This is a genomic window from Actinomyces culturomici (genome assembly GCF_900499005.1).
GTDB classification, from domain to species: Bacteria; Actinomycetota; Actinomycetes; order Actinomycetales; family Actinomycetaceae; genus Pauljensenia; species Pauljensenia culturomici.
This window is the reverse complement of the sequence record NZ_LS991318.1, coordinates 215565-266942: the sequence shown is the minus strand read 5'-3', so window position 1 is coordinate 266942 and position 51378 is coordinate 215565. Positions and strand designations below refer to the sequence as shown.

The following is a 51378-nucleotide window of genomic DNA, read 5'->3' as shown; positions in this document are numbered from 1 at the left end:
CTTATGCTGTCGCGGTGTTGTTTTTTTTGAAGCCGCGGCTCACCGTCGAGTCCACCCCCTCTCTATTCGTCGGCGGCGTCAGAGGTGTATAAGAGACGCCCGAAGGCCCGCCCCGCCGGGCGCGTCACTCGTAGAGGTTCGGCGCGATGGTCGGATCCTCGATGTTCGACTTGTCGTACCAGTAGAAGCCCGAGTCGATGGTCTTCGGGAGGGCGATGCCGTTGATGGCCTGGATGGCGGCGGTCACCGTCTTGTAGCCCATGAGCTGCGGGGCCTGGGTGATGGCGCCGGCCTGCGAGCCGTCCTTGATCGCGTTGATCTGGGTCTTGCCGGAGTCGAAGCCGACGACGACGAGGTCCTTGCCGGACTCCTGCTTGCCCTGGATGACGCCGGAGGCCGCGGCCTCGTTCGAGCCGTACATGCCGACGATGTCGGAGTTCGCCTGGATGATGGCCTTCGCGGTGTCGGCGGCCTTGCCGACCTCGCCCGCGATCTGCTCGTCGAGGAGCTTGAGATCGGAGGGGGCGTTCTTCTTGAAGTAGTCCTTGAAGCCGTCGCAGCGCTGCTTGCCGGTCGCGGAGGTCGCGTCGTGGCAGACGACGCCGACGGAGCCGGTCTTGCCCTGGAGGAGCTCGATCATGTGCTTGGCGGCCTCTTCGGCGGCGGCGTAGTTGTCGGTCGACACCGTGGTGAGCGGGAGGTCGGAGTCGACGCCGGAGTCGAAGGCGATGAGCGGGATGTTCGCGGACTGGATCTGGGTGAGGAGCGAGTTCGCGGCGCCCGTGTCGAGGGCGGCGAGGCCGATGGCGGCGGGCTTGGTGTCGAGGGCGGCCTGGAGCTGGTCGAGCTGCTGGGTCACCTTGGTCTCGTCGTCGGGGCCGACGAACTGGATCTTGTACTTGTACTCGGAGCCGGCCTTCTCGGCGCCCTCCTTGACGGCCTGCCAGAAGCGGTGCTGGAAGCCCTTGGAGACGAGGTAGATGGTCTTGGTGCCATCGCCGGCGGGGACGTCGGAGGACTGCTCGGTGACCTCGGAGGCGGAGGACTCGGTGGAGGACGAGCCGGAGGCGGCGGTGTCCTTCGAGTCGGAGCTCGAGGAGGTGCTCGAGGTGGAGGTCGAGCAGGCGGCGAGCCCGAGGGCCATGGTGCCGGCGGCGGCGACGGCGACGATACGTCCGATGGGGCGCATGTGTGTTCCTTTCATGGGGCGGGGGAAGCGGGTTGCTTCTCCCCTTCTTGGTGGTGGACTTCTCTGTCCGGTTGGGAGGGAAAGATCTCGGGGATCAGGCGGCGTTCTCGCGAGCGCGTCGGATGTTGTCGATGAACACCGCGAGGAGGACGACGATGCCGGTGACGACGAGCTGCCATTCGGAGGCGACGCCCATCATCGTGAGGCCCTTCTGGAGGGTCGCCATGATGAGTGCGCCGACGAAGGCTCCGGGGATGGAGGCTCGGCCGCCGGAGAGGGAGGTGCCGCCGATGACGGTCGCGGCGATGACGTTGAGCTCGAAGCCGACGCCCTCGGCGGGCTGGACGAATCCGAAGCGGGCGGAGTAGAGGATCGCGCCGACCGCCATGAACACGCCGGCGACGACGTAGATGACGATCTTCCAGAAGCGGACGTTGACGCCGGAGAGGCGGGTGGCCTCTTCGTTCGAGCCGATCGCAAGGGCGTAGCGGCCGAGGAGCGTCTTGTTGAGGAGGAAGGCGGCGAGGATCGTCAGGAGGATGAGGATGATCGCGGCGTTGGAGATGCCGGGGATGATCGACCCCGTCGAGAGGGCGATGTAGCCGGGGTTCGCGATCGAGATCGTCGACTTGTTCGAGATGACGAGGGCGAGGCCGCGGGCGACCATCATCATCGCGAGGGTCGCGATGAAGGGCGGGAGTCCGAGGACGGCGATGTCGAGACCGTTGATGAGGCCGATGAACGCACCGACGAGGAGGATGAGGACGAGGCCGAGGCCGAGCGGCAGGTTGAGGAAGTCGCCCGACAGGAAGATGCCCGCCATGACCGCGACGAGGGTCATGCCCGTGCCGACCGAGAGGTCGATGCCGGAGGTCGCGATGACGAATGTCGCGCCGAGGGCCATGACGCCGATGTAAGCGGACTGGAGGAGGATGTCGGTGAAGATCTTGGCCTGCGCGAAGTTGGGCGCGGCGAACATGAAGTAGATGTAGATGATGATGAAGGCGATGAGGACCATCATCAGCTGCATGTTGGACTTGATGAAGGCGGCCACCGGGTTGGTGGACTTCTCCGCCTTGGCGGGGGTGCTCACGCGACTTCTCCGTTCGCTTCGTCCTGACCGACGGTGGCCAGTTCCATGATGTTTTCCTGGGTGGCGTCCTCGTTGTCGAGGGTGCCGATGATTCGGCCGTGGGCCATGACCGCGATGCGGTTCGCGAGGCGCAGGACCTCGGGGAGCTCGGACGAGATGACGATGATCGCCTTCCCCTGCTTCGCGAGCTCTTCGAGGAGCGTGTAGATCTCGTCCTTCGCGCCGACGTCGATGCCTCGGGTCGGCTCGTCGAAGATGAGGACGTCCGAGTTGCGGGCGAGCCACTTCGCGATGACGACCTTCTGCTGGTTGCCGCCCGAGAGGGAGCGGACGTCGACGTCCACGCTCGGCGTGCGGGTCCGGAGCTTGGCCACGTACTCCTTCGCGACCTCGGAGATCTTCTTCGACTTGATGACGGTCGCGGAGGTGAACTGGTCCATGGAGGCGAGCGCGGTGTTGAAGGCGATCGACTTGTCGAGGAGCAGGCCGTACTGCTTGCGGTCCTCGGAGAGGTAGCCGATGCCGTGCTTGACGCCGTCGGCGGCGTTGCGGATCGCGACCTTCTTGCCGTGGACGTAGACCTCGCCCTCGGTGTGGTGGTCGGCGCCGGAGACGGCGCGGGCGACCTCGGTGCGGCCAGCGCCGACGAGGCCGGCGAAACCGAAGATCTCGCCCTTCTTCACTTCGAAGGAGACGTCGTGGACGGCCTTCGCGGTGGAGAGGTGCTCGACCTTGAGGACGGGCTCGTCGGAGAGGGGCTTCGTCGTGGGGCGCGCGTCTGCGGGGACTTCGCGGCCGACCATGAGGCGGATGACCTCGGACAGCGGGGTCGAGGCGGTCTCGACGGTGCCGACGTATTGGCCGTCGCGCAGCACCGAGATGCGGTCGGTGAGCTCCTCAAGCTCGGGCATGCGGTGCGTGATGAAGATGAGGCCCGTCTCGGGGGTGATGAAGTTGCGGACCAGGGTGAAGAGCGACTCGGTCTCCTGCGTGGTGAGCGGAGCGGTCGGCTCGTCCATGACGAGGATCTTCGTCTCTTCGAAGGAGAGGGCGCGCGCGATCTCGAGCATCTGGAGGCGGGCGACGGTGAGGTCGCGGCAGACATCCGTCGGCTTGAGGTCCATGTTGAGGCGCTCGAACAGCGCCTTCGCGTCCTTGATCATCTTCCGGTCGTTGATGTAGCTGCCCTTGTGGGAGCCGGCGCGGCCGATGTAGAGGTTCTGGGCGACCGTGAGGTCGGGGATGATGTTGAGCTCCTGGTGGATGATGCTCAGTCCGAGGTCGCGGGCGTGGTTCGGTCCCTTGATGTCGACCTTCTCGCCCTGCAGCCAGATCTCACCCCCCGGGTCGGCCTTGTGGATGCCGGTGAGAACCTTCATCAGCGTCGACTTCCCGGCGCCGTTCTCACCGCAGAGCCCCAGGATCTCGCCGGCGCGAAGGTCGAGGTCCACGTCGGACAGCGCCTTCACGCCGGGGAACGTCTTGGAGATCCCCTTCAACTCAAGCAAGTTCGTCACTTCTCACCCCTTGGGTACCGAGCACCGCAGTGTGCCCGGAGTTTGTTACCCCCGACTCGTTAGCGCTAACGAAACAGGCCGGAGGAATCGCCCTCATTGGCGTGGCCACACAGTACAACGGCGGCGAGTGGGCGCAAAACCGCTTTCGGGCGTCGTTACTGAATCGTTATCGCTAACGACCGCCCGCCCGCGACGAGAATCTCTATTCGCGCAGCTCAGCGACTATTCGCTCGAGAGTCGCCTCGAGTGAACGTTCGTCGACGAGCGCTGCACGAACGTCGACGTAACGGGAATCCTCAACAACCACACCGCCGCCGAGCGGCGTCCCCTCCTCGAGCCAATGCTCGAGCGCCACCGCCCGCAAATGCGGCGGGAGCTGCCCCTTCGTGTTGACGACGCGCCACCAGGGAGTGCTGCTCCCCCACTCCGCCACGATCCTCGCGACCACGCGCGGACCCGTTCCCGCTAACGCGGCCAGGCGACCGTACGTCGTCACGCGCCCCGCGGGCACCGATTCGACGAGGCGCAGCACCGTCTCCACGAGGACTTCGTTCACGGGGCCATGATGCCAGGGCGGGCCGGGGCGGAGGGCGCGGCGGGTGCGGCGGGTGCGTGGAGGATCGACGAAGGCGGGGCGGCGCATAATGCTCCACAGGCAGACAATCAGCGCCGCGCAGACCACACCTCATGAGTGAGGGAATCCCTTGGAAAGTATCGTCAGTTCTTGGACCGTCGTCGCGTCAACCGCAGCCGTCGCGACTGCTATCGCATCAGTCCTGACCATCCTGATTTCATTCTGGTGGCGCCGAGTCGATGCTGTTCGTCCAGCATGGGCGCTTCTAGACGGTCATTCCTATTGGCATCCGTCAGACCAATCACTTAGGGGAGCGGCCGGACCTGGTCTCGAATGTCGAATCGTCAATGTCTCACAGGCTTCGGCAGTACGTGTCGGCGTAATCGGTTTTGGGTGCAATGCATACCTAGAGGTACACGACCCCAATGATCGTCCCATCGGAGTCCTCCCATTTGCGCCGCTTGTTGTTACTGGCGACTCTCTTCACGTTCGGGTCCATTGCAGCCCTTCAAGTTGGGAGAGAGCGGAGTTGGCCATCTTGTGGAACGAACCTCGGATATACCGTCGAAAATCTCGAGTCCGGAGCGCAACGGTTCACGTTTCGCGAGTCGCACGGACCCCCGAGCAGACAGTCCTAGGTGTACTTCCTCGTGAGGTTGTGAACGCGTTGTGCGGGGGTTTGGCCTTTGATGCCGGTGTGGGGTCGGTGGTGATTGTAGGTGTGGAGCCAGTGCGTGTAGGCGGCTTCGCGTTCGGTTTCGCTGGTGTAGGGGCGCNTGTACTTCCTCGTGAGGTTGTGAACGCGTTGTGCGGGGGTTTGGCCTTTGATGCCGGTGTGGGGTCGGTGGTGATTGTAGGTGTGGAGCCAGTGCGTGTAGGCGGCTTCGCGTTCGGTTTCGCTGGTGTAGGGGCGCGCGTAGGCCCATTCGGCGAGCAGGGTCCGGTTGAAGCGTTCGACCTTCCCGTTCGTTTGGGGGCGGTAGGGCCTGGTGTACCGGTGTTTCACCGCGTCTGTGAGCGCCCTGTTGAACACGTGCGACCGGTAGCAGGACCCGTTGTCGGTGAGCACTTCGCGCACACTGATCCCCGCTTCGGAGAAGAAAGCAGCCGCCCGCTTCCAAAAGCCCGCGGCCGTCGCCTTGGTCTCATCGTCGAGGATCTCGGAGTACGCGACCCTGGAGTAGTCGTCGACGGCGTGGTGCAGGTACCGGTAGCCGCGCGCCCCTGAGGCTCCTTTCCTCGCGGCCCTGTCGCGGGCCGCGCCCGCGGCGCGGTCCTGGGCCGATCCGCGACCGTGAACACGCCAGCCGCCGCCGTCGGGGATGCGGCCGAGCTTCTTGATGTCCACATGGACCAGATCACCCGGACGGGGCCTCTCGTAGCGCACCGGCCGGGGTTTGCGCACCGCGAGCCCTGTGGCCCGGTCGACGTGCGCGAGGAGCGGCATGTGGTAGCGGTTCAGGACCCGCCCGACCGTGGAGCGGGCCAAATGCAGGTGGTAGGCGATGCGATGCGGGCCCAGTGGCGAGTGAAACGCAAGGCGATGATGCGCCGCTCGACGCGCTTGGGCAGGCGGGTGGGGCAGTGATGGGGGCGGGAGGACCGGCCGGAAAGGGGCGCGCCCGCCCGATACCGGTCCACCCACCGCTTGACCGTTGCCGGCGAGCATCCGAACCGTTCGGCCGCGCGCCGCAGGGACCAGCCCTGATCGACGACAAGAACAGCAAGGCGGCACCTTCCCTCCGGCGTCAACGGTGCATGAGCGTGTGTCACGAAGGCCTCCTTGTACAGGTTGCGAGTGTGGTAACCCACATCCTGCCAAGGAGGCCTTCACCTATCCACGCCGTTCACAACCTCCCGAGGAAGTACACCTAGAAATGACAGAAGAGGGCCATATGCTTATTCGGCCTCCATCGCCCGAAGAATCGTCCCCGCCTCCCGACCTCCAATCGAATCACCCAGTTCTTCCTGCTCACCCATTCACTAGACGTCGAGCACTTCGAGCTGCACGTTGCGGCTGGAGCACGGACCACTCGATCCTGTAGTCGCTCATCCAGGCGGCATCAATCATTGACCACCTCGGGAACATGCGAGAGGTCAACCTCAACCACCCACCATTCTCAGCGATCTCTTTCGGCACGCAGATAACGGCGATTGCGGCTCGTTGCGGGCGCCGTGGCAGCGACGAGTCCCATTGCGACAAGATCCCGCATCTGTACCCTCAACGCGCCAACACTTCGCCCAGTCTTCTCAGCAATGTCTCTGATCGAAAGTTCCACACTCGGGTCGAGAACCGCCAGAACATCTCGCTGGGCCGCGGTTAGCCCCCCAACTGCTCTTTCACTAACATACAAGGGCCCGTCGAGATTGCCCTCGAGAAGTTTCTCATCTAGCAGCTTGCACAGAACTGCGCGCGCATCATCGGAATCAAGCCCAAGTTCTCGTTTCAGGTCGCCGACCTTCACCTGACCTCGACTCTTCGCGATCGCGAGGGCAGAGTCCTCGACATGCGATCGAGGCCCCCCAGGTAGGCCTCGGAGCCAAGCCGCCATTCCCGGATCGATTAGGCCGAACCTGTAGAGGCTCAGGACGACGGAAGACAGACTCGATTTGCTGTAGTCCGGAGCTCGGAGCCCCTTCTGTTTCATGAGGGCGATCATCTTCAAGACGCCTGTTCCCGCATTCTCTGCAACTGTCCCTTCACCACTGGAGCGAGGAACCTTTGTCAGTAGTGCCGAGAGCACACGATTCCGCGAGTCAGAGACGCCCTCAGCGATATTCTCCGCCGTCCGAGTGCCCCAAAAGCCACCCGGACTCGTTATCTCAACCCGATCCGGATATACATCGACTGAGACCTGACGACTCTGCGCGCGCTCGGAATAGTCACGGTGTGCAACCGCATTCGCGATTGCTTCACGGAGAACTTCAGCTGGAATCTCCAATTCGTCAGAACCGGCGACCCCATCCACTATGCGCATGGTCCTGAGGTGTCGCGCGACCGTTGCTACCGCGGACTCGACAACATCAGGCAGCGCCCCGTCACACTGCTTGCGATCAACGAATCGAACTCCGTCCGCAGCAGCCTTTTCGGTCAATGGATGAACACTGACATCAACAGTGAGCTGCGGGAAAAACTGCTGAGGATAGATCCCCATTGCAAGGAGACCTGCCAAGGTTGGCTGGTCATGCTCTCCCCTCACCACACTCAATCGCCTGAGGGCAAGAAGGCGATCGCCCGAGCCAATCCCATCGAACATCTTCGAGCCAGAATCGCGTTGCCGGGCAAGCATTCGATCAACGAGGCTCTCAGACAAGTCCGAGATCGCTGCACCATCCACTGGCTGACGGTCTACGTCTTGGGGCCCGTTGTGGCGAGTCTGCAAGGCATAGATCTCATAGGCAGAGAGCCGTTCATCCCGATCATCGACTCGACGATAGGAACCCGCCTGAATGCCCTGCTGGACCACATAGCACGGGAGGTTGCGACTCGGATCCTCCACCATTGCTTCAATCTCGAGCGCCACGACGTATGCACCATCAATCCTTATGATCTCTGGCATCGCCCCAGGGATTGGATTCACCTTTTGGCCTTGTCCTTCGCGTAGGCCATCTAGAAGGGCTGTGAAGATCCGCTGAGCCGCAAAGCCAGGCACAGGAGAAAAGTTCGTCTCCTCACTTAGACCGAGGATGACGATCCCTCCACTTGTGTTTGCGAATGCAGAGACACTCTCCCACACCGATTTGGAAAGCTTCGTTTCACAAGCCTTCACCTCAATTTGGGCAGTCTCGCGACCCAGCTCACGAACTAGTGCGATGGCGGCAAGCACCGCTTCTTCACTCATGGCTTCACTGTAGTCAAGTGAGACGTCACTGTACACACTGAGGCATGTCACTGAATACAGTGAGGATCTGACTGCATATCACTGACAGCCCCATGCACAGCGGCTGGCCCGACAAGCGACGCTCCAGCATCGAAACGAGCCGCAAAAAACGGGTTATAGGACAAAATGTGTTGGTCGGGTCTAGTCCCAGTCGGTGCGGTAGGGGCTGTGGTGGTGGAGTTCGTGCCAGGCGATGGCGTCTCCCCATTGGGGGATGATGCCGGCGGCGGGGTGGTCGCGTGAGGCCTGTTGCCAGGCCTGTTCGATCTGGGTGTCGGTGGGCATGACTTTCAGGATCTGAGCGGCCGGCAAGGGGCGTTCCGTGTGCATGTAGCACCACCAGAAGATCGCCTTGATCCTGCGCGTGAGCCGCATCCCCCGGTGGTCGCGCAGCATTTGGCGCAGGGGCGCGTTCGTGGCTCCTTCGATCTGGTTGTTCATCGCCGGCATCGCCTGCCCCCAGGTGGGGTCGCAGAACGTGAACAACACGCCCCTCGCCAGTAGCCGGTTCAGGCTGTTACGGGCGCGCACGAGCCGCTCATGCGTGTACTCCCACCCGCCATCGTCTCTGGGCGTCTTCTCGGCGAGGAACACCTCCCACCGCTCACACCACCCCCTGTAGTCCTCCACCCACGCCTCGGCCTGCGAAATGTCGGTGACGCGAATGAGCTGCTTGCCCAGGGCGTACAGCTCTTTGGACGCAGGCAGCTTCGGACGGGTCGTTGTCGCTTCCTTCACCTTCGAAAACGCGTGAAACGTGCACCGCTGCACCCGCGAATCCGGCCAGATCTTCTTACGCGCCTTCTCGAACCCGCTCCCCCCATCGGTGACCACCAGCTCCGGAGGGGCGATCCTGCTCATGAGGGCCTCCCAGGCGCGCGAGTTCTCCGTCCTGGCCACATGACCTGCCCACCACATGCTCACGCGTCTGGGCGATCACCACGACCGCCTTGCGGCCCAGATGAATCCCGTCGACGAACACGACCTCGTGCACCTCATCGACCACGGGAGCGAAAGGCCAGACCTCCCACAGGTGCTGGCACCGCCGCCGAAACGACCTCCCGCCCCCAGGCATATCCGCCTGACGGGCCCCGCTGAGCAACCAGGAAAGGAACTCGCCCAGGTGCTTGGCCGACGCGTCAATCTCATTCAGACCGGTGACATTGCAGGCCGTACACCTCCACCGCTGCCGTCCAGCTGACGTCTTCCCATGACGCGTCATCCGACCACCACACACAGGGCACGAAGCAGTATTCACCCCGAGAGGCAAACACACCCAACTAAAACCCGGACTTTCCCGCACCACAGAGCCGAAAAACCCCGATCAGACCAACAGATTCTGTCCACCCTCATAGTTGGCCGCCACCAACTAAAACCCAGACTTTCCCGCACCAGCACAACGAAAAGTCCCAGTCAGACCAACACGAGGTGTCCTTTAACCCCAAAAAACGGCCCGGATCCAGAGGATCCGGGCCGATCTGTGGCTCCCGCGACTGGATTCGAACCAGTAACCGTCCGATTAACAGTCGGATGCTCTGCCGTTGAGCTACGCGGGATCGCGACCCGACAAGTATGGACGAACGGGCATGTCGAAAGCAAATCGCCGGGGCGTGGCGAGCGCCTCACACACCCGCGCAGGAGCGGGTTCCTCCAGCCGCAATCGCCACCACATGCACGATGCACTGCGCATGGCGTACACGAATCTGCGACTCCTTCGCAAGGCTCTCCTCGAGCTACTCAGGATCATCCTCATCCTCTGGACGATCCGCGCCATCGTCGTGTTCGAGCTGCCCTGAGCGGAACCCCAACCGCAGGGCGGTGAATGCACCTCGCCCCCGGAAGGTTAGGATCTTCCGGGGGCGAGATCGACGATTCGACGTCGAAGGAACTCCCCTTCTCCTAACGGCTAAGCCGCCAGGCGCTGGGAGCCGAAATCACTTGAGGGTGACGGAGCCGCCGGCCTCTTCGATCTCGGCCTTGGCCTTCTCGGCGTCTTCCTTCTTGGCGTTCTCGAAGATGGTCGAGGGCGCGTTGTCGACGAGGTCCTTGGCCTCCTTGAGGCCGAGGCCCGTGAGGTTCTTGACGGCCTTGACGACGGCGATCTTCTTGTCGCCGGCGGACTCGAGGACGACCTCGAACTCGGACTTCTCCTCGACGGCCTCGGCCTCGGCCGGGGCGGCGGCGACGGCCACGGCGGCCGGGGCGGCGGCGGTGACGTCGAAGACCTCTTCGAAGAGCTTGACGAAGTCGGAGAGCTCGATGAGGGTCATTTCCTTGAACGCATCGATGAGCTCGTCGTTGGAGAGCTTAGCCATGATCGGCATCCTTCCTGATTGGCCTGCTTCGCGAGCAGATTATTGAGTGAGTACCGCGCGCACCGTCCAGCGGATGCCGGTCGAAGGCGCGGGGCCTGTCGCGTCAGGCCGCTTCGCCCTGCTTCTCGCGCAGAGCGTCGATGGTGCGCACCGCCTTGGACGGCAGAGCGTTGAATGCGTACGCCGCCTGCGAGATCTTCGCCTTGAGGACACCGGCGGCCTTGGCCAGCAGCACCTCGCGGGATTCCAGATCCGCAAGCTTCTTGACACCCTCGGCGGACAGCGGGGCGCCGTCCATCGCGCCCGACTTGAGCACGAGCTTCGGGTTCTCCTTGGCGAAATCACGCAGCGTCTTGGCGGCCTCGACGGGCTCGCCGGAGACGAAGGCGATGGCGGTCGGGCCCTTGAGGTCCTCGGCGAGGAAGTCGAGTCCGACCTCCTTGGCCGCCAGCCGCGCCAGCGTGTTCTTCACCACGGCGTAGTTCGCGTTGTCGCCCAGCCCGCGACGCAGCTGCTTGAGCTGGCCGACGGTCAGGCCGCGATATTCGGTGAGCAGAACGGCGTCGGACTCGCGGAAACGCTCCACGAGCTCGGCGACCGCGGCCACCTTGTCAGACCTCGCCATGGTCCTCCTTCCAGATAGTTGACCGTTGGGCAATGAAAAAGCCCGGCACGCAGGATCGCGCCGGGCGCATCGCGTCCGTTGTCACTGGAATCAGTGGCTCACTCACCTGCGTCGGCTGCTTTCGCACTTCTGCTCGGTTTCCCGGGCGTCCGACGGTCTTCGGCCCATCCAACATAGCAGGGACGAGGCCGGGGCCACCAGTTCGACGGGTGTGCGGTGAGGCACCCTCGGACGGAACCGGCGCTTCGCGTCCTCATACGAGCCCAACGAATGCGCGAGCACCGGGCGCGATCGACGCGGCTTCGGACGCTGCACGCCCTCGATGTTCGGACTCGCCGATGAGCGGACTCGCGGACGACGAAGGGGCTCCGGCCGCGTCGTCCGCGGTCGGAGCCCCTCGTTGTTTGTCAGCGCGGATCGTTCAGGACGCGTTGTCCGTCGCGAGGTTCTTCGTCTTCGTGGCGTCGAGCGGGATGCCCGGGCCCATGGTGGTGGAGACGGTCGCCTTCGAGATGTAGCGGCCCTTGGCGGACGCCGGCTTGAGGCGGAGGACCTCGTCGAGCACCGCGGAGTAGTTCTCTGCGAGCTGCTCGGCGGTGAAGGACGCCTTGCCGACGATGAACGCGAGGTTCGAGTGCTTGTCGACGCGGAACTCGATACGACCGCCCTTGATCTCCTTGATCGCCTTCGCGACGTCCATGGTGACCGTGCCGGTCTTCGGGTTCGGCATGAGGCCACGGGGGCCGAGGACGCGGCCGAGGCGGCCGACCTTGCCCATGAGGTCCGGCGTCGCGACGGCGACGTCGAAGTCCGTGTAGCCCTTCGCGACCTTCTCGATGAGCTCGTCGCCACCGACCTCGTCGGCCCCGGCGTCGATGGCCTCCTGCGCGCGCTCGCCAACGGCGAAGACCAAGACCCGGGAGGTCTTGCCGGTGCCGTGCGGCAGGGAGACGGTGCCGCGCACCATCTGATCGGCCTTACGAGGATCGACACCCAGTCGGAAAACGACCTCGACGGTCGAATCGAACTTGGTGACGGTGGTCTCCTTGGCCAGCTTCATGGCCTCGAGAGGGGTGTAGAGGACGTCCGCGTGGATCTTCTCCGCCGCGGCGCGGTAGCTCTTGGAGCGCTTCGTCATTCTGCTTCTTCTCCTTGCAGTCGTGGGTTCCGGGCAGCGCCTGCCCTACCACTGGGGATGAGTCTGGGGGATCAGTCGGTGACCGTGATGCCCATGGAGCGGGCGGTGCCGGCGATGATCTTCGCGGCGGCCTCGACGTCGTTCGCGTTGAGGTCGACCATCTTGGACTGGCCGATCTCGCGGGCCTGATCCATCGTGATGGAGCCGACCTTCGCGGTGTTCGGGGTGCCGGAGCCCTTCTGGACGCCGGCGGCCTTCTTGATCATCTCGGAGGCCGGAGGGGTCTTGAGGACGAACGTGAACGAGCGATCCTCGTAGACCGTGATCTCGACCGGGACGATCGAGCCGCGCTGCGACTCGGTCGCGGCGTTGTAGGCCTTCGTGAATTCGACGATGTTCACGCCGTGCTGGCCCAGGGCGGGGCCGACCGGCGGAGCGGGGGTGGCGGCGCCGGCTGCGATCTGAAGCTTGATCAGGCCGGTGACCTTCTTCTTCGGTGCCATGTTTCGGGTCTTTCTTGTAACTCTCCGGGGACGGCGGCTGCCGCCCCGGTTGCGCCCGCATCCACCCGCCCGAAGGCGCAGTGAACCCAGTGCGCACGAATGGTGATCCTATCGCGCGCCCGGACCCGTTCCCAAGTCCGGGTGCGCGACCTCACTCCTCGCGCTTCGCCACCTGATCGAAGCCGAGCTCGAGCGGCGTCTCGCGCTCGAAGATGGTGACGAGGACCTTGAGTTTCTCGGTCTCGGGCGAGATCTCGGAGATCGTCGCCTCCATGGCCTCGAAGGGGCCGTCGGTGACGGTGACGACCTCGCCGACCTCGAACGCGAAGCGGACCTGCTCCTTGACGGGAGCCGCGGCCTGCGCCTGCGGGCCGGCCTCCTCGAGGATGTTGAACTTCAGAAGGTCGACGACCTCGTCGATCGAGAGCGGCACGGGGTTGTGCTGGTCGCCGACGAAGCCCGTGATCGCCGGGGTGTCCTTGACGACGCGGTACGAATCGTCGTCGAACTCCATGCAGACGACGACGTAGCCGGGGATGCGGACGTGGCGCACGCGCTTCTTCGCGGTTCCGCGGAACTCGGTGATGTACTCGTCCGGAACCTCGACGCGGAAGATCTTCTCCTCCATGTTCTGGCTCGTGATGCGCTGCTCGAGGTTCGCCTTCACCTTGCGCTCGTGGCCCGAGTACGTGTGGATGACGTACCAGTCGCCCGGAATCATCATGATCTCGCGGCGGAACTTCTCGAGCGGATCCTCGAACTCGTCCGCTTCGGCCACGGCCTCGTCGGCCGCCGGCTCATCGGACGTGGACTCGTCGGCCTCGGAAGGCTCGGCGACCTCGTCGGCCTCCGGCTCGAAGGACGCCCGGGCGTTCTCGTCCTCGACCGCGGTCTCCAGCGCCTCGACGGCCTCGGCCGGGGCGATCTCATCGTCGAACTCGACGGGCAGGTTGTCCTCGTTCACGCTTTCCTCCTGGGCGCCGGAATGACCGGCGAACTCGGGGCCGACTCGTAGAAGAAACCCGCCTGCAGGTTCCTGCGGGCGGGTCGCTTTCGGCGTCAGCCGAAGATCAATGCGTTCAGTCTACCGAATCCCAGATCGAGCAGACCGGTGAAGGCCATGATTGCCGCCACAAAAACGACGACCACGACGAAATAGGTCCACGTCTCCTCGCCGGAGGGATAGACGACCTTCCGCATCTCCGCGACGACCTGGGTGATGAAGATCCAGATCCGCTTGAAGATGTTCGGCTTGCGCTCATCGGGCCTCGCCGCACCGCGAGCGCGCGTCGCGCCCGACTTCGTGCGATCCACGGGCGCGGAGGCGCCGTCGGCGACCGCGTCAGCCATGAGACCCTCCTGTCCGTCCGATAACACTGGCAGGGCAGGCGGGACTCGAACCCACAACCGCCGGTTTTGGAGACCGGTGCGCTACCAATTGCGCCACTGCCCTACTGCGAACCTCTCGATCCGCTCGGCCAACGATACCGAGGCGTCGTCGGCCTGTCCAGTTCGCCTTCGCCGCCCGCATCCCGGTTCACCCTCGCCGCGCGAGCCAGGCCGTGCGACGATAGCCGCATGAGCACAACCCCGCGTTCGCGCGTCTCGGCGCGCTTTGCCGCCATCACCCCGTCCGCGACCCTCGCCGTCGACGCGAAGGCGAAGGCCCTCAAGGCCCAGGGCCGCCCCGTCATCGGCTTCGGTGCCGGAGAGCCGACCTCCCCGACGCCCGAGAACATCGTCGAGGCCGCCATCGCCGCCGCACGCGAACCCGCCATGCACCGCTACACGCCCGCCGCGGGCCTCCCAGCCCTGCGCTCCGCCATCGCCGCGAAGACCCTGCGCGACTCCGGCTACGAGATCGACCCCGCCCAGGTGCTCGTCACCAACGGCGGCAAGCAGGCCGTCTTCCAGGCCTTCGCCTCGCTCCTCGACCCGGGCGACGAGGCCCTCCTCCCCACCCCGTACTGGACCACTTACCCCGAGGTCATCAAGCTCGCTGGCGGCGTCACCGTCCCCGTCTTCGCGGGCGCCGACCAGGGCTACAAGGTGACCGTCGAGCAGCTCGAGGCCGCGCGCACCGACCGCACGAAGGTCCTCCTCCACTGCTCGCCCTCCAACCCTACCGGCGCCGTCTACACGCCCGAGGAGACCAAGGCGATCGGCGAATGGGCCCTCGAGCACGGCATCTGGGTCATCACCGACGAGATCTACGAGCACCTCCTCTACGAGGACGCCCAGCCCGCCCACATCGTGAAGATCGTCCCCGAGCTCGCCGACCAGACGCTCGTCCTCAACGGCGTCGCCAAGACCTACGCGATGACCGGCTGGCGCGTCGGCTGGATGATCGGCCCCGCCGACGTCGTCAAGGCCGCGACCTCCTTCCAGTCGCACCTCACCTCGAACGTCTCCAACGTCGCCCAGCGCGCCGCCCTCGAAGCCGTCTCCGGCTCGCTCGACGCGGTCGTCGCGATGCGCGAGGCCTTCGACCGGCGCCGCCGCACGATCGTCTCCATGCTCTCCGAGATCGACGGCCTCGCGGTCCCCACCCCCAAGGGCGCGTTCTACGTCTACCCGAGCGTCGAGGGGATCCTCGGCAGGTCCATCCGCGGCAAGGTCCCGACGACCTCCTCCGAGCTCGCCGACCTCATCCTCGACGAGGTCGAGGTCGCCGTCGTCCCCGGCGAAGCCTTCGGGCCCTCCGGCTTCCTCCGCCTCTCCTACGCCCTCTCCGACGAGGACCTCGTCGAAGGCGTGGGACGCATTCAACAGCTCCTCTCCGAAGCCAAGTAGCGTCCTTAGGGCGCGGCTCCGATACCCCCGCGGTGTCGGAGCCGCGCCGTATTTCACGCACGGCACTGAAGAACCAGAGGAGAACACGTGTCCGAACCCGCAGGGGGACTCCCCACCCGCGCCGAGGCCCTCGCCGCGGCCAAGTAGCCCATGAGCGGGACGAGGAAGGCGCTCATCGCCCTCCTCGTCCTCGCGCTCCTCCTCGCCGGAGGCCTCCTCGGCGTCTTCCTCTTCGTCCGCCACTCCATCGACTCGCAGATCCAGCACGTCCAGACGTCGCTCGGATCCGAGACCTCCACGATCCAGTCCCTACCCCAATCGGCCGAGAAGGGGAAGGACATCACCTTCCTCGTCATGGGCTCCGACTCCCGCCAATCCGGCGGCGACCCGACCGACTGGACCGCCGGCGCCCAGCGCTCCGACGTCCTCATGCTCGTCCAGATCACCGGCGACCGTAAGGGCCTCAACATCATGTCGATCCCCCGTGACTCCTGGGGCTCGATCCCCGGACACGGCACCGCGAAGATCAACGCCGCCTTCTCCTACGGCGGCGCCGACCTCGCCATCGAAACCGTCCAGAACCTCACGGGCATCACCATCGACCACTTCATGATCACGGACTTCACGAGCTTCTCCGAGCTCACCGACGCCCTCGGCGGCGTCACCATCGCCACCGAGATGAAAGACCTGCGCGCCACCGGCGTCAACTTCTTCACCGCCCCCTACACGGGAACCGGCACCTCCGACGACGGCCAGTCGATCGTCAACCTCAACCTCGACGCCGTGAAGGCCATCGGCGAAGCCTGGAACAACGACACCGTCGACCAGTACCTCAACACCCACCAGAGCATGGACATCCTCGGAGACAAGCCCGCCGCCTGAGCGACTCCCCTCCCCGGCGCCCCGCCCCGGCCTCGTCGATCGAGCAGCGCAACGGCAGCGGACGCCCCAAGGACCGACGACGAACGATCCCCCGCGCAACGCCCGCGGGGGATCGTCGTCATGAGCGTACGAAGCGGCCCTCGGCCTGCCACAATAGGCCCATGGAGATCCACTACCGCCGCGCCGACTCCGACACCCCCAAGGGCACCGTCCTCCTCGCCCACGGGTACGCGGAGCACTCCGGGCGCTACCTCCCCCTCCAAGACGCGCTCGTCGCCGGCGGCTACGACATCGCCTACTACGACCACTACGGGCACGGCGAAGCCCCCGGGCCCCGCTCGCGCGTCGACGTCGGGCGCCTCATCAAGGACCACCTCGACGCGCGGCGCATCGTCCTCGCGCACGCGCGCACGCCCGAACTCTTCCTCTTCGGACACTCCATGGGAGGGCTCATCACCGCCGCCTCGAGCCTCCTCGACACCACGAACCTCCGCGGCGTCGTCCTCACCGGACCGGCGCTCCGCCCCCTCCCCGACCTGCCCGCCGGCACCGCCCGCAAAATGCTCCCCGCCGCGCGCCTCGCCCCCGGCGTCGCCGCCAAGCCCGCGCGCGTCCCCGGCGCCGAATCCGCGCTCTCGCGCGACCCGCGCGTCCAAGAGGCCTTCGACGCCGACCCCCTCACCTACAAGGGCGGCGTCCCCATCATCACCGCCCTCACGATGATCCTCCAAGGCGACGAGGTCATCCGCCGCGCCGACCGCGCCCGCGCGCCCATGGTCATCCTCCACGGGAACGCCGACACGCTCGCATCGCTCAAGGGCTCGCGCGCCTTCGTCCAAGGCGCCGTCGCCGCCCACCCCGGAGCCGACATCCACCTCCGCATCATCGACGGCGCCTACCACGAAGTCCTCAACGAGCCCGAGGGGCCCGGCCTCATCCGCGACATCGTCGCGTGGCTGGACGCCCACTGATGGGGTTCTCCCTCCCCTCCGGCCGTCCCCTACCCGCGCAGCCTGTCCTCACCNCGCGCAGCCCGTCCTCACCACGCCCCCGCCGACCCCGGAAGGGCGGCGCGACCTCGTCCCCCTGCCCAAGGCGCACCTCCACCTCCACTTCACCGGGGCCATGCGCCCCCAGACCCTCGTCGACATGGCGCTCGAGCAAGGCGTCCGCCTGCCCCCGCACCTCCTCGACATCGACCCGCTGAAAGTGCCCGCCGACGGGCGCGGCTGGTTCCGATTCCAACGGTCCTACGACTCCGCCCGGCACCTCGTCCGATCCGAGGCCGCCATGCGCCGCATCGTCCGCGAAGCCGCCGAGGACGACGCCGCCGAAGGCTCCGTCCGCCTCGAGATGCAGGTCGACCCCACCTCGTACGCGCCCTGGGTCGGGGGCATCACGCCGGCGCTCGAGATCATCCTCGACGAGGCCGCGGCGGCGACTGCTCGGACAGGCGTCGAGGTCGCGATCATCGTCGCCGCCTCCCGGATTCGGCACCCCCTCGACGCGCGGACCCTGGCGCGCCTCGCCGCCAAGTACGCCGGCGACGGGCCCGGAACCGTCGTCGGATTCGGACTCTCGAACGACGAACGGGTCGGCACCACCTCGGCGTTCTCCGCCGCCTTCCAGATCGCCCGGCGGGCCGGGCTCGCGTCCGTCCCCCACGGCGGGGAACTCCTCGGCCCCGCCTCGGTACGCGACGTCGTCGCCGCGCTCAACCCCCGCCGGCTCGGCCACGGCGTCCGCACCTCCGAAGACCCCGCGCTCCTCGACAAGCTCATCGAAGCGCGCATCGCCTTCGAAGTCTGCCCGACCTCCAACGTCCACCTCGGCGTCTACCAGGACTTCGGACACGTCCCCGTGCCCGTCCTCCTCGCTCACGGGGCGACCGTGGCGCTCGGGGCCGACGACCCACTCCTCTTCCACTCGCGGCTGCTCGACCAGTACGCGCACGCGCGCTCGGCATTCTCCCTGTCCGACCGGACGCTCGCCGACCTCGCCCGCCAGTCCATCGACGCGTCCCTCGCGTCGGAATCGTCCAAGCGCGCCTGGCACGCCCGGATCGAAGCGTGGGCGAACGCGCGGCCCGGCACCGAGGCGAAGGCGGCGCAGGGCGCCGCGGCTTCGTCAGAGCTCGCGCGGTCGGAGCGCTCGGCGTAGACGGCGGCGGATGCTCCTGCGGGCCATCCCCGAGGGCCTCACCCTTCGCTCCCGCAAGAACGCACACAGTTTCTCGGACGCACATGCATCCCTGCTGCCTGACCTGCGACGATGCCCCTCCGTCTTCGGGGGACCCATCGGAGAAGGGCGAAACTGTGTGCGTATTCGCGGGTTGGCGAGTTGAGAGGCTCTATCCACAGGCCGCGGATGGCCGGGTGCGCGAATCGGAAGCCGTCGGCATCATCGGTTGGGTGGATCTCATCGCGTACTTGGCCGCGAGTGGCGGAATCGTGAGGACATCGCCCCTCCGACATCGAGGACTGGCGCTCGACTCACTGCCCGACGGCGTGCAGAGCTATCGGGGGTGGCTCTACCTCGAGTCGGTTGGAATCGACCGGGTGCGAGCGAAGGTCTACAACGGCACAGTGACGTGCTGTTCCGCTGCGGCCTTTCACGGGCTGCCCATCCTCAGTGAGGATCGGGACACTAGGACGCACGTTGCGATCCCTCGGAATCGCGCGCTCCACCTCTCCAAGAATCGTCGCCTCGACGACGTCGTCATTCACCGGGAGTCCGGCCGCCTTCTCGAAGACGTCGGCCGTTCATGGCTTTCATCGATCGAGTGCACTCTTGAACGCGCATGTCAGTGCCTCTCTTTGCGAAGCGCCGTCGCAATGCTCGACGCTGCGCGCACCCAGCGCCTGTGCCGCATCGAAGACCTGAGGATCCCCGAGCGAGGGCCCTCAGTTCCCTCGCTCCGCGACGCCGTCATCCGATCAGTCGAAGGATCTCGCTCCATCCTCGAAACCTGCGCGAGACTCCAACTCGAGGACGCTGGCATTCCGACGCGCACCGCGGTCAATGTCCCCACCGTTGGCGAAGTCGACCTCATCGTCTTCGAGCGACTCGTCATCGAGCTCGACGGTTGGGAGTTCCACAACTCAAAGGAACAGCGAGCCAAGGACATCGCACGAGACCGCCGATTGGCAGCTCTCGGCTACACCGTCATTCGATTCGACTTCGACACGGTGATGTATTCAGGTCGCCTCGTTGAGGAAGTCCTCGCAGTTCGGGAGTACGCATGGCGTCGCGATCCAGGCCCCAGCCTCAACCGCCTCATCAGTTGACTTCGCACTTCTGCGCAGGCCAGCGGCCTTTCAGTGCCGCGTCATGCAAGCCTCATCCTTCACTTCACACCGAGGTCTCTCTCGACAACCCGCAAGAACGCACACAGTTTCGCGAGCGCCCAAAGTGACGGTCCCTTCTGACCTGGGACAATGCTTCTCCGCGCCAGGCAAGCAACCCTGAAGAGGCTGAAACTGTGTGCGTTTCTGCGGGCTGAAAGAGCTGAGGGGCGCAGAGCGACGGATCAGCCCGACAACTGGGCTGCAAACGGCTGATCTACTCGGTCCGCAGGCGGTCTCGATCGATCAAGCGCCGCGCATCAGCGCAACAACGGGGCCGCCGACTCATTCGGCGCGCGTTGGGCGGTGTCGTGCGAATTCAGCGCGTGGCGTCGGCTACCAGGTGATGCCCAAGGCCACGGGCTCGGGGACCAGGCGCACGCCGTAGCGCTCCTCGACGCCCGCACGGACCGCGAGCGCAAGCTCGACGACCTCCACGGACGTCGCATCCCCCCGGTTGGTGAGGGCGAGGACGTGCTTCGTCGACAGGCTCGCACCCTCGGCGCGCGCGCCGTCCACCGCCCACCCCTTTGTGAAGCCCGCATGATCGATGAGCCACGCCGCCGACGACTTCACGCGCCCGTCGGGCATCGGGAAGCGCGGAGCGTCCTCGGGAAGTCTCTCCGCGTCCTCGGCCGACAGGATCGGATTCGTGAAAAACGAGCCGGCGCTCCACGTGTCGTGGTCCTCGGGGTCCAGGACCATGCCCTTCGAGGCGCGCAGCTCCCTCACCGTGTCGCGGACGAGTCGGGCGTCCGCCCGCTCCCCCTGCTCGACGCCCAGCCTGCGGGCGAGCTCCCGGTAGAGGACCGGCGCGGACAGCTCCGACGTCTCCAGCGCGAAGGTCGCCTCGAGCACGACCCACCGACCCGTCGGCCCCCACATCCGATGCTCGGCATCGCCCTCGTGAATCGACCGCTTGACCACCGAATCGCGGTAGCCGAGGCGCAGCGCGGCCGTCGTCAGCGTCGTCTCCGCGGCGGCGGCGCGGTCCCAGACGCGGACCGAGACGAGCGTTTCGCCGGCTTCGTGCCCGTAGGCGCCGACGTTCTGGACGGGCGCGGCGCCGACCGTGCCGGGGATGCCGGAGAGGGCCTCGAGGCCCGAGAGCCCGTGATCGAGCGTCCACACGACGAAAGCGTCCCAGACGGCGCCCGCGGTCGCAGTGACGAGGACGCGGCCAGTTTCCCGGTCCTCCACCGTCGTGATGTCGGAGCGGAGGTCGCGGACGACCCGGCCGGGGAACCCCTCGTCCGAGGCGAGAAGATTGGAGCCGCCGCCGAGAACGAGGAGAGGCGTGCCCGCCGCATCGGCCGAGCGGATCGCGTCGATGAACTCCTCGCGCGTCGGCGCCTCGACGTAGTCGGTGACCGGACCGCCCACGCGGAAGGTCGTGAGGTCGGCGAGCGTCGGGTGCGGCATGGGGGCTCCTTGAATTCGGGTGCTCCCCACATCGTAGGCGTCGCCCCGTGGCGACAGGGCCTTCAGGCGGTGCTCCGCATCCCCTCGATGAAGGAAGGTGATGCTCTCGGCGAAGTGGGGTTGGGATCAGGCGGCGGGGAGGCGCCGGTCGGGGACGTTCCGCGTGAGGAAGACCGCCACGAGCACCGGGACCACGAGCGCCGCCATCGCCCGGTGATAGCCGACATGATCGGCGATGATCCCGAGGATCGGCGGGCCGATGAGCGCCGCCCCGTAATTCACCGTCGAGAGGACCGAGACGCGCGCCGGCGTCATCACCGGATCGACCGACAGTGCCGAGATTCCCGTCGGGAACCCGAGCGCCGCGCCCGCGCCCCACAGGGCGACGCCGACCAGGGCGAGCCACGTCGTCGGCGCGAAGGCGACAAGGAGCAGGCCGACGACCGCGCAGAGCAGGAGCATCCGCAGGAGAGGGCCTGGCTGGAAGCGGCGCTCGAGCCTCGGCGACACGATCCGCACGAGCGACAACGACGCGAGGAAGAACGCGAGCACCGCCGACCCCTGAGCCGTCGTCATCCGATACCCATCGACCATCGAGAGGGAGAGCCAATCGGAGGCGCCGCCCTCCATCAGACCCGCGGACATCACCATCAGCGCGATGAGGACCGTCGTCCGCTCGCGCCACGCGCGCCGAGTCAGCCCGGCGCCCGGGCCACGGGGCTCCAAGGCCAGCGGCTCATCGGACGCCGGCACCGGCAACTCCGGGCCCGAAAGGCAGGCGACCTCGTCCACCGAGAGATAGAGGCCGGCGGCCGACAGGACGACTGCGAGCGACAGAACGCCGAGCCCGACGAGGTGCGCGAACACGCCCACCCCGACGTGCGCGAGACCGGAGCCGACCACCGCGCCGACGACCATCCCGATCGAGTACAGCGCGTGAAGCTGCGGAACGATCGTCCGGCGGAGCGCCGCCTGGACGAGGCCCGCCTCGATATTGATCGTCGCTCCCCACAGGCCCACACCCGCAGACAAGAGAACCAAACCGAGCACGAGCACCAGCACCGAACGCGCGCCCACCGACAAGGCGATCGTGAGAATCCCCGCCGCCCACAGAAGAGCCCCTCCCCTGTTCGACAAGCGCGCGCCGACCATCTGAACGATCGGCCCCGACGTCGGCATCGTCACCAGCGACCCGAAAGACGCGATGAGGAGGATCAAGCCGATCTCCGCCGGCTGCAAGTGAAGGGCGTCGCGGACGTCCGGCAGCCTCGACAACCACGAGGACGTGACGAACCCCAAGGTCGCGTAGATCACCGCCGTCGCCAGCGTCGCGCGCCTCGCGCGCTCACGAGAGCCCGTTACCTTGTTGGTGGTCGCTGGCGGGGAAGTGTTGGCGGCTGGGCCAGCGGTGGTCGGCATGATGTCTTGCCCCTGTCTACTCAATGATCCGGGGGTGTTGTCACCGACCATCCGCGCGGCTGGTGGTGACCNTCGGGGTAGGCGGCGGCGAGTTGGGCGAGGGCTTGTTTCCAGTTGGTGGTGAGGCGGCCTTCGACGAGCCGGTTGGTCGCGCGCCGGGAGGGTTTGCTGGTGGGGGTTGTGGCGCGTTCGGCGGCTCTGCGGTCTTCGATGTTGCAGATCGCCAGCCACAGCAGCTTCACGGCCGCCGCGTCGGAGGGGAAGTGGCCCCGGTTCTTGGTGACTTTGCGCAGCTGGTAGTTCAAGGATTCGATGGCGTTGGTCGTGTACAAGACGCGCCGGAGCATGGGCGGGAAGGCGAGGAAGGGCGTGAACCGTTCCCAGGCGCGCTGCCAGGTGCTCAGGGCGTCAGGGTACTTGTCCGCCCATCCGGCGGCGAACTCGGCGAGGGCGTCCAAGGCGGCGTCCTCGTTGACCGCGGCGTAGACGGGTTTGAGGGCGGCGGCGACCTTCCTTGCGATCCTGGTAGGCGACGAACCTCATCGAGGAGCGGATCAGGTGGACGACGCAGGTCTGGACCATCGAGTCGGGCCAGGTCGCCTCCACCGCCTCAGGAAGGCCTGCCAGCCCGTCGCAGCACACGAACAGGACGTCCCTGACTCCCCGGTTGGCGAGCTCGGCGCACACGTGCGCCCAGAAGGAAGCTCCCTCTTCGGACTGGATCCAGATCCCCAGCACGTGCTTGACGCCGTCCATGTCGACCCCGACCGCCAAGTGGGCCGCCCGGTTCGACACCCTCCCCTGGTCGCGGATCTTCACGCGGATCGCATCCAGGTAGATGATCGGATAGAACTCGTCCAGGGGGCGCTGCTGCCACTCCATGACGGCATCGCACACGGCGTCGGTAATCGTGCTGATCGTCCCGGCCGACAGCTCCACCCCCAGCGTGGACTCCAAGTGGTGGCGGATCTCGCGCACCGTCATCCCACCGGCGTACAAGCTGATAATCATGCCGTCCAGGCCGTCCATGCGCCGCTGGCCCTTGCGCACCAGGCGAGGCGTGAACGTGCCGGCACGGTCGCGGGGGACCTCGATCTCGAAGCTGCCGACCTGCGAGTCGATCACCTTGGTCGAGGTGCCGTTTCGGGCGTTGCCGCGCGCTACCGGCGCAGGCTCGCCCTTCTCGTAGCCCAAGTGGTCGGTCAGCTCGGCGCGCAACCCCCGCTCAAGAGCTTCTTTCAACAATGCGGGAAGCAGGCCATCAGAACCCGTCAGCTCGATCTCGCCCGAATCAACCTTGGCGAACACCTCGTCCAAAGCCCCCGACGACACCAACTCACTCGCGACCACACGGCCCGACAAACCAGAATCAACACTCAATGCAACAGTCCTTCCAAAGGAGGGCTTACACAAACCATTGAACAGGCTCCGCCGTCGACGACTACTCCAGGGTCGCGTACTCCGAGATCCTCGACGACGAGCGCAAGGAGACCGCGGCCGCCTTCTGGAAACGAGCGAACGCGTTCTTCGCCGGCCTTGGCGTCACCGTCACCGCCGTGATGACCGACAACGGGTCCTGCTACCGGTCGCACGTGTTCAACAGGGCGCTCACAGACGCGGTGAAACACCGGTACACCAGGCCCTACCGCCCCCAAACGAACGGGAAGGTCGAACGCTTCAACCGGACCCTGCTCGCCGAATGGGCCTACGCGCGCCCCTACACCAGCGAAACCGAACGCGAAGCCGCCTACACAATCTGGCTCCACACCTACAATCACCACCGACCCCACACCGGCATCAAAGGCCAAACCCCCGCACAACGCGTTCACAACCTCACGGGGAAGTACACCTAGAACGCACACTCAACGCCCCTCGCCGCCCGCCACGCACGCCGAGACGGCGATCCAAGTCAGGCAGGCCACCGATTCCGGGCACGGCACCACCTAGATCGCACACTCGACGCCACACCCCACCCGCCACGTACGCCGAGACGGCGATACAGGGGATGCGGCTCATCGACAATCGATTACTCCCCCGATTGTGAAGAGCACGGGAAGGGAGCCACGGGATCGACGATGGCCGGACCGAACGATCTCATGGACGCGCTCGCCGGACACCACGGCCGCACGCCTACGCATCGACCGCACATCACCAACATCAGCGATTCCCGCCGGTCCTCGCGCCCGCGGACGCTCGGCCTCCCAGGCCCCATAGGCATTCACGTGCGCGTCCGCACATCCCCTCGACGAAGAAAGGTGATGCTCTCGACGAAGGTCGTCGAGAGCATCACGTCAGGTGTGACTGCGCGGGCACAGGTACCGCGCCCGCGGAACGCGGGTCAGGCCAGGCGGTCGACCATGAGGTGCGCGAAGGCGACGAGGCCGGTCTTCGGCTCGCCCTCGGGCAGCGGATCGAGGATCGCGATCGCGTCGTCCGCCCAAGTGCGGGCGAGCTCGCGGGTCTCTACGAGGACGTCGTGCGCGCGCAGCGACTCGACGACGCGGGCGAGGGCCTCGTCGGAGGAGAGGTCCGCGTCGAGGGCCGCGAGGATGCGGGCCCCGGCCTCGTCGATCGTCCCCTCGAGCTCCCTGCGGCGCAGGAGGAGGACCGGGAGGGTGTCGACGCCCTCGCGCAGGTCCGTGCCCGGGGTCTTGCCGGACTTGTCGCCCGTCGACGCGAGGTCGAGGACGTCGTCGGCGATCTGGAAGGCGACGCCGATCTTCTCGCCGAATTCGGAGACGATGGCCGCGACCTCGTCCCCGGCGTGCGAGAGGACGGCGCCGAAGTGGGCGGCGGTGGCGACGAGCGAGCCCGTCTTGTCCGCGAGGACCTGGAGGTAGTACTGGACGCGGTCGTCGCCGGCCGCAGGGCCGAAGGTCTCGTTGAGCTGGCCGATGCACAGGCGCTCGAAGGTCCGCGCGTGGTAGGCGACCATCTCGGGGCCGAGGCCCGCGATGAGGCTCGACGCGCGGGCGAAGAGGACGTCGCCGGCGAGGATCGCCCGGTTGTTCCCCCACAGGTGCTGGGCCGAGGGGACGCCGCGCCGCGTGGGCGCGGAGTCCATGACGTCGTCGTGGTAGAGCGACGCGAGGTGCGTGAGCTCGACCGCCGCCGCGCCGGTGATCACGTCGTCCGACAGGGCCATTTCGGGGTCCCCGAGCTGGGCGCAGACGAGCGTGAGGAGCGGGCGGAGCCTCTTGCCGCCGGCGGCGGCGAGGTGGCTCGTCAGCTCGTCGGTGAGATCGCGCGAGCCGACGACGGACTCGCGGAGGCGACGCTCGACGACCTCGAGCCCCGGGAGGATCCGGGACTCGAGGTCGGGAACATGAAGATCTGGCGCGGAAACGGTCACGGCAGAAGTATGACGACCTTCGAGAGGATCGACAACACCGGTCCGGGCAGGACGCCGAGGAGGATCGTCAGGGCCGCGCACACGAGCACCGCGAGGTACGACAGGCCCTCGGACTTCACGACGACCGAATCGGTGGCCGGCTCGGTGAAGAACATGAGCCGGACGAGGCGGAAGTAGTAGAAGGCGGTGACCGCCGAGCACGCGAGCGCGAGCGCCACGAGCCAGCCCATGTTCCCGGCGAAGCCGTCGGAGAACACGACGAACTTGCCGACGAACCCGGCCGTCAGCGGGATGCCCGCGAACGACAGGAGGAAGATCAGCATGGACGCCGCCATGAGCGGGTTCTTCTTGCCGAGTCCGGCCCAGCGATCGAGCGCGGTCGCCTCGGCGCCGGGGACGCCGTCCTCGGAGGCCGAGCGGACGAGGGTGACGACGCCGAACGCGCCGACCGTCGCGATGCCGTAGGCGAGCACGTAGAAGAGGACGTGCCCCGCCGAGCCCTTCGCGAGCGAGAAGATCCCGATGAGGATGAAGCCCGCGTGCGCGATCGACGAGAACGCGAGCATCCGCTTGACGTCGGACTGGACGATACCGGTGAAGGTGCCGACGAGCATCGTGAGGACCGCGACGGCGACGAGCACCGGCACGAGGTCCCACTGGAGGATCGCGGCGACGACCTGGTAGAAGCGGAGCATCGCGGCGAAGGCGGCGATCTTCACGCCCGCGGCCATGAAACCGGTGATCGGGGTCGGGGCCCCCGTGTAGACGTCCGGGGTCCACGCGTGGAACGGGGCGGCGCCCACCTTGAAGAGGAGGCCGACCATCACCATGAGGACGCCGACGACGGCGAGCCAGTCCATGCCAGAGGTGTTCGGGATGAGCGTGCCGAGCTTCGAGATCGTGAGCGTGCCCGAGAACCCGTAGAGGAGCGCGGAGCCCATGAGGAGGAAGCCGGAGGAGAAGGCGCCGAGAATGAAGTACTTGAGGCCCGCCTCCTGGCTGAGCTGACGGCGCCTGCGCGCCGTGGCCGCGAGGATGTAGAGCGGGAGCGACATCACTTCGAGGGCGACGAACAGCATGACGTAGGAGTCGGCCGCCGGGAAGAGCATCATGCCGCCGAGGCTGAACAGCGCGAGCGGGAACATCTCCGAGCGCTGGTAGGCCTTCGCGTCCGACAGCTCCTCATCGGCCGAGCCCGGGCGGTCCGAGGGCTGGGCGGCGAAGGCGCCGTCCCCGACCTCGGTGCGGTCGGCCATGACGAGGATCGCGAGGAACGCGATGACGACGAGGATGAACTGCGCGGCGAGGACGAGCGGGTCCTCGATGTACTCGCCGAGGCTCGACGGGGCGTCGAGGACCGCGAGCCAGCGGGTCGCGATGACCGCGCCGGCGGCCAGCGTCGTCAGCAGCGCGACGCCGATGACGAGGGCGCGGCGGGTCTTCACCGGGGCGAAGGCCTCGACGAGGACGCCGACGACGGCGCCTCCGAGCACGATGATGATCGGGATGAGCGACGCCCACGCGATCTGAGGCGCCGTGAATGCAGCGGCGAGGAGATTCACTTCGTGCTCCCTTCGAGGAGGGTCTGAGCCTGGGCCGTCGGGGCGGCTCCCAGGGCCGAGTCGGAGGCGATCGGGGTGAGGGCTCCGACGAGCGGGGCCGACCACAGGCCGAGGACGACCATGGCGGCGACGAGCGGCGCCATGACCGACTTCTCACGCAGGTCGAGGTCGGCGAGCTTCTCCTTGCCCTTCGCCGGGCCGCCGGTGAACACCCGCTGGTACGGCATGAGGACGTACACGGCCGCGATGATGACGCCGAGGACGGCGAGGACCGCGAGGAGGACGTTGACCTTCCACGTGCCCATGAGGACGAGGTACTCGGGGACGAAGCCCGAGAGGCCCGGCAGAGCGATCGACGCGAGGCCGGCGGTGAGCCAGAGGCCCGCGAGGTACGGGGTGACCCGCTGCATGCCCGAGTAGGCGTTCATGTCCTGCGTGCCGCCGCGGCGCGACAGCCAGCCGGACAGGAGGAACATCGCGGCGATCGAGACGCCGTGGGCGACCATGTAGAACATGGCGCCGACGAGGGCGATCTCGGACCCGATGAAGATGCCGAGGACCATGAAGCCGAAGTGCGACACCGAGGTGTACGACACGAGGCGCATGATGTCGTCCTGGCCGTTCGCGGCGAGGCCGCCCCAGATGATCGAGAGGACCGCGAGACCGCAGAGGATCCACTTGGCCTGGCCGGCCGCGTCCGGGAAGAGGCGCAGGCACAGCGTGATCATCCCGAAGGTGCCGATCTTGTCGAGGACGCCGACGAGGAGGACCGAGGTGCCCGGGCGGGCGACGGCGGCCGTATCGGGGAGCCACGTGTGGACCGGGACCATCGGGGCCTTGATCGCGAACGCGATGAGGAAGGTGACGAACGCGCCCATCTGGACGGCGCCCGACAGGGTCGGTGCGACCGCCTGGAGGTTGTCGAGGCGGAAGAACGTCGCCGAGCGCTCGGGGGCGGCCGCCCACAGGGCGACGATGCCGCCGAGCATGACGAGGCCGCCGGCCAGCGAGTAGAGGAGGAACTTCATCGCGGCGGCGCGGCGCTCGGCCGCCTCGCCGACGCCGAAGCGCCCGATCATGAGGTAGAGCGGGATGAGCATCGCCTCGAAGGCGATGTAGAAGACGACGACGTCGAAGGCCGCGAAGATCACGACCATGAACGCCTCGAGGAGGAGCATGAGCGCGAAGTACGTACCGGCCTCGGCCTCGTTCTCGTCCTCGTTCCAGCCCGCCACGATGACGAGCGGGACGAGGGCGACCGCGAGGAGGATCATCACGAGGCCGAGGGCGTTGACGCCGAGGGCCCAGGAGACGCCCATCTGCGGGATCCAGGAGACGGACTCGACGAGCTGGTACGTCGACGAGGCGCCCCAGTCGTAGGAGAGGGCGGCCGCGATGGCGGCGCCGAGCTCGAGGAGGGAGACGGCGAGGGCGAAGCCCTTGCCCGACGACTTGCGCAGGCCCGGGACGAGGGCGAGCAGCAGCGCGCCCAGGGCGGGCAGCGCCACGAGCAGGGTGAGCCACGGGAACGCGGCGGCGACCATTGTGTTCTGCATTATCGACTCTCCCTCACAGCCTGAAGCCGAGGACGATGGCGAGGGCGACGACGACGCCGCCGAGGATGTAGGACGCGTACCCGCGGACGTACCCGGTCTGGGTCTTTGCGACGAGAGCGCCGAGTCCGGCCGAGCCGAGCGCCACGCCCTTGACGATCCCGTCGATCAGCGTCCGGTCGCCGCCGGTCGCGCCCTTGGCGAGGGCGGCGGCGGGGGCCACGAAGAGCGTCCCGTTGATCTCGTCCTGGTAGAGGTCCCTGCGGGCGGCCTCGGTGAGGGCGTTGCCGGCGGGGACCGCGGTCGGAACCTCGGCCGCTCCGTACATCCGCCACGCGAGGAACGCGCCGGCGGCGACGAGGACGAGGGTAAGGACCTGGATGGCGACGACCGGGAGGACCGGTTCGGCGTGCTCGACGCCGCCGATGGCGGGCGCGAGCCAGTTCGTGAAGAAGCTCCCGATCGACATGAGGCCGCCGATGAGGACCGCGCCGATCGCGAGGATGATCATCGGGACCGTCATGAGCGCGGAGGACTCGTGCGGGTGGACGCCGGAGCCCTCGGCCTCGGTCGTCCAACGGGCCTTGCCGTGGAAGGTCATGAAGAACAGGCGCGACATGTAGAAGGCGGTGATCCCGGCGCCGACGAGGGCGACGAGGCCGAAGACCCAGCCGATCCACGGGGCGTCGGCGTTTCCGAAGGTGTGCGCGGAGAACGCGGCCTCGATGATCTTGTCCTTCGACCAGAAGCCGGAGAACGGCGGGACGCCGAGGATCGCGAGCCAGCCCATCATGAACGTCGCCCACGTGACCTTCATGGCGGTGCGCAGCGCGCCGAAGCGGCGCATGTTCACCTGGTCGTTCATGCCGTGCATGACCGAGCCGGCGCCGAGGAACATGAGGGCCTTGAAGAAGCCGTGCGTGAAGAGGTGGAAGATCGCGAACGCCCAGCCGATCGGGCCGAGGCCCGCGCCGAGCATCATGTAGCCGATCTGCGACATGGTCGAGGCCGCGAGGACCTTCTTCATGTCGTCCTTCGCCGATCCGACGATCGCTCCGAAGAGGAGCGTGATCGCGCCGATGATCGCGACCGCGGTCGCGGCCACCGGGGCGGCCTCGTAGACGGCGCCGGAGCGGACGACGAGGTAGACGCCGGCGGTGACCATCGTCGCCGCGTGGATGAGCGCGGACACCGGGGTCGGGCCGGCCATCGCGTCGCCGAGCCACGCCTGCAGCGGGAACTGCGCGGACTTGCCGCAGGCGGCGACGAGGAGGAAGAGGCCGATCGCGGTCGCCTGGGCCTGCGGGATGCCGCCGACCATGGCGTTGACGTCGGAGAACCTCACCGAGGAGAAGTTCGCGACCATCACCATCATCGCGAGGAGCATGCCCATGTCGCCGACGCGGTTCATGACGAACGCCTTCTTCGCGGCGCGCGCGTTCGCGGGGACGTGGTTCCAGAAGCCGATGAGGAGGTACGAGGCGAGGCCGACGCCCTCCCAGCCGACGAAGAGGACCGCGTAGGAGTCCGCGAGGACGAGCGTGAGCATCGCCGCGATGAAGAAGTTGAGGTAGGCGAAGAAGCGCCGACGGTCCGCGTCGTGCTCCATGTACGCGATCGCGTACACGTGGATGAGCGAGCCGACGAAGGTTACGAGGACGACGAAGGTCATCGACAGCGGATCGACGAGCGTCCCGAAGTCGACCGAGAAGTCCCCGGCCGGGATCCACGAGAAGAGCGTCTGCGTCATGCGGCGCGACGCCTCATCGGCGCCGAGCAGCTGCGCGACGATCACCGCGCCGACGAGGAAGGAGAACCAGGACGCGCAGGTGGCGAGCAGGTGGCCCCACTTGTCGGAGCGGCGGCCGAGCAGGATGAGAACGGCGGCCGAGGCGAGCGGAACGGCGATCATCAGCCACGCCCACGAGGCGGCGCCGGTCGCGGCGATCGGCTCGACCGGCGCCGAGCCCTCCGCGTTGAGCAGTGCGAGGGATGCGATCATCAGTTTTCCTCCCTCAGTGCTTGAGCAGGTTGACGTCGTCGACGCTCGTGGTGGAGCGCGACTTGAAGATGGACACGATGATCGCGAGGCCGACGACGACCTCCGCGGCGGCGACGATCATGACGAAGAACGCCATGATCTCGCCGTTGACGTCGCCGAGGATCCTCGCGAAGGTGACGAACACGAGGTTCGCCGAGTTGAGCATGAGCTCGACGCCCATGAGCGAGATGATCGCCGAACGGCGGACGAGGACGATCACCGCGCCGATCGCGAAGAGCACCCCCGCGAGAACGAGGTACCAGGACAGACTCACTTCTCCTCCTCCTGGGCGGGTTCGGTGGCAGCGCCCTCGGCGGCCGTCGGGCCCATCGGCTGGTCGAGACCGGTCGGGGCCGCGGGGCCGGGCATGCCCCAGGAGCCAGAGCGCGGGATCGCGCTCGAGGCCTCGAGGGCGAAGGGCGAATCGATGACGTCGCCCTCGCGGGCGAGCATGAGCGACTGGGCGACCTCGTGGTCGACCTGGTCGATCGAGCGGGAGAGGCCGCGGACGCGGATGACGCGCGGGACCGACTCCTCGATCGGGCCGAGAGTCTCGCCGGAGATCGCGGGGACGTCGGCGGCGTTCGTGTGCGCGTAGACGCCCGGGGCGGGGAGCTGGCCGATGCGACGGCCGGACTCGGCGAAGGCGCGCATCTTCGCGCGCGCCGTCTCCGCCTGGTTGATCTTCGGGCCGAGGCGGTCCGTGTGGGTGAGGAGCATCGCGCCGATCGCGGCGGTGATGAGGAGCGCGCCGGCGACCTCCATCGTCAGCCAGTGCTCGGAGAAGAGCGTCGTCGCGAGCGCGGTGATCGGCTCGTCGGAGTACTGATCCTCCGGGGCGAGGCCCGTGTAGGTCGTGACGGTCGTGTGGCCGATGGTCGCGATGAGGATCGCGGCAAGGCCGAGGCCCCCGACGACCGCCGCGACGATCGAGCCGCGCGACTGGGTCGCGTAGTCGTCGGTCGCGCCGATGCCGATCATCATGATGACGAAGAGGAACAGCATCATGATCGCGCCCGTGTAGACGACGACCTGGACGATGCCGAGGAAGGGGGCGGACTCGGTGATGTAGAGGACCGCGAGGCCGAGCATGACGCCGACCATGCAGATCGCCGAGTAGGCCGCCTTCTTGAAGAAGAGGACGCCGATCGCGCAGGCGATCATGAAGATCGCCGAGCACGAGAACAGCACGGCCTCTCCGGTCGAGGCCATGGCGGGCCAATTACCCAAGAGATTCATCGACGTGCCTCCTCGGCCACGGCCTTGACGGTGTTGAGGCTCGGATCCTCGGGACGGCGCTCCTTCACCCAGTCGATCTGGGTCTGCGTCGCGCCCTCGACCTTCCCGCGGTAGTAGTCGCCGTCGAAGAGGCCCTCGACCATCGGGTGCGGAGGCGCGAGCATCCCGTCCTTGAGCGGGACGAGGAGGTCCTGCTTCTCGTAGATGTCGTCGGCGCGCTCGTACGTCGCGAGCTCGAAGTCGTTGCTCATCGTGAGGGCGCGCGTCGGGCAGGCCTCGATGCACATCCCGCAGAAGATGCAGCGCAGGTAGTTGATCTGGTAGACGTTGCCGAACCGCTCGCCCGGCGAGTACTGCGCCTCGGGGGTGTTCGACGCGGCCTCGACGAGGATCGCATCCGCGGGGCACGCCCACGCGCACAGCTCGCAGCCGATGCACTTCTCGAGGCCGTCCGCGTAGCGGTTGAGCTGGTGGCGACCGTGGAAGCGGGGCTGGACGCGCGCGGGCTCGCTCGGGTACTGCTCGGTGACCGTCGGGCGGAAGAACGACGCGATCGTCACCCCGTACCCGGCGACCGGCGCGAAGAACTCGCTGATCGGATTGAGCGGGTCGTGCTCGAAGCTCATGTCGTTGCGACCCGGGTTTCTCTTACTCATCAGTGCCCTCCTTCGAGGCGGTCGCGAGGATCGGGGCGCGGCCGGCGCGCGCCGAGGCGACGGGCTGCTGGCCCGGGAGCGGCGGGACGGGGAACCCGTCCGCGAAGCCCGTGTACTCCTCGTCGGCCGGGTTCGGCTTCGGCTCGGGCTCGCCCTTATCGGTCACCCAGAGGATCAGCATGATGATCGCGAAGAGGACGACGATCGCGACGCCGAGGACCGGCAGGGAGACCTCGACCCACGCGGTGATGCCGCGGACGACCGCGACGGCGACGAGCCAGACGAGGGCGATCGGCATGAGCCACTTCCAGCCGAGCGACATGAACTGGTCGTAGCGGAAGCGGAGCAGCGTGGCGCGGGTCCAGATGAGGAGGAACATGAAGAACCACATCTTGAGGAAGAACCACAGCATGCCCCACCAGCCGTCGTTGAGGAAGGCGATGTGGGAGATCGGCCAGGGCGCGTGCCAGCCGCCGAAGAACATCGTCGTCGCGACCGCCGAGACGTTGAGCATGTTGACGTACTCGGAGAGGTAGTACCAGCCGAACTTCATCGACGAGTACTCGGTCATGTGACCGGCGACGAGCTCGCCCTCGGCCTCGGGGAGGTCGAAGGGGAGGCGGTTGACCTCACCGCAGGCGCTGATGCAATAGACGATGAACGCCGGGATGAGCGCGAACGCCCACCAGACGCGCGCCTGCGAGGCGACGATCTGCGAGGTTGACATCGTGCCCGACATGAGGAACACGGAGACGAGCGCCATGCCCATGGCGAGCTCGTAGGAGATCACCTGGGCGGAGGAGCGGACCGCGCCGTAGAGCGGAAGGGTCGAACGGGTCGACCAGCCGCCGAGCACGACTCCGTAGAGGCCGAGCGACGTGATCGCGAGGATGTAGAGCGTCGCGACCGGCATATCGGCGAGCTGGAGAGGGCTCGAGTGGCCGAACATGCGGACGTTCGGACCCATCGGGATCACCGCGAAGACGGAGAACGCGGAGAAGGCCGCGATCGCCGGCGCGAGGAAGTAGAGGAACTTATCCGCGCGCCGCGTCCACATGTCCTCCTTGAAGAGGAGCTTGCCGGCGTCGGCGATCGCCTGCAGCAGGCCGAGGGGGCCGGCGACGTTCGGGCCCGGTCGCGTCTGCATGCGGCCGAGTCCGCGCCGCTCGACCCAGAGGGCGAGCAGGACGTTGAGGATGAGGAAGACGATGATGAACACGGCTTTGATGAGCGTGAGCCACCACGTCTCGTCCGAGAAGTCGGAAGCGGTGTAGTCGGGCACCGCGGCGAGCAGAAGATTCACCGGGCCACCTCCCCTGTGGCGCTGAGAGCCACGACGGCGCCGGCGGTGCCGAGTGACTGATGGACGAGGGAGCCCTGCGAGCACTCCGGAACCCACACGACGTTGTCGGGCAGATCCGCGGCGTACGCGGGCAGTGCGAGGGAACCGCGTTCGGTCGTGAGCGCGAGCTCATCGCCCTGAGCGACTCCGGCGGCCTCGAGGGTCGCGGCGGAGGCGAGGGCGACGGGGCGGCGGGCCGCTCCGGCGAGCCAGGGCGCGCCGTCCTGGAGACGGCCGGCGTCGAGCATCGGCTTGTGAGTCGCGAGAACCGCCTGGCCGGGGGCGACCGCCGTCGGGGCGGGCGCCTCGACCGGCGAGAATGCCTCGCGGGCGCCGGCCCAGTCGATGAGGGGGTTGACCTCGTCGTACAAGTCGGTGAGCGTCGTGACCCCGAGGTCCACTCCGCACTCCTCGGCGAGCTTGCCGAGGACGTCGCGATCGGTGAGCGAGCGGGCGGACACGGCCTGGCCGAAGGGACGCAGGCGGCCCTCCCAGTCGATGAACGTGCCGTTCTTCTCGATCGGCGGGGCGACCGGGAGGACGACGTCGGCGAGCTCGGTGACATCCGAGGCGCGCACCTCGAGCGACACGAGGAAGGGCACCGCCTCGAGCGCGCGGAGCACCGAGGCCGGATCCTCGAAGTCGCGAACGTCAACGCCGCCGACGACGAGCGCCGAGACGGAGCCGTCGAGGGCCCCGGCGAGCTGGGCCGCGGCGTCGAGGCCGCGGGCCCCGGGCAGTGTCGTCCAGCCGAGGGAGGCGGCTGCGGCCTCGTCGCTCAGGGAACGGCCGAAGGGCAGGAGCCCCGGGAGGAGGCCCGCCTCGAGGGCGGCGCGATCGCCGGCGCGGCGCGGCACCCACTGCAGGCGGGCGCCGGTGCGCGCGGCGAGATCGACGGCCGCGGTGAGGAGGCCCGGGGTGCGGGCGGCGCGCTCGCCGACGAGGACGACCCCGCCGTCGAGGGAGCCCGCGAGCTCGGCGAACTCGCCGCCCTCGCGGATCGAGTCGAGGACCTCGACCTCGGTGCCCGGAGCCGCGCGGAGGAGGTCCGCGGAGAGCTTGACCGAGCCCTTCGAGGTGAAGGGGGCGACCGTCGAGACCTTGACGGACCCGGCGCGCACGCCCTTGCGGAGGCGCAGGAAGATCGCGCCGCACTCGTCCTCGGGCTCGAGGGCGACGAGGAGGACGCGGCCCGCCTTCTCGAGATCGGCGTAGGTGACGCCGAGGCCGGAGCCTGCGACCTGCGAGGCGAGGAACGAGCGCTCCTCCTCCGACAGGTCGCGCGAGCGGAAGTCGATCGAATCGGAGCCGACGACCGTGCGGGCGAACTTGCCCCACGCCCAGGCGTCCTCGAAGGAGAGGCGGCCGCCGGGCAGGAACCCGACCTCGCCGGAAGCGGCCTCGAGGCCCTTGCGCACGCGGTCGAGCGCGTCCGACCACGAGGTCGGGACGAGCTCCCCGTCCTCGCGGACGAGCGGCGTCGCGATGCGGGACTCCTTGTCCCACTCGAACGCGAAGCGGTCCTTATCGGTGATCCATTCCTCGTTGACCTCCGGCTCGTTGCCGGCCATCCGACGGACGACCTCGCCGCGGCGGATGTCGACGCGGATCACGGAGCCCGACGCGTCGTGCTCGGTGACCGAGGCCGTCGACACGAGGTCGAAGGGGCGCGCGCGGAAGCGGTAGGACGAGGCCGTGAGGGCGCCGACCGGGCAGATCTGGATGATGTTGCCCGAGAAGTAGGACGCGAAGGCGCGGCCCGACTGGTCGCGATCGGCGTCCGTGAGGTCGCCCTCGTTCACCGAGCCGAGGATCCCGGCCTCGCCGTACGGGCCGGAGATGCCCGCTGTGCCAAGGTCCTTCGCCTTCGGATCGTGGTAGTCGAGCGTCGACGTGTCGAAGCCGCCGATCTGCTCGGCCATGAAGTAGTGGTCGTCGGTCGGGGCGGTGCCGCCGCCACGGCCCTGGAGGTCGATGAAGACGTCGCCCGAGATCTCCTTGCCGAAGCGCACGCAGCGCTGGCAGAGGATGCAGCGGTCGCGATCGAGGAGGATCTGGCTCGTGAGGCGCAGCGGCTTGCGGTACGTGCGCTTCGCGTCGGCGAAGCGGGACTTCCCGCGGCCGTCCGTCATCGCCTGGTTCTGCAGGGGGCACTCGCCGCCCTTGTCGCAGATCGGGCAGTCGAGCGGGTGGTTGATGAGGAGGAACTCCATCACGCCGTGCTGAGCCCGCTTCGCGACCTCCGACGTGTGCTGGGTCTTCACCACCATGCCGGGGGCGACCGTCTGCGCGCAGGCCGGCTGCGGCTTCGGCATGAACCGGAGCTCGCCGGTGTTGCGGTCGGGCATACCGACCTCGACGAGGCACTGGCGGCAGGCCGCGACCGGCTTGAGGAGAGGGTGGTCGCAGAAGCGCGGGATGCGGATCCCGACCTGCTCGGCGGCCCTGATGACGAGAGTGCCCTGGGGGACGCTCACCTGGACGTCGTCGATGATGACGTCGATCATCTTCGGAGCGTCGCTCATCGGACACCTCCTCGCGCGTAGATGGCGGATGCCTCGTAGGGGAAGAGCTCGCGGGCCGGGGTCGTGAGGCCGGCCTCGAACTCCTCGCGGAACCTCTTGATGCCCGACATGATCGGCGTCGCCGCCGCGTCGCCGAGCGGGCAGAACGAGCGCCCGGCGATGTTGTGGGCGATCTCGTCGAGGAGATCGACGTCGCCGGGGAGGCCCTGGCCCTTCTCGAGGCGGTACATGATCTGCTTGATCCAGTACGTGCCCTCGCGGCAGGGGGTGCACTTGCCGCAGGACTCGTGCTGGTAGAACTCCGACCAGCGGGTGATGACGCGGACGACCGAGGTCGTCTCGTCGAACACCTGGAGGGCGCGGGTGCCGAGCATCGAGCCCGCGGCGCCGACCGACTCGTAGTCGAGCGGCGTGTCGAGCTCGGCCTCGGTGAAGATCGGGGTCGACGAGCCGCCGGGGGTCCAGAACTTCAGGGTGTGCCCGTCGCGGATGCCGCCGGCCATGTCGATGAGCTCGCGCATCGTGATGCCGAAGGGCGCCTCGAACTGGCCGGGGTTGTTGACGTGGCCGGAGATCGAGAAGAGGCCGTGGCCCTTCGACTTCTCCGTGCCCATCGACGCGTACCACTCGGGCGAGTTGCGGAAGATGCCGACGACCTGGGCGATCGACTCGACGTTGTTGACGACGGTCGGACGCGCGTAGAGGCCCGCGACCGCCGGGAACGGCGGCTTGATGCGCGGGTGGCCGCGGCGGCCCTCGAGCGAGTCGAGGAGCGCGGACTCCTCGCCGCAGATGTAGGCGCCGGCGCCCGCGTGTGCGGTGATCTTCAGATCGCCGAGCAGGCCCGCGTCCGTCGCCTCCTTGATGGCGGCGAGCAGGCGGCGGTAGACGTGGACGACCTCGCCGCGCAGGTAGATGAACGCGTGCTTGCAGTTGATCGCCCGGCTCGTGATCGCGACGCCCTCGACGAGGATGTGCGGGTTCGCCATGATCGTCGGGATGTCCTTGCACGTGCCCGGCTCGGACTCGTCGGCGTTGACGACGAGGTAGCGGGGAAGGCCGTCGTCCGGCGGGAGGAAGGACCACTTGAGGCCCGTCGGGAAGCCCGCGCCGCCTCGGCCGCGAAGGCCCGACGCCTTAACGGTCTCGAGGACCTGGGCGGCCTCCAGCGTGTTCGCCTTCTTCAGGCCCTCGTAGCCGCCCCGCTTGAGGTAGGACTCGAGCGTCCAGGAACGCTCTTCGCCCCAGCCGTTCGAGAGGATCGGCGTGAGGGGCCCGGGTGCTGCGAATGTCGTCATTCCTGCTCGCCTCCCTTGGCGTCGTCGGCCGCGCCCTCGTCCGCGACGGCGATCGGCTCGGTCCAGCCGTTCTGCGCGGCGAGGCGACGACCGAGGAGGGTCGGCTCCCCGGCCGAGGGGCCTTCGTTCGCGTGTCCGTCGAGGAAGCCGGCGAGCGTGCGCTCGTTCTCCTTGAAGGTGGGGACCGTCTCCGGGCCGCGGGTCGGGTGCGCGGGGCGCCCGGCCTCGAGATCGTCGACGAGGGCGATCGCGGACTCCGGAGTCATGTTGTCGAAGAACTCCCAGTTCACCATGACGACCGGCGCGTAATCGCACGCGGCGTTGCACTCGATGCGCTCGAGGGTGATGCGGCCCGACTCGTTCGTCTCATCGGATCCGACGCCGACGTGCTCGGACACGGCGTCCCAGATCGCGTCGCCGCCCATGACCGCGCAGAGCGCGTTCGTGCAGACGCCGACGAGGTAGTCGCCGTTGGGGTGGCGCTTGTACTGCGTGTAGAAGGTGGCGACCGCGCTCACCTCGGCGCGCGACACGTCGAGGAGCTCGGCGATGAGCGCGATGCCGTCGGGGCTCACGTAGCCGTCGACGGACTGGACGAGGTGGAGCATCGGGAGCATCGCGGAGCGGGAGTGCCCGCTCGGGTACCGCGCGATGATCTCGGCGGAATCGGCCCGAAGTCGGGCTTCGATCTCCTGGGTGTAACTCATCGGTCGACGCCTCCAAGGACCGGGTCGATGGCGGCCAGGGAGACGACGACGTCGGCCAGCTGGCCGCCCTCGGTCATCATGGCCAGGGACTGAAGATTCGCGAAGGAAGGATCGCGGAAGTGCGCGCGGAACGGGCGGGTGCCGCCGTCGGACACGAGGTGGACGCCGATGACGCCCTTCGCGTGCTCGATCGTCTGGTAGACCTGGCCGGCCGGGACCTTGAAGCCCTCCGTCACGAGCTTGAAGTGGTGGATGAGCGACTCCATCGACGAGCCCATGATCTCGGCGATGTGGTCGAGCGAGTTGCCCTGGCCGTCGGTGGCGACGGAAAGTTGGGCGGGCCAGGCGATCTCCGGGTCGGCGACCATGACGGGAGCGCCCTCGCACTTCTCGAGGCGGTCGAGGACCTGGTAGACGATCCGCAGGGACTGGTAGCACTCGTCGAAGCGGACCATCGTGCGGTTGTAGACGTCGGACTGGTCGCGCACGGGAACGTCGAACTCGAACTGGTCGTAGCCGCAGTAGGGCTGCGTCTTGCGCAGGTCGAGCGGCAGGCCGGCGGCGCGCAGGCCCGGGCCGGTCGTGCCGAGCGCCATGAGGGCGCTGAGCGGCATGATCGCGACGTCGCAGAGGCGCTTCTTGAAGATCGGATTCTGCTTCGTGAGGTCCTCGAGCTCGCCGATGTCGCGGCGGGCCTTCGGGAGGAGGTCGCGGATGTAGTCGATCGTGCCCTCGCCGATGTCCTGCGCGACGCCGCCGGGGCGGATGTACGCGTGGTTCATGCGCAGGCCCGTGATCCGCTCGAAGATCCTCAGGATCTCCTCGCGACCGCGGAACGCGATCGTCATCATCGTCGTCGCGCCCATCTCGTTGCCGGTCGAGCCGATGGCGACGAGGTGGGAGGCGATGCGGCAGAGCTCCATCATCATCACGCGGATGAGCGTCGCCCTCTCGGGGACGTCGTCCGTGATGCCGAGGAGCTTCTCGACCGCGAGGCAGTAGGCGACCTCCTGGAAGAAGGGGGCGACGTAGTCCATGCGGGTGCAGAGCGTCGTGCCCTGCGTCCACGTGCGGTACTCCATCGTCTTCTCGATGCCGGTGTGGAGGTAGCCGGTGTCGACGCGGGTCTCGCGGACGGTCTCGCCGTCGAGCTCGAGGATGAGGCGGAGGACGCCGTGGGTCGACGGGTGGACCGGGCCCATGTTGACGACGATGCGCTCCGAGGAGATCTTCTCGATCTCGTTGAGGACGTCGGCCCAGTCGCCGCCCTGCGTCATGACCTCGGGGATCTCCTCGGCGGCCAGCGGCGTCGAGGAGGCGGCTGCGTGGAAGTTCGGGGTGCTCATCAGTTGTACGACCTCCGAGTATCGGCGGGCGGAACGGTGGCGCCCTTGTATTCGACGGGGACGCCGCCGAGCGGGTAGTCCTTGCGCTGCGGGTGGCCTACCCAGTCGTCGGGGAGGGCCGTGCGCGTGAGCGACGGGTGGCCGTCGAAGACGATGCCGATGAGGTCCCAGGTCTCGCGCTCCTGCCAGTCGTTCGCCGGGTAGACCGAGACGATCGAGGGGATGTGCGGATCGGCGTCGGGGCAGACGACCTCGAGGCGGAGCATCCGGTTGTACGTGATCGACATCAGCGGGTAGATCGCGTGGAGCTCGCGGCCCGCATCTCCCGGGTAGTGGACGCCGTTCGTGCCGAGGCAGAGCTCGAAGCGGAGGTCCGCGTCGTCGCGCAGGTACTTCGCGACGCGGGCGATGTGCTCGCGGACGATGAAGATCGTGAGCTCGCCGCGGTCGACGACGACCTTCTCGATGACGTTCTTCGGGTCGAGGCCGTCCTCGCCGATGAGCTCCTCGAGGACGTCGACGACGGTGTCGAACCAGCCGCCGTAGGGGCGGGGGGACTCGCCGGGGAGGAAGGACTCGGTGACGAGGCCGCCGAAGCCGGTCGTATCGGCGAACAGGCCCTCGCGGCGGGTCATGAGTTCGGGGTTGGCGAAGGCCCGGCCGGGCGCGGGCGCGGCGACCTCGGCGCCGCCGGGCGTTTCGAGCTCGTCGCTCATGCGAGGAGTCCCTTCATCTGGTGGGTCGGGGTGGCGGCCAGCGCGGCCTGCTCGGCCTTGCGCGCGATCTCCTGGCGGTGGACACCGAGGGGCTCCTTGCCGATCTGCTCGCGCAGGACGAGGACCGCGTGGATGAGGGCCTCGGGGCGCGGCGGGCAGCCGGGGAGGTAGACGTCGACGGGGACGATGTGGTCGCAGCCCTGGACGACGGCGTAGTTGTTGAACATGCCGCCCGAGGAGGCGCAGGCGCCCATCGAGATCACCCACTTGGGCTCGGGCATCGAGTCGTAGACGCGGCGGATGACCGGGGCCATCTTGTGGGAGACGCGGCCCGACACGATCATCATGTCGGAGTGGCGCGGCGAGGCGCGGAAGACCTCGAGGCCGAAGCGCGACATGTCGAAGCGGGGCGTGCCGGCGGCCATCATCTCGATGGCGCAGCACGCGAGGCCCATGGTGACCGGCCACTGGCTGTACTTGCGCGCGAGGCCGAGGACCTTCTCGACGCTCGTGAGCGCGACGCCGGCGGGCAGGCTCTCTTCAAGACCCATTGGTGTTCCTTCCTGTCCCTCAGTAATCCAGTCCGCCGCGACGCCACTCGTACGCGTAGGGCACGGTGATGAGCGCGATGAAGGTGAGCATGGCGATGAGCCCGAAGAGGCCGAGCTGGTTGAAGCTCACGGCCCACGGGTACATGAAGACGACCTCGATGTCGAAGATGATGAAGGTCATCGCGACGAGGTAGTAGCGCACGGGGAAGCGGCCCTCGTGGAGGTGGGCCGAGGTCGGCTCGATGCCGCACTCGTAGTTGTCGGCCTTCGTCTTCGACTTCTTCGTCGGTCCGAGGATGGCGGACGCCCCGAGGCCGCCGAAGGCCAGCACGAGCGCGGCCGCGGCCATGATGAGCAGCGGGAAATAGGGATTCGTCATCGTTCCTCCCGGGATCGATCGGAGTGAGTGCCGTTCATGCGGACGGCACCAGGTGCGTGAGCGTCGTGATGAGGCGATCGTCGAGATCGCCGCCCTTGCGTTCGTATCCGTCCGACAAGAGCTTGTGGACGAAGGTCATGAGGCGCGGGATCGGCAGGCCCTTGTTCGTGCACAGGCGCATGATGCGCGGGTTCTCGATGAGGGCGACGAAGATCCGGCCGAGCTGGTAGTAGCCGCCCCATTCCTCGCGGAGCAGCTCGGGGTATTCGCCCATCGCGCGGTCGACGCCGGCGCGGGTCCCGCGGGAGAGCGCCTGCGCGATGCAGTCGGCGGCGAAGCGGCCGGCCTTGAGGGCGGGCGCGATCCCCTCGCCGTTGAAGGGCGACACCATGCCGCCGGCGTCGCCGACGAGGACGAGGCCGCAGGCGTAGTGAGGGGAGCGGTTGAAGCTCATCGGGAGGGCCGCCGAGCGGAGCGGGCCGAGCTGGTTCTCGGGCGTGAAGCCCCATTCGGCGGGGACGTTCGCCGTCCACTGCTCGAAGACCTTCTTGTAGGGGAGCTGGGTGGCGTTCGCGGTCGAGGCGACCGAGCCGAGGCCGACGTTGACGATCCCGTCTCCCATGGGGAAGATCCAGCCGTATCCGGGCAGGAGGTCGGACTCGCCGGGCTTGCCGCTCCACAGCTCGAGGTGGGACTCCATGAATTCCTCGTCGCCGCGGGGCGAGCGAAAGTAGGCGCGGGCGGCGACGCCCATGGGGCGCTTCGTCTTCTTCTCGAGGCCGAGGGAGGTCGAGAGTCGCGCGGCCACTCCCCCGCAGTCGGCGACGAGGGCGCCCCGGACCTCGATCTCGCGGGCGGCGGCGCCCTTGCCGAGCTTCGCGGTGACGCCGACGACGCGGCCCGTGCCGTCCTGGATCGCGCCGGTGACGGTCGCGCCCTCGACGAGGCGGGCGCCCGCGTCGACGGCGCGCCGAATGAGGGCGTGGTCGAGGTCCTTGCGGGCGCGGGTCATCCCGTAGCCGGGAAGGGACTTCTGGTCGGGCCAGTCGAGGGTGATGGTATGGCCGCCGCCGAGGACGGTGAGGCCGCGGTTCCGATTCCACGTCGAGGTGTCCACGCCCATGAGGATGAGCTCGTGGACCGCGGCGGGGGTGAGGCCGTCGCCGCAGATCTTGTCCCGCGGGAATTCGGCCTTTTCGAGGACGAGGACGTCGATTCCCAGTACGGCGAGGTGGTAGGCGGTGGAGGCTCCCGCCGGTCCTGCGCCGACGACGACCACGTCGGCGCGCATGTCGCCGGTCAGGTCATCGACCACTGGTGTTCCTCCCGTGTATCGCGCAGCGCGAAACTGCGCATGTGTGCATGGCCTCGCGGTGTGCACTGCACCGCGATCCGAATCGACAGCGTAGCCCCTCGGAGGGGGCGCCGATGCCCGGGGCCGTGAATCGTGGGATTCCGCCGATTCTCCTCCGGCGCACCGGGACTCTGGTCCTTGAATTTGAAAAGGTGAGGGGCTCCTAAATCCGTACCGGATGCGAAGCGCCCCGCCTCGCGGGGCGAAGCGGGGCGAATCCCGGGTCTTCGAGGGCGCCGACGCGCGGCTCGCGCGAAGGCTCAGGGCAGGGGCTTGACCGCCCGATGGAGCGCCGCGATGCCGCCCGTGAGGTTGCGGTACTCGACCTCGGTCCAGCCGTTGGCGGCGATCATCCGACCGACGGCCTCCTGGTCCGGCCAGTCGCGGATCGACTCGATGAGGTAGTCGTAGGCGACGTCGTTCGACGACATCGCCCTCGCGAGCGTCGGCATCACGGTCGACTGGTAGAAGGAGTAGAGCGAGCGGAAGACCGCGTTCGGCGGCGTCGAGAACTCGCAGACGACGAGGCGCCCCCGCGGACGGACGACGCGCGCCATCTCGCGCAGCGCCCGCTCGGGGTCCGGGATGTTCCGCAGGCCCCAGGAGATCGTCACCGCGTCGAAGGAGGCCTCCTCGAATTGGAGATCGAGCGCATCCCCCTGAACGAACTCGATGTCGGGATGACGGCGACGCCCCACCTCGATCATCCCCTCCGACAGGTCGCAGGCCACGACCTCGGCCCCCGCCTTCGCGAGGACCGCGGACGAGGCGCCGGTGCCCGCCGCGAGGTCGAGGATCCGCTCCCCCGGCCGCGGATCGGCGGCCTTGCGCAGCGCCGCCATCCACACGTGGTCCATACCGCCGGTCATGAGGGCGTCCATGAGGTCGTAGCGCTCGGCGACGCCGTCGAACATCGAGGCGACGTCGCTCGTCCGCTTCCTGAGGTCGGCGCGGAAGGCGCCGGGGTTCGCGTTCTCCATGCCCCAATCCTCGCACGCCGCGCCCCTCCCCTCCTCCCCGCTCTCNGGCCTCGTCCGCGGGGATCGCGAGCGCGCCGGCGTCGTGGAGGAAGGAGAGGTCGCCGAGCAGGCACGTCACGGGCCTCCCCGTCCCGAGCCCGACGCCGATCGCCGTTGCGATCGTCCCGTCGATGCCGGCGAGCCAGGTCGAGGACTCGACCGGGTCGTAATCCCAGAAGGGCGCGGCCTCCGACCAGCCGGAGGGCCCGTGGAGAAGGAGCCCGTCGCGACTCGTCACCCTGCGGAAGCGGACGTTCATCGGAAGCGCGTGAAGGAGCAGATCGTCGACGCCGTCGAGGATCCGCTGCGCCCTCGGCGACAGGGAGTCGAGGGGGATCCGGGTGAGCGCGGCGCGCGGGGAATCGGTCATGGGGACCATCATGCCGTCGTTGCTCGGGAATCGCCCTCATCGACGACGACCATCGCCGAGCGCGCCCCGAGGACGACGTGGCCCGTGGCCCTCGCCCCGGCCAGGAGATCGCGCCCGACGACGCCGCTCAGTTCGCGCGCCCGATCGGCGTGGGAGACGAGGAGGAGCGCCCCGTCGCGCTCGCGCGCCTCGACCCCGTCGGGCAGGTCCGCGCGCACCGGGCGAATGCGGGCGTGGGCGGCGAGGAGGCCGAGCATCCCCCTGCGAGTCGCCGCGTCGAGACGAGTCGCGACGCGCCAGATCGCCCCCTCACCGACACGGGTGCGCGTGATCGCGGGGGCGCCGCCCGGAAGGGCCGCGATGACCTCGGCGTCCCGTGGAGGCTCGGCGGCGAGGGCGAGGGCTCGTTCGCTCAGCGCCCGCGGAGCGGGCGCCGGATCCGCGAGGAGGTCCATCGCCCGCTTCAGGGGCTCGGCGACGTCGCCGAGCAGCGGGCCCGGCCGCGCCTCCGGAGGGAGCGGACGAGCGGCCTGGGCCCGCCCCTCGGCGGTCGCTCGGCTGATCCGGTCGACGACGAACCCCGAGTCGAGGAACGCCGGGTCGGACTCGCCCCCGAAGGCGTCGACGAGGACCTGGCCGCCGCGGGCCGCGAACTCCTCGAGCGCGCGCTCGTCGAACCCGAGCGCCCTCGCCCCCGCCGAATCCCGGTCGGCGCCGCACACGAGGACGATGCGGGGCGCCTTCTCGGAGTCCTCGGCGGTCGCGGCGAGCGCCGCGCCGTCCGCGAGATCGAGCGCGAAACCCGCCTCCCAGCACGTCCGATGCCACGCCTCGAGAGCCCCCGAGTGCGCCGGATCGCTCGAGGCGAGGACGATGGGCCCCGGCGCGAGCGGCCCGAGATCCGGCAGGCCCGCGGCCCCGATGGCCGTTCCGTCGGCCCGCGCGGCCCCGTCGGCGCCATGAGCGAGAGAGAGGACGAGGCGCTCGACCTCCTCCACCTCCGAGCGCGCCGCCCCGGCCTCGTGAACCGCGATCCACGAGCGCGACCCGGCCCCGAGGCGGGCGAGGTCGAGCGCGAATGCGAGGCCCGCGGCGGGACGGTCGGGGATCGGGAAACGAAGAGGGCCGGCGGTCGCGCCCAGCGGCGCGTCGGGAAGCGGGACGGTCATGCCCGAAGAGTACCGGGCGGCGCGCAGGCGACCGCGTACCCTGGACGCATGAGCGCACTGCCCTTCGTGTCCGACACCTTCGACCCCGACCGGTGGCGCGAGGTCGTCGGCTTCGACCTCCACGACCTCACCTACCACCGGGCGATCTCGCGCGGCCGCGACGTCGACGGACGCCCCGTCGGCGACGATCTGCCCGTCGTCCGCATCGCCTTCGACCGGCCCGACATCCGCAACGCGTTCCGCCCCTCGACCGTCGACGAGCTCTACCGGTGCCTCGACCACGCCCGTATGACCGGCGACGTCGCCGCCGTCATCCTCACCGGCAACGGGCCGAGCGCCAAGGACGGCGGCTACTCCTTCTGCTCCGGCGGCGACCAGCGCGTCCGCGGAACCGACGGCTACCGCTACGAGGTCGAGGGCGCCGACCCCGGCGCCGACACCGCGACCCGACGCGAGCAGGTCGATCCGGCCAAGGCCGGGCGCCTCCACATCCTCGAGGTCCAGCGACTCATCCGCACGATGCCGAAGGTCGTCATCGCCGCGATCCCCGGGTGGGCCGCCGGAGGCGGGCACTCGCTCAACGTCGTCTGCGACCTCTCCGTCGCCTCGCTCGAGCACGCCGCATTCATGCAGACCGACGCGAACGTCGGCTCCTTCGACGCCGGATACGGATCCGCCCTGCTCGCCCGCCAGGTCGGCGACAAGCGCGCGCGAGAGATCTTCTTCCTCGCCGAGCGCTACGACGCCGCCACCGCCGAGCGCTGGGGCGTCGTCAACCGGGCCGTCCCCCACGCCGAGCTCGAGACCACCGCACTCGAATGGGCCGCGACGATCGCCCGCAAGTCCCCCCAGGCGATCCGCATGCTGAAGTTCGCGTTCAACCTCGCCGACGACGGGATGGCGGGCCAGCAGGTCTTCGCCGGGGAGGCGACGCGCATGGCGTACATGACGCCCGAGGCGCAGGAGGGGCGCGACGCGTTCCTCGAGCACCGCGCCCCCGACTGGAGCGGGCACCCGTACTACTTCTGAGCGAAGAGCGCGAAGGGCGGGCGATCCCCCGTGGGATCGCCCGCCCTTGTCGCGTCTTCGGTTCACCGCCCCGGCCTCGTCCGTCGCGGCGGAGCCGACCGCATCCCCTGAAATGGACCCGACCGCATCCCCTCGACGAGCGGAAGTAATGCTTTCGACGGAGAAAGGTAATGCTCTCGGTGGAGGGGAGGGGGTGGGGTCAGTAGTGGGAGACGACCGTCGTCCCGATCTCCGACCAGTCGTAAATGAACTTCGCGGCCGAGACCGGCATGTTGATGCAGCCGTGCGAGCCGCCCGGGCCCGACCAGCCGAACGACGAGCGCCACGGAGCGCCGTGGAAGGCGTAGGAGCCCGTCCAGTAGGTGACCCACGGGACGTCCGGGGTCTCGTACTTCGAGCCGTCGACGTTCTCGCCGCGCATCGTCTGCGTCGCGAACTTGAGGTACACGTGGTACGTGCCCGTGACCGTCGGGGTCTGCGGGGCGCCCGGGACGACGTAGAAGGGCCCGCCGACGACCTTCCCGCCCTCGTAGGCGGTGACGGTGTTCGTCGAGAGGTTCGCGTCGATCCACTTCTCGCCCTCGGCCGCCTGGTAGACGAGGTTCTCCGCGCCCTCGGCGACCTGACGGGTCTCGTAGGTCGGCTTCACCTCGTCATAGGTGAACTCGCCCGAGTAGGCCTGGCCGGAGTCGACGGTCGAGACGAGCGCGTCCGTCACCGCATCGGCGTTGTTCGCCGTCCAGCCGGAGACCCCCTTCTTCGCGACCGTGAGGACCTCGCCCTTCGAGTTGACGTTGTTGACGCCGTTGACGACCGCGACGTTCGTCTTCTCGGCCGTCGCCTTCACCCAGGCGGCGACCTTCTCCTTGTCGAGAGTCGGCGCGCCGAGCGTCCCGTCCTCGTTCTGGGGGATCGTCACCCAGGAGGCCTTGTCGGTCGCCTCCGCGGTGTAGGAGTCGACGCCGTCCGAGATCGTCACGTCGAGGGCGACGAGCGCGTTCGCGGCGTCCGCCTCCGCCTTCGCGGCCTCGGTCGTCACCGTCGGAGTGACCTCGGCGGTCGAGAGCTCCGTCTTCGACGGCTCGAGCGACGTCGCCGCCTCCGAGATCGCCTTCTTCACGTCGGCGACGTCGATCTGAGCGCCCGCGGCCGACTCGGTCGAAACGAAGGAGGCGCCGTCGTCGGCGAGCTTCACCTCGGCCTCCTTCGCGGCGGCGCCCGTCGACTCGGCGAGCTTCGTCGCGAAGGCGGACAGGGCGTCCTCGTCGGTCGAGAGGACCGGGGCGACGTCCGTCGGCGAGAACAGTGCCTTCAGCTGAGTTCCGAGGTTCGAGTTCGCTGCGAAGGCCTCGTCGACGGTCTTCGCGGCGTCCACCGTCACGCCCGCGTCGGCGAGCGAGGTCGAGGTCGTCCGACCGTCGACCGTGAAGGTCACGGACGCCTTGTCGGCGCGATCCTTCACGGCGGCGATCGCCTCGTCGCGAGTCATGCCGGTGACCGACTGCCCCGCGATGGAGACGCCCGGGAGCGCCTTCTCGGCGAAGGACACGGCGTAGGTCGCCGTCGCGCCGAGGGCGACGAGAACCACGGCGATGGCCGAGCCGATCGCCCATTTCATCCTGGAGGAGGCAGTCTTCAACATCATCGCCATGCTAGCCGCCGCCCTTCGGGGTGTGCGAGATGAGGTCGCGTACTGTAATGGGGCATCCGCCACAGGATCGTGTGAACGAGCCGAGAAGGCCGCCTGAAGTCCCGCGCGGGCCTAGGCTGTTCGGGTCAGAAAGGGACCGTCGTCCCACCCCGTTGGCCTAGGAGTCCCGAATGCCAGAACCGCGTCTGCTCGTCGTCCCGGGAGGCACGAACATCGGCGCCGTCGCACTGGCGAACGCGGCCCTCCACAAGCTCGTCGAGCTCCACGAGGAGCGTCTCGCCGACCCGGAGCACCCCGCGCCGCGCACCGTCGTCGTTCTCCGCGACCCGGCCGAGGTCCCGCCCTCGACTCTTCGGGGCGCCGCACTCTCCCCAGCCGAGGCGTTCCCGGCGGAGAAGTACCCCGATGTCGCCGGGGGGCTCGACGACCCCGCCTTCTTCGACGACGTCGACCTCGTCATCCAGACTTCCGGCTCGACGGCCGGGCGCCCGCGCCTCGTCGGCCTCTCCATCGAGGCGATCCTCGCCTCCATCGACGCGACCTCGGCCGCCCTCGGCGGACCGGGACGCTGGATCCTCGCACTCCCGACGCACCACATCGCCGGCGCGATGGTCCTCCTGCGCGCCGTCGTCGCCGAGACGAACCCGCAGATCGTCGACGTCACCGGCCACTTCGACCCGGCCTCGCTCCTCCCCGCGATCGCGGGCGCCACCCAGGACCCCGAGGTCCCCGGCTACCTCTCACTCGTCCCCACCCAGCTCGCCGCCTGCCTCGACGCGGGCGACGAGGTCGTGGGCGCCCTCGCCTCCCTCACGGCGATCCTCGTCGGCGGGTCCTCGATCCGCCCCGGCCTGCTCGAGCGCGCCGCCGAACTCGGCCTCCACGTCGTCACCACCTACGGGATGACCGAGACCTGCGGCGGCTGCGTCTACGACGGGGTCCCGCTCGCGTGCGTCGAGGTCCGCGCCGTCGACCGCGACGGCCACTCGCGCCTCGCGATCGCCGGCCCCGTCCTCATGACCCGCTATCTCGACGGCGACTCGCCCTTCTTCGACGAGGGAGGCCGGCGCTGGCTCCTCACCGGAGACATGGGCCTCATCAGCGGCGGCGGACTCGTCCGCGTCGAGGGGCGCGCAGACGACGTCGTCATCACCGGCGGCCTGTCGGTCGCCCCCGCGCAGGTCCTCGACGCGGTCCTCGGCATCGACGGCATCGCCGACGCCTGGGTGACCGCGAGCCCCGACGAGAAGTGGGGCGAGGTCGTCACCGCCCTCGTCGTCCCCACGTCGATGCCGGATTCGTCCGAGCGCATGGCCGAACTCGGCCGCGCCGTCCGCGATCGCGTCGGCTCCGTCCTCGGACGCGCCTCCGCCCCGCGCCGCGTCGTCGCCGTCGACGAGATCCCCTACATCAAGGGCCTCAAGGGCATGAAGGTCGATCGCCGCGCCGCGGACGCCCTCGCCGAGGCCGCGACCTCCCCCGAACGGGACTGGTGGCGCTGACGCGCCGGAAGGAGGGAGTCGCGTGGCGACTCTGAGCGACTGGGTCGAGGGCGCGCGCCCCCGCACCCTCCCTGCGGCCGCCGCCCCCGTCCTCGTCGGGACGGCCGCCGCCGACTACCTCGGCGGACTCCACCCGGGCCGCGCGCTCCTCGCCCTCGTCGTCGCACTCGCCCTCCAGATCGGCGTCAACTACTCGAACGACTACTCCGACGGGATCCGGGGCACCGACGAGCACCGCAAGGGCCCCGCTCGACTCACCGGCGGCCACCTCGCCGCCCCGAGGACCGTCCTCGCCGCCGCCCTCGCGTGCTTCGCGGTCGCCAGCGTCGCCGGACTCGTCCTCCTCGCCCTGTCGGGCCAGTGGATCCTCCTCGTCCCCGGCGTCGCCGCGGTCATCGCCGCCTGGTTCTACACGGGCGGACGCACCCCCTACGGCTACATGGGCATCGGCCTGTCCGAGCTCTTCGTCTTCGTGTTCTTCGGACTCATGGCGTGCGCGGGCACGACCTGGACGCAGATCCAGGAGGCGCCCTCCTGGCTGTGGTCGGCCGCATCCGCGCTCGGGCTCCTCTCGGTCGCCCTCCTTATGGCGAACAACATCCGCGACATCCCCTCCGACCGGGCCTCGGGCAAGAAGACCCTCGCGGTGCGCCTCGGCGACTCCGCGTCGCGCTCCGTCTACACCGGCTGCTTCACGATCGCCGTCTTCACGCTCGGGCTCCTCGTCCACCTCATCGGCTACCCGATCTGGATCGGCGTCGTCGCGATGATCGGCGCCGCCGCCGCCGCGGCCCCCGCGATCCGCCCGGTCGTCTCCGGCGCGACGGGCACGGGCCTCATCCCCGCCCTCAAGACGACCGGCCTCTACACGCTCGCCTGGGCGATCGCCGCGAGCGCGTTCCTCGTCCTCGCCTGATCCGGCCCGTCGCCCCGACCACGCGCCCCGGCCCGCCGGCCCGACCACGCGCTTCCGCCACCGGCGAACGGCCGCGATCGCGGCGGCCGAGGACGCTTCGATAGACTCGAGAAATGCTGAGGATTCTCGCCGTCATCGTCTGGATCGCGGTCACCGTGTACGCGATCGCCGACTGGTCGCGCACGCCGGAGGAGGAGCTCCCGGCGCGCATCCCCAAGGCGATGTGGCTCGTCCTCGTCATCGTGACGATCCCGTCCTTCTCCCTCGGCGCCATCGCGTGGATCGTCGTGCGCGCGGTCGCACGCTCCGAGGCCGGACAGTCCCCGCTCCCGTCTCTTTTACACATCTGACGCTGCCGACGAATAGCGAGGGGGAGAGCTCCGCGGGCCGGGGCGCCCTCAAAATA

Annotated in this window: 42 protein-coding genes, 2 tRNA genes and 6 pseudogenes; 11 read left to right on the top strand and 39 right to left on the bottom strand. The window is 68.2% G+C overall.

Annotated elements, in window-relative coordinates; translation table 11 throughout:
- Positions 1-124 precede the first annotated feature (124 nt).
- From DY157_RS10945 to DY157_RS10910, 9 genes and pseudogenes are all read right to left on the bottom strand, one after another.
- Entirely contained in the window at positions 125-1189 is a 1065-nt protein-coding gene (locus DY157_RS10945; protein WP_115728662.1) for an ABC transporter substrate-binding protein, read from the bottom strand.
- 94 nt (positions 1190-1283) lie between these two features.
- On the bottom strand, positions 1284-2282 hold the full coding sequence (locus tag DY157_RS10940; protein WP_235827204.1) for an ABC transporter permease: 999 nt from the start codon (positions 2280-2282) through the stop codon (positions 1284-1286).
- Positions 2279-3799: a sugar ABC transporter ATP-binding protein gene (locus DY157_RS10935; RefSeq protein ID WP_115728661.1), complete on the bottom strand. Its 1521-nt coding sequence runs from the start codon at positions 3797-3799 to the stop codon at positions 2279-2281. The genes DY157_RS10940 and DY157_RS10935 overlap by 4 nt, the downstream gene beginning before the upstream one ends.
- 202 nt (positions 3800-4001) lie before the next feature.
- On the bottom strand, positions 4002-4355 hold the full coding sequence (locus tag DY157_RS10930) for an MGMT family protein (protein ID WP_115728698.1): 354 nt from the start codon (positions 4353-4355) through the stop codon (positions 4002-4004).
- Positions 4356-5007: 652 nt separating this feature from the next.
- Positions 5008-5898: pseudogene (locus DY157_RS10925) on the bottom strand (IS481 family transposase); the annotation flags it as partial.
- Entirely contained in the window at positions 5832-6146 is a 315-nt protein-coding gene (locus DY157_RS12055) for a helix-turn-helix domain-containing protein (RefSeq protein ID WP_456236507.1), read from the bottom strand. The pseudogene DY157_RS10925 and the gene DY157_RS12055, both read right to left, overlap by 67 nt.
- Before the next feature lie 347 nt (positions 6147-6493).
- Positions 6494-8215 (bottom strand): ATP-binding protein, encoded by a 1722-nt coding sequence (locus DY157_RS10920; protein WP_115728102.1) that lies wholly within the window; start codon positions 8213-8215, stop codon positions 6494-6496.
- Between the two features lie 180 nt (positions 8216-8395).
- Positions 8396-9512, bottom strand: a pseudogene (locus DY157_RS10915) (IS1249 family transposase).
- A gap of 223 nt (positions 9513-9735) precedes the next feature.
- Positions 9736-9810 (bottom strand) — tRNA-Asn (locus tag DY157_RS10910).
- 114 nt (positions 9811-9924) lie between these two features.
- On the opposite strand from DY157_RS10910, the gene DY157_RS11905 reads away from it, so the two are divergent.
- The gene (locus DY157_RS11905) at positions 9925-10050 is read left to right on the top strand and encodes a hypothetical protein (protein WP_268876503.1); all 126 of its coding nucleotides are present in this window, start codon (positions 9925-9927) and stop codon (positions 10048-10050) included.
- Between the two features lie 138 nt (positions 10051-10188).
- Here the strand turns inward: DY157_RS11905 and rplL are convergent, their stop codons facing one another.
- From rplL to DY157_RS10875, 7 genes are all read right to left on the bottom strand, one after another.
- Positions 10189-10569 (bottom strand): 50S ribosomal protein L7/L12, encoded by a 381-nt coding sequence (gene rplL / locus DY157_RS10905; RefSeq protein WP_115728697.1) that lies wholly within the window; start codon positions 10567-10569, stop codon positions 10189-10191.
- A gap of 103 nt (positions 10570-10672) precedes the next feature.
- Positions 10673-11194 (bottom strand): 50S ribosomal protein L10, encoded by a 522-nt coding sequence (rplJ, locus tag DY157_RS10900; protein ID WP_115728660.1) that lies wholly within the window; start codon positions 11192-11194, stop codon positions 10673-10675.
- Between the two features lie 421 nt (positions 11195-11615).
- Positions 11616-12332, bottom strand: a complete 717-nt coding sequence (gene rplA / locus DY157_RS10895; protein ID WP_115728659.1) for a 50S ribosomal protein L1 — start codon at positions 12330-12332, stop codon at positions 11616-11618.
- A gap of 71 nt (positions 12333-12403) precedes the next feature.
- On the bottom strand, positions 12404-12835 hold the full coding sequence (rplK, locus tag DY157_RS10890; RefSeq protein WP_115728658.1) for a 50S ribosomal protein L11: 432 nt from the start codon (positions 12833-12835) through the stop codon (positions 12404-12406).
- A 151-nt stretch (positions 12836-12986) separates the two neighbouring features.
- On the bottom strand, positions 12987-13799 hold the full coding sequence (gene nusG, locus DY157_RS10885; protein ID WP_115728657.1) for a transcription termination/antitermination protein NusG: 813 nt from the start codon (positions 13797-13799) through the stop codon (positions 12987-12989).
- Between the two features lie 95 nt (positions 13800-13894).
- Complete coding sequence (secE, locus tag DY157_RS10880) at positions 13895-14185, bottom strand: preprotein translocase subunit SecE (RefSeq protein WP_115728656.1); 291 nt, start codon at positions 14183-14185, stop codon at positions 13895-13897.
- A gap of 27 nt (positions 14186-14212) precedes the next feature.
- Positions 14213-14288 (bottom strand) — tRNA-Trp (locus tag DY157_RS10875).
- Positions 14289-14413: 125 nt separating this feature from the next.
- On the opposite strand from DY157_RS10875, the gene DY157_RS10870 reads away from it, so the two are divergent.
- From DY157_RS10870 to DY157_RS10850, 5 genes and pseudogenes are all read left to right on the top strand, one after another.
- Positions 14414-15628, top strand: a complete 1215-nt coding sequence (locus tag DY157_RS10870; RefSeq protein WP_115728655.1) for a pyridoxal phosphate-dependent aminotransferase — start codon at positions 14414-14416, stop codon at positions 15626-15628.
- Between the two features lie 150 nt (positions 15629-15778).
- Positions 15779-16510, top strand: a complete 732-nt coding sequence (locus DY157_RS10865) for an LCP family protein (RefSeq protein ID WP_115728654.1) — start codon at positions 15779-15781, stop codon at positions 16508-16510.
- Between the two features lie 161 nt (positions 16511-16671).
- Positions 16672-17481: an alpha/beta hydrolase gene (locus DY157_RS10860; RefSeq protein WP_115728653.1), complete on the top strand. Its 810-nt coding sequence runs from the start codon at positions 16672-16674 to the stop codon at positions 17479-17481.
- 55 nt (positions 17482-17536) lie between these two features.
- Positions 17537-18670 (top strand): annotated as a pseudogene (locus DY157_RS10855) (adenosine deaminase); the annotation flags it as partial.
- Positions 18671-18921: 251 nt separating this feature from the next.
- Positions 18922-19797: an endonuclease domain-containing protein gene (locus DY157_RS10850; protein WP_160159536.1), complete on the top strand. Its 876-nt coding sequence runs from the start codon at positions 18922-18924 to the stop codon at positions 19795-19797.
- A gap of 393 nt (positions 19798-20190) precedes the next feature.
- On the opposite strand, the gene DY157_RS10845 is transcribed toward DY157_RS10850, so the two are convergent.
- The 3 genes and pseudogenes from DY157_RS10845 to DY157_RS10835 all read right to left on the bottom strand — a co-directional run bounded on the left by DY157_RS10845 (position 20191) and on the right by DY157_RS10835 (position 24075).
- Positions 20191-21276: a UDP-N-acetylmuramate dehydrogenase gene (locus tag DY157_RS10845; protein ID WP_115728650.1), complete on the bottom strand. Its 1086-nt coding sequence runs from the start codon at positions 21274-21276 to the stop codon at positions 20191-20193.
- 126 nt (positions 21277-21402) lie between these two features.
- Positions 21403-22590, bottom strand: coding sequence for an MFS transporter (locus DY157_RS10840; RefSeq protein ID WP_235827198.1), 1188 nt, complete (start codon positions 22588-22590; stop codon positions 21403-21405).
- Between the two features lie 125 nt (positions 22591-22715).
- Positions 22716-24075, bottom strand: a pseudogene (locus DY157_RS10835) (IS256 family transposase).
- Positions 24076-24125: 50 nt separating this feature from the next.
- On the opposite strand from DY157_RS10835, the pseudogene DY157_RS10830 reads away from it, so the two are divergent.
- A pseudogene (locus DY157_RS10830) lies at positions 24126-24548 on the top strand (integrase core domain-containing protein); the annotation flags it as partial.
- Positions 24549-25033: 485 nt separating this feature from the next.
- Here the strand turns inward: DY157_RS10830 and DY157_RS10825 are convergent.
- The 19 genes and pseudogenes from DY157_RS10825 to DY157_RS10740 all read right to left on the bottom strand — a co-directional run bounded on the left by DY157_RS10825 (position 25034) and on the right by DY157_RS10740 (position 45874).
- Complete coding sequence (locus DY157_RS10825) at positions 25034-26047, bottom strand: polyprenyl synthetase family protein (protein ID WP_115728648.1); 1014 nt, start codon at positions 26045-26047, stop codon at positions 25034-25036.
- Positions 26044-27609 (bottom strand): NADH-quinone oxidoreductase subunit NuoN, encoded by a 1566-nt coding sequence (nuoN, locus tag DY157_RS10820; protein WP_115728647.1) that lies wholly within the window; start codon positions 27607-27609, stop codon positions 26044-26046. Before nuoN ends, DY157_RS10825 begins: the two co-directional genes overlap by 4 nt.
- Positions 27606-29153 (bottom strand): complex I subunit 4 family protein, encoded by a 1548-nt coding sequence (locus tag DY157_RS10815; protein ID WP_115728646.1) that lies wholly within the window; start codon positions 29151-29153, stop codon positions 27606-27608. Before DY157_RS10815 ends, nuoN begins: the two co-directional genes overlap by 4 nt.
- Positions 29154-29178: 25 nt before the next feature.
- Positions 29179-31164 carry an NADH-quinone oxidoreductase subunit L gene (gene nuoL / locus DY157_RS10810; protein ID WP_115728645.1) on the bottom strand — a complete coding sequence of 662 codons (1986 nt, stop codon included), beginning with the start codon at positions 31162-31164 and terminating at the stop codon, positions 29179-29181.
- Between the two features lie 13 nt (positions 31165-31177).
- Entirely contained in the window at positions 31178-31477 is a 300-nt protein-coding gene (nuoK, locus tag DY157_RS10805) for an NADH-quinone oxidoreductase subunit NuoK (protein ID WP_115728644.1), read from the bottom strand.
- Positions 31474-32442, bottom strand: coding sequence for an NADH-quinone oxidoreductase subunit J (locus DY157_RS10800; protein ID WP_115728643.1), 969 nt, complete (start codon positions 32440-32442; stop codon positions 31474-31476). Before DY157_RS10800 ends, nuoK begins: the two co-directional genes overlap by 4 nt.
- The gene (nuoI, locus tag DY157_RS10795) at positions 32439-33098 is read right to left on the bottom strand and encodes an NADH-quinone oxidoreductase subunit NuoI (protein WP_115728642.1); all 660 of its coding nucleotides are present in this window, start codon (positions 33096-33098) and stop codon (positions 32439-32441) included. The genes DY157_RS10800 and nuoI overlap by 4 nt, the downstream gene beginning before the upstream one ends.
- Positions 33091-34401 carry an NADH-quinone oxidoreductase subunit NuoH gene (nuoH, locus tag DY157_RS10790; RefSeq protein ID WP_115728641.1) on the bottom strand — a complete coding sequence of 437 codons (1311 nt, stop codon included), beginning with the start codon at positions 34399-34401 and terminating at the stop codon, positions 33091-33093. The genes nuoI and nuoH overlap by 8 nt, the downstream gene beginning before the upstream one ends.
- Positions 34398-36965, bottom strand: coding sequence for an NADH-quinone oxidoreductase subunit G (locus DY157_RS10785; RefSeq protein ID WP_115728640.1), 2568 nt, complete (start codon positions 36963-36965; stop codon positions 34398-34400). The genes nuoH and DY157_RS10785 overlap by 4 nt, the downstream gene beginning before the upstream one ends.
- Entirely contained in the window at positions 36962-38263 is a 1302-nt protein-coding gene (gene nuoF / locus DY157_RS10780; RefSeq protein WP_115728639.1) for an NADH-quinone oxidoreductase subunit NuoF, read from the bottom strand. Before nuoF ends, DY157_RS10785 begins: the two co-directional genes overlap by 4 nt.
- A complete protein-coding gene (nuoE, locus tag DY157_RS10775) occupies positions 38260-38970 on the bottom strand; it encodes an NADH-quinone oxidoreductase subunit NuoE (protein ID WP_115728638.1) in 711 nt (236 codons plus the stop codon). Before nuoE ends, nuoF begins: the two co-directional genes overlap by 4 nt.
- Entirely contained in the window at positions 38967-40316 is a 1350-nt protein-coding gene (locus tag DY157_RS10770; protein ID WP_115728637.1) for an NADH-quinone oxidoreductase subunit D, read from the bottom strand. Before DY157_RS10770 ends, nuoE begins: the two co-directional genes overlap by 4 nt.
- Positions 40316-41032, bottom strand: a complete 717-nt coding sequence (locus DY157_RS10765) for an NADH-quinone oxidoreductase subunit C (RefSeq protein WP_115728636.1) — start codon at positions 41030-41032, stop codon at positions 40316-40318. Before DY157_RS10765 ends, DY157_RS10770 begins: the two co-directional genes overlap by 1 nt.
- On the bottom strand, positions 41029-41583 hold the full coding sequence (locus DY157_RS10760) for an NADH-quinone oxidoreductase subunit B (RefSeq protein WP_115728635.1): 555 nt from the start codon (positions 41581-41583) through the stop codon (positions 41029-41031). Before DY157_RS10760 ends, DY157_RS10765 begins: the two co-directional genes overlap by 4 nt.
- Before the next feature lie 19 nt (positions 41584-41602).
- Positions 41603-41962: an NADH-quinone oxidoreductase subunit A gene (gene ndhC, locus DY157_RS10755; RefSeq protein ID WP_115728634.1), complete on the bottom strand. Its 360-nt coding sequence runs from the start codon at positions 41960-41962 to the stop codon at positions 41603-41605.
- 34 nt (positions 41963-41996) lie between these two features.
- Entirely contained in the window at positions 41997-43253 is a 1257-nt protein-coding gene (locus DY157_RS10750) for a geranylgeranyl reductase family protein (RefSeq protein WP_115728696.1), read from the bottom strand.
- A 323-nt stretch (positions 43254-43576) separates the two neighbouring features.
- The gene (locus tag DY157_RS10745; protein WP_115728633.1) at positions 43577-44296 is read right to left on the bottom strand and encodes a class I SAM-dependent methyltransferase; all 720 of its coding nucleotides are present in this window, start codon (positions 44294-44296) and stop codon (positions 43577-43579) included.
- Between the two features lie 187 nt (positions 44297-44483).
- Positions 44484-44594 (bottom strand): annotated as a pseudogene (locus tag DY157_RS11900) (o-succinylbenzoate synthase); the annotation flags it as partial.
- 119 nt (positions 44595-44713) lie between these two features.
- The gene (locus DY157_RS10740; protein WP_115728632.1) at positions 44714-45874 is read right to left on the bottom strand and encodes a type 1 glutamine amidotransferase family protein; all 1161 of its coding nucleotides are present in this window, start codon (positions 45872-45874) and stop codon (positions 44714-44716) included.
- 48 nt (positions 45875-45922) lie between these two features.
- Here DY157_RS10740 and DY157_RS10735 point away from each other — a divergent pair, with 48 nt between their 5' ends.
- Complete coding sequence (locus DY157_RS10735; protein ID WP_115728631.1) at positions 45923-46903, top strand: 1,4-dihydroxy-2-naphthoyl-CoA synthase; 981 nt, start codon at positions 45923-45925, stop codon at positions 46901-46903.
- A 199-nt stretch (positions 46904-47102) separates the two neighbouring features.
- Here the strand turns inward: DY157_RS10735 and DY157_RS10730 are convergent, their stop codons facing one another.
- Positions 47103-48545 (bottom strand): L,D-transpeptidase family protein, encoded by a 1443-nt coding sequence (locus DY157_RS10730; RefSeq protein WP_115728695.1) that lies wholly within the window; start codon positions 48543-48545, stop codon positions 47103-47105.
- A 179-nt stretch (positions 48546-48724) separates the two neighbouring features.
- Between DY157_RS10730 and DY157_RS10725 the strand changes: the two genes are divergently transcribed.
- The 3 genes from DY157_RS10725 (at position 48725) to DY157_RS10715 (ending at position 51322) form a co-directional block, all read left to right on the top strand.
- The gene (locus DY157_RS10725; protein WP_115728630.1) at positions 48725-50056 is read left to right on the top strand and encodes an AMP-binding protein; all 1332 of its coding nucleotides are present in this window, start codon (positions 48725-48727) and stop codon (positions 50054-50056) included.
- Positions 50057-50078: 22 nt separating this feature from the next.
- Positions 50079-50972, top strand: a complete 894-nt coding sequence (locus DY157_RS10720) for a 1,4-dihydroxy-2-naphthoate polyprenyltransferase (RefSeq protein WP_115728629.1) — start codon at positions 50079-50081, stop codon at positions 50970-50972.
- Between the two features lie 113 nt (positions 50973-51085).
- Positions 51086-51322, top strand: coding sequence for a hypothetical protein (locus DY157_RS10715; RefSeq protein ID WP_175578455.1), 237 nt, complete (start codon positions 51086-51088; stop codon positions 51320-51322).
- Positions 51323-51378: the final 56 nt, after the last annotated feature.

What these genes read in the sequence shown, in the direction of transcription:
- rplA (WP_115728659.1), bottom strand. Translation starts at nt 12,332, where the DNA reads ATGACGAAGCGCTCCAAGAGCTACCGCGCCGCGGCGGAGAAGATCCAC.
- nuoE (WP_115728638.1), bottom strand. Translation starts at nt 38,970, where the DNA reads ATGAGTTACACCCAGGAGATCGAAGCCCGACTTCGGGCCGATTCCGCC.
- DY157_RS10945 (WP_115728662.1), bottom strand. Translation starts at nt 1,189, where the DNA reads ATGCGCCCCATCGGACGTATCGTCGCCGTCGCCGCCGCCGGCACCATG.
- DY157_RS10800 (WP_115728643.1), bottom strand. Translation starts at nt 32,442, where the DNA reads ATGAATCTCTTGGGTAATTGGCCCGCCATGGCCTCGACCGGAGAGGCC.
- DY157_RS10760 (WP_115728635.1), bottom strand. Translation starts at nt 41,583, where the DNA reads ATGGGTCTTGAAGAGAGCCTGCCCGCCGGCGTCGCGCTCACGAGCGTC.
- rplK (WP_115728658.1), bottom strand. Translation starts at nt 12,835, where the DNA reads ATGGCACCGAAGAAGAAGGTCACCGGCCTGATCAAGCTTCAGATCGCA.
- nuoL (WP_115728645.1), bottom strand. Translation starts at nt 31,164, where the DNA reads ATGATCGCATCCCTCGCACTGCTCAACGCGGAGGGCTCGGCGCCGGTC.
- rplJ (WP_115728660.1), bottom strand. Translation starts at nt 11,194, where the DNA reads ATGGCGAGGTCTGACAAGGTGGCCGCGGTCGCCGAGCTCGTGGAGCGT.
- rplL (WP_115728697.1), bottom strand. Translation starts at nt 10,569, where the DNA reads ATGGCTAAGCTCTCCAACGACGAGCTCATCGATGCGTTCAAGGAAATG.
- DY157_RS10815 (WP_115728646.1), bottom strand. Translation starts at nt 29,153, where the DNA reads ATGGTCGCCGCCGCGTTCCCGTGGCTCACCCTGCTCGTGGCGCTGCCC.
- DY157_RS10920 (WP_115728102.1), bottom strand. Translation starts at nt 8,215, where the DNA reads ATGAGTGAAGAAGCGGTGCTTGCCGCCATCGCACTAGTTCGTGAGCTG.
- DY157_RS10860 (WP_115728653.1), top strand. Translation starts at nt 16,672, where the DNA reads ATGGAGATCCACTACCGCCGCGCCGACTCCGACACCCCCAAGGGCACC.
- DY157_RS10785 (WP_115728640.1), bottom strand. Translation starts at nt 36,965, where the DNA reads ATGAGCGACGCTCCGAAGATGATCGACGTCATCATCGACGACGTCCAG.
- nuoI (WP_115728642.1), bottom strand. Translation starts at nt 33,098, where the DNA reads ATGAGTAAGAGAAACCCGGGTCGCAACGACATGAGCTTCGAGCACGAC.
- DY157_RS10745 (WP_115728633.1), bottom strand. Translation starts at nt 44,296, where the DNA reads ATGGAGAACGCGAACCCCGGCGCCTTCCGCGCCGACCTCAGGAAGCGG.
- DY157_RS11905 (WP_268876503.1), top strand. Translation starts at nt 9,925, where the DNA reads ATGCACGATGCACTGCGCATGGCGTACACGAATCTGCGACTCCTTCGC.
- DY157_RS10765 (WP_115728636.1), bottom strand. Translation starts at nt 41,032, where the DNA reads ATGAGCGACGAGCTCGAAACGCCCGGCGGCGCCGAGGTCGCCGCGCCC.
- DY157_RS10715 (WP_175578455.1), top strand. Translation starts at nt 51,086, where the DNA reads ATGCTGAGGATTCTCGCCGTCATCGTCTGGATCGCGGTCACCGTGTAC.
- DY157_RS10735 (WP_115728631.1), top strand. Translation starts at nt 45,923, where the DNA reads ATGAGCGCACTGCCCTTCGTGTCCGACACCTTCGACCCCGACCGGTGG.
- DY157_RS10870 (WP_115728655.1), top strand. Translation starts at nt 14,414, where the DNA reads ATGAGCACAACCCCGCGTTCGCGCGTCTCGGCGCGCTTTGCCGCCATC.
- DY157_RS10770 (WP_115728637.1), bottom strand. Translation starts at nt 40,316, where the DNA reads ATGAGCACCCCGAACTTCCACGCAGCCGCCTCCTCGACGCCGCTGGCC.
- DY157_RS10725 (WP_115728630.1), top strand. Translation starts at nt 48,725, where the DNA reads ATGCCAGAACCGCGTCTGCTCGTCGTCCCGGGAGGCACGAACATCGGC.
- DY157_RS10730 (WP_115728695.1), bottom strand. Translation starts at nt 48,545, where the DNA reads ATGTTGAAGACTGCCTCCTCCAGGATGAAATGGGCGATCGGCTCGGCC.
- DY157_RS10750 (WP_115728696.1), bottom strand. Translation starts at nt 43,253, where the DNA reads ATGCGCGCCGACGTGGTCGTCGTCGGCGCAGGACCGGCGGGAGCCTCC.
- ndhC (WP_115728634.1), bottom strand. Translation starts at nt 41,962, where the DNA reads ATGACGAATCCCTATTTCCCGCTGCTCATCATGGCCGCGGCCGCGCTC.
- DY157_RS10845 (WP_115728650.1), bottom strand. Translation starts at nt 21,276, where the DNA reads ATGCCGCACCCGACGCTCGCCGACCTCACGACCTTCCGCGTGGGCGGT.
- nuoF (WP_115728639.1), bottom strand. Translation starts at nt 38,263, where the DNA reads ATGACGACATTCGCAGCACCCGGGCCCCTCACGCCGATCCTCTCGAAC.
- DY157_RS10740 (WP_115728632.1), bottom strand. Translation starts at nt 45,874, where the DNA reads ATGACCGTCCCGCTTCCCGACGCGCCGCTGGGCGCGACCGCCGGCCCT.
- DY157_RS10865 (WP_115728654.1), top strand. Translation starts at nt 15,779, where the DNA reads ATGAGCGGGACGAGGAAGGCGCTCATCGCCCTCCTCGTCCTCGCGCTC.
- secE (WP_115728656.1), bottom strand. Translation starts at nt 14,185, where the DNA reads ATGGCTGACGCGGTCGCCGACGGCGCCTCCGCGCCCGTGGATCGCACG.